The sequence below is a fragment of the Amphritea opalescens genome, assembly GCF_003957515.1.
Taxonomy (GTDB): Bacteria; Pseudomonadota; Gammaproteobacteria; order Pseudomonadales; family Balneatricaceae; genus Amphritea; species Amphritea opalescens.
In genome coordinates this window covers 1-57,671 of the sequence record NZ_RQXW01000022.1, presented here as the reverse complement: position 1 = coordinate 57,671, position 57,671 = coordinate 1, and the positions used below count along the sequence as shown (strand labels likewise).

General features: G+C 49.9%; 49 protein-coding genes and 1 tRNA gene (1 of these 50 running past the window's edge). 19 read left to right on the top strand and 31 right to left on the bottom strand.

The genetic code is table 11. The features are described 5' to 3' along the window. The 4 genes from EH243_RS17380 to trxA all read right to left on the bottom strand — a co-directional run. Positions 1-308: the start of an FAD-binding oxidoreductase gene (locus tag EH243_RS17380; protein ID WP_126159925.1), read on the bottom strand. 727 nt of this gene lie to the left of the window's left edge; 308 of the gene's 1,035 nt are visible here — the first part of the coding sequence; its start codon is at positions 306-308; the stop codon falls past the left edge of the window. Next, positions 301-1,782 carry a 4-hydroxy-3-polyprenylbenzoate decarboxylase gene (gene ubiD / locus EH243_RS17375; protein ID WP_206441656.1) on the bottom strand — a complete coding sequence of 494 codons (1,482 nt, stop codon included), beginning with the start codon at positions 1,780-1,782 and terminating at the stop codon, positions 301-303. Before ubiD ends, EH243_RS17380 begins: the two co-directional genes overlap by 8 nt. Before the next feature lie 60 nt (positions 1,783-1,842). After that, the gene (rho, locus tag EH243_RS17370) at positions 1,843-3,102 is read right to left on the bottom strand and encodes a transcription termination factor Rho (RefSeq protein ID WP_126159924.1); all 1,260 of its coding nucleotides are present in this window, start codon (positions 3,100-3,102) and stop codon (positions 1,843-1,845) included. Between the two features lie 240 nt (positions 3,103-3,342). Continuing rightward, positions 3,343-3,669: a thioredoxin TrxA gene (gene trxA, locus EH243_RS17365; protein ID WP_126159923.1), complete on the bottom strand. Its 327-nt coding sequence runs from the start codon at positions 3,667-3,669 to the stop codon at positions 3,343-3,345. A 193-nt stretch (positions 3,670-3,862) separates the two neighbouring features. Here trxA and ppx point away from each other — a divergent pair, with 193 nt between their 5' ends. Then, complete coding sequence (gene ppx, locus EH243_RS17360; protein ID WP_126159922.1) at positions 3,863-5,374, top strand: exopolyphosphatase; 1,512 nt, start codon at positions 3,863-3,865, stop codon at positions 5,372-5,374. Between the two features lie 84 nt (positions 5,375-5,458). Here ppx and EH243_RS17355 read toward each other — a convergent pair whose 3' ends face one another. The 4 genes from EH243_RS17355 to yrfG all read right to left on the bottom strand — a co-directional run bounded on the left by EH243_RS17355 (position 5,459) and on the right by yrfG (position 9,282). Further along, entirely contained in the window at positions 5,459-7,006 is a 1,548-nt protein-coding gene (locus EH243_RS17355) for a phosphoenolpyruvate carboxykinase (protein WP_126159921.1), read from the bottom strand. Between the two features lie 243 nt (positions 7,007-7,249). Beyond that, complete coding sequence (hslO, locus tag EH243_RS17350) at positions 7,250-8,122, bottom strand: Hsp33 family molecular chaperone HslO (RefSeq protein ID WP_126159920.1); 873 nt, start codon at positions 8,120-8,122, stop codon at positions 7,250-7,252. A gap of 98 nt (positions 8,123-8,220) precedes the next feature. Beyond that, the gene (hslR, locus tag EH243_RS17345; protein WP_126159919.1) at positions 8,221-8,631 is read right to left on the bottom strand and encodes a ribosome-associated heat shock protein Hsp15; all 411 of its coding nucleotides are present in this window, start codon (positions 8,629-8,631) and stop codon (positions 8,221-8,223) included. Continuing rightward, a complete protein-coding gene (gene yrfG / locus EH243_RS17340) occupies positions 8,632-9,282 on the bottom strand; it encodes a GMP/IMP nucleotidase (RefSeq protein WP_126159918.1) in 651 nt (216 codons plus the stop codon). A gap of 68 nt (positions 9,283-9,350) precedes the next feature. Here yrfG and nudE point away from each other — a divergent pair, with 68 nt between their 5' ends. Then, positions 9,351-9,902 carry an ADP compounds hydrolase NudE gene (gene nudE, locus EH243_RS17335; RefSeq protein WP_126159917.1) on the top strand — a complete coding sequence of 184 codons (552 nt, stop codon included), beginning with the start codon at positions 9,351-9,353 and terminating at the stop codon, positions 9,900-9,902. A 116-nt stretch (positions 9,903-10,018) separates the two neighbouring features. Here the strand turns inward: nudE and EH243_RS17330 are convergent, their stop codons facing one another. Then, positions 10,019-10,300 carry a hypothetical protein gene (locus EH243_RS17330; RefSeq protein WP_126159916.1) on the bottom strand — a complete coding sequence of 94 codons (282 nt, stop codon included), beginning with the start codon at positions 10,298-10,300 and terminating at the stop codon, positions 10,019-10,021. A gap of 298 nt (positions 10,301-10,598) precedes the next feature. On the opposite strand from EH243_RS17330, the gene EH243_RS17325 reads away from it, so the two are divergent. Continuing rightward, complete coding sequence (locus tag EH243_RS17325; RefSeq protein WP_126159915.1) at positions 10,599-11,183, top strand: Fe-Mn family superoxide dismutase; 585 nt, start codon at positions 10,599-10,601, stop codon at positions 11,181-11,183. Between the two features lie 138 nt (positions 11,184-11,321). Then, the gene (locus EH243_RS17320) at positions 11,322-13,079 is read left to right on the top strand and encodes a histidine kinase (protein WP_126159914.1); all 1,758 of its coding nucleotides are present in this window, start codon (positions 11,322-11,324) and stop codon (positions 13,077-13,079) included. Here the strand turns inward: EH243_RS17320 and EH243_RS17315 are convergent. Continuing rightward, positions 12,994-13,611 (bottom strand): arylesterase, encoded by a 618-nt coding sequence (locus tag EH243_RS17315; RefSeq protein ID WP_126159913.1) that lies wholly within the window; start codon positions 13,609-13,611, stop codon positions 12,994-12,996. The genes EH243_RS17320 and EH243_RS17315 overlap by 86 nt on opposite strands. Between EH243_RS17315 and EH243_RS17310 the strand changes: the two genes are divergently transcribed. Together EH243_RS17310 and EH243_RS17305 are read left to right on the top strand one after the other, a co-directional pair. Continuing rightward, positions 13,610-14,296, top strand: a complete 687-nt coding sequence (locus tag EH243_RS17310) for an ABC transporter ATP-binding protein (RefSeq protein WP_126159912.1) — start codon at positions 13,610-13,612, stop codon at positions 14,294-14,296. The genes EH243_RS17315 and EH243_RS17310 overlap by 2 nt on opposite strands. 1 nt (position 14,297) lies before the next feature. Then, a complete protein-coding gene (locus tag EH243_RS17305; protein ID WP_126159911.1) occupies positions 14,298-16,760 on the top strand; it encodes an ABC transporter permease in 2,463 nt (820 codons plus the stop codon). Positions 16,761-16,797: 37 nt separating this feature from the next. On the opposite strand, the gene EH243_RS17300 is transcribed toward EH243_RS17305, so the two are convergent. Both EH243_RS17300 and rpiA read right to left on the bottom strand, forming a co-directional pair. After that, positions 16,798-19,677, bottom strand: coding sequence for a DUF748 domain-containing protein (locus EH243_RS17300; RefSeq protein ID WP_126159910.1), 2,880 nt, complete (start codon positions 19,675-19,677; stop codon positions 16,798-16,800). A 425-nt stretch (positions 19,678-20,102) separates the two neighbouring features. Beyond that, positions 20,103-20,774: a ribose-5-phosphate isomerase RpiA gene (gene rpiA, locus EH243_RS17295; RefSeq protein WP_126159909.1), complete on the bottom strand. Its 672-nt coding sequence runs from the start codon at positions 20,772-20,774 to the stop codon at positions 20,103-20,105. Between the two features lie 156 nt (positions 20,775-20,930). Between rpiA and ilvA the strand changes: the two genes are divergently transcribed. Then, positions 20,931-22,448, top strand: a complete 1,518-nt coding sequence (gene ilvA, locus EH243_RS17290) for a threonine ammonia-lyase, biosynthetic (RefSeq protein ID WP_126159908.1) — start codon at positions 20,931-20,933, stop codon at positions 22,446-22,448. Positions 22,449-22,483: 35 nt separating this feature from the next. Here ilvA and EH243_RS17285 read toward each other — a convergent pair whose 3' ends face one another. From EH243_RS17285 to EH243_RS17270, 4 genes are all read right to left on the bottom strand, one after another. Then, positions 22,484-23,008, bottom strand: coding sequence for a hypothetical protein (locus EH243_RS17285; protein ID WP_126159907.1), 525 nt, complete (start codon positions 23,006-23,008; stop codon positions 22,484-22,486). Positions 23,009-23,150: 142 nt separating this feature from the next. Further along, entirely contained in the window at positions 23,151-24,548 is a 1,398-nt protein-coding gene (locus EH243_RS17280; protein WP_126159906.1) for a TRAP transporter large permease, read from the bottom strand. After that, on the bottom strand, positions 24,545-25,132 hold the full coding sequence (locus EH243_RS17275; protein WP_126159905.1) for a TRAP transporter small permease: 588 nt from the start codon (positions 25,130-25,132) through the stop codon (positions 24,545-24,547). Before EH243_RS17275 ends, EH243_RS17280 begins: the two co-directional genes overlap by 4 nt. 239 nt (positions 25,133-25,371) lie before the next feature. Next, on the bottom strand, positions 25,372-26,355 hold the full coding sequence (locus EH243_RS17270; RefSeq protein WP_126159904.1) for a TRAP transporter substrate-binding protein: 984 nt from the start codon (positions 26,353-26,355) through the stop codon (positions 25,372-25,374). Between the two features lie 378 nt (positions 26,356-26,733). Here EH243_RS17270 and EH243_RS17265 point away from each other — a divergent pair, with 378 nt between their 5' ends. Further along, a complete protein-coding gene (locus EH243_RS17265; RefSeq protein WP_126159903.1) occupies positions 26,734-28,329 on the top strand; it encodes a methyl-accepting chemotaxis protein in 1,596 nt (531 codons plus the stop codon). A 61-nt stretch (positions 28,330-28,390) separates the two neighbouring features. Here the strand turns inward: EH243_RS17265 and EH243_RS17260 are convergent, their stop codons facing one another. Together EH243_RS17260 and EH243_RS17255 are read right to left on the bottom strand one after the other, a co-directional pair. Further along, on the bottom strand, positions 28,391-29,764 hold the full coding sequence (locus EH243_RS17260) for a sigma-54-dependent transcriptional regulator (protein WP_206441655.1): 1,374 nt from the start codon (positions 29,762-29,764) through the stop codon (positions 28,391-28,393). Positions 29,765-29,793: 29 nt separating this feature from the next. After that, a complete protein-coding gene (locus tag EH243_RS17255; protein WP_126159902.1) occupies positions 29,794-32,037 on the bottom strand; it encodes an ATP-binding protein in 2,244 nt (747 codons plus the stop codon). Between the two features lie 263 nt (positions 32,038-32,300). On the opposite strand from EH243_RS17255, the gene pyk reads away from it, so the two are divergent. Both pyk and gshA read left to right on the top strand, forming a co-directional pair. Next, positions 32,301-33,740, top strand: a complete 1,440-nt coding sequence (pyk, locus tag EH243_RS17250) for a pyruvate kinase (protein ID WP_126159901.1) — start codon at positions 32,301-32,303, stop codon at positions 33,738-33,740. A 159-nt stretch (positions 33,741-33,899) separates the two neighbouring features. Then, entirely contained in the window at positions 33,900-35,465 is a 1,566-nt protein-coding gene (gene gshA / locus EH243_RS17245) for a glutamate--cysteine ligase (protein ID WP_126159900.1), read from the top strand. Positions 35,466-35,560: 95 nt separating this feature from the next. Here the strand turns inward: gshA and EH243_RS17240 are convergent, their stop codons facing one another. After that, the gene (locus EH243_RS17240; RefSeq protein ID WP_126159899.1) at positions 35,561-35,959 is read right to left on the bottom strand and encodes a flagellar basal body-associated FliL family protein; all 399 of its coding nucleotides are present in this window, start codon (positions 35,957-35,959) and stop codon (positions 35,561-35,563) included. 324 nt (positions 35,960-36,283) lie between these two features. On the opposite strand from EH243_RS17240, the gene rsd reads away from it, so the two are divergent. The 5 genes from rsd (at position 36,284) to EH243_RS17215 (ending at position 39,184) form a co-directional block, all read left to right on the top strand. Further along, positions 36,284-36,766 carry a sigma D regulator gene (gene rsd / locus EH243_RS17235; protein ID WP_126159898.1) on the top strand — a complete coding sequence of 161 codons (483 nt, stop codon included), beginning with the start codon at positions 36,284-36,286 and terminating at the stop codon, positions 36,764-36,766. Between the two features lie 42 nt (positions 36,767-36,808). Next, positions 36,809-37,789, top strand: coding sequence for a WD40 repeat domain-containing protein (locus EH243_RS17230; RefSeq protein WP_126159897.1), 981 nt, complete (start codon positions 36,809-36,811; stop codon positions 37,787-37,789). A 448-nt stretch (positions 37,790-38,237) separates the two neighbouring features. Next, positions 38,238-38,462 (top strand): EF-hand domain-containing protein, encoded by a 225-nt coding sequence (locus EH243_RS17225; protein WP_126159937.1) that lies wholly within the window; start codon positions 38,238-38,240, stop codon positions 38,460-38,462. A 136-nt stretch (positions 38,463-38,598) separates the two neighbouring features. Continuing rightward, positions 38,599-38,823 (top strand): EF-hand domain-containing protein, encoded by a 225-nt coding sequence (locus tag EH243_RS17220; protein WP_126159936.1) that lies wholly within the window; start codon positions 38,599-38,601, stop codon positions 38,821-38,823. Between the two features lie 136 nt (positions 38,824-38,959). After that, positions 38,960-39,184 carry an EF-hand domain-containing protein gene (locus tag EH243_RS17215; protein WP_126159935.1) on the top strand — a complete coding sequence of 75 codons (225 nt, stop codon included), beginning with the start codon at positions 38,960-38,962 and terminating at the stop codon, positions 39,182-39,184. A gap of 109 nt (positions 39,185-39,293) precedes the next feature. Here the strand turns inward: EH243_RS17215 and EH243_RS17210 are convergent, their stop codons facing one another. The 6 genes from EH243_RS17210 to EH243_RS17185 form a co-directional block, all read right to left on the bottom strand. Further along, the gene (locus tag EH243_RS17210) at positions 39,294-40,022 is read right to left on the bottom strand and encodes an amino acid ABC transporter ATP-binding protein (RefSeq protein ID WP_164549159.1); all 729 of its coding nucleotides are present in this window, start codon (positions 40,020-40,022) and stop codon (positions 39,294-39,296) included. A 48-nt stretch (positions 40,023-40,070) separates the two neighbouring features. Next, entirely contained in the window at positions 40,071-41,171 is a 1,101-nt protein-coding gene (locus EH243_RS17205; protein ID WP_126159896.1) for an amino acid ABC transporter permease, read from the bottom strand. Between the two features lie 11 nt (positions 41,172-41,182). After that, entirely contained in the window at positions 41,183-42,406 is a 1,224-nt protein-coding gene (locus tag EH243_RS17200) for an amino acid ABC transporter permease (RefSeq protein WP_126159895.1), read from the bottom strand. A 100-nt stretch (positions 42,407-42,506) separates the two neighbouring features. Further along, entirely contained in the window at positions 42,507-43,520 is a 1,014-nt protein-coding gene (locus EH243_RS17195) for an amino acid ABC transporter substrate-binding protein (protein WP_126159894.1), read from the bottom strand. A gap of 328 nt (positions 43,521-43,848) precedes the next feature. Beyond that, entirely contained in the window at positions 43,849-44,574 is a 726-nt protein-coding gene (locus tag EH243_RS17190) for an FKBP-type peptidyl-prolyl cis-trans isomerase (RefSeq protein WP_126159893.1), read from the bottom strand. 61 nt (positions 44,575-44,635) lie between these two features. After that, positions 44,636-45,148 carry a TIGR02444 family protein gene (locus EH243_RS17185; RefSeq protein WP_126159892.1) on the bottom strand — a complete coding sequence of 171 codons (513 nt, stop codon included), beginning with the start codon at positions 45,146-45,148 and terminating at the stop codon, positions 44,636-44,638. 20 nt (positions 45,149-45,168) lie between these two features. Between EH243_RS17185 and EH243_RS17180 the strand changes: the two genes are divergently transcribed. Further along, a complete protein-coding gene (locus EH243_RS17180) occupies positions 45,169-47,079 on the top strand; it encodes an ATP-binding cassette domain-containing protein (protein ID WP_126159891.1) in 1,911 nt (636 codons plus the stop codon). Between the two features lie 85 nt (positions 47,080-47,164). Here EH243_RS17180 and EH243_RS17175 read toward each other — a convergent pair whose 3' ends face one another. After that, a complete protein-coding gene (locus EH243_RS17175) occupies positions 47,165-48,481 on the bottom strand; it encodes an HDOD domain-containing protein (RefSeq protein WP_126159890.1) in 1,317 nt (438 codons plus the stop codon). A 357-nt stretch (positions 48,482-48,838) separates the two neighbouring features. Here EH243_RS17175 and ggt point away from each other — a divergent pair, with 357 nt between their 5' ends. Next, complete coding sequence (gene ggt, locus EH243_RS17170) at positions 48,839-50,587, top strand: gamma-glutamyltransferase (RefSeq protein ID WP_126159889.1); 1,749 nt, start codon at positions 48,839-48,841, stop codon at positions 50,585-50,587. A gap of 110 nt (positions 50,588-50,697) precedes the next feature. Here the strand turns inward: ggt and EH243_RS17165 are convergent, their stop codons facing one another. The 4 genes from EH243_RS17165 to pyrE form a co-directional block, all read right to left on the bottom strand. Further along, a complete protein-coding gene (locus tag EH243_RS17165; protein ID WP_126159888.1) occupies positions 50,698-52,095 on the bottom strand; it encodes a uracil-xanthine permease family protein in 1,398 nt (465 codons plus the stop codon). A gap of 55 nt (positions 52,096-52,150) precedes the next feature. After that, positions 52,151-52,867, bottom strand: coding sequence for an outer membrane protein OmpK (locus tag EH243_RS17160; protein ID WP_126159887.1), 717 nt, complete (start codon positions 52,865-52,867; stop codon positions 52,151-52,153). An 863-nt stretch (positions 52,868-53,730) separates the two neighbouring features. Further along, positions 53,731-53,806 (bottom strand) — tRNA-Phe (locus EH243_RS17155). A 98-nt stretch (positions 53,807-53,904) separates the two neighbouring features. Then, positions 53,905-54,546 (bottom strand): orotate phosphoribosyltransferase, encoded by a 642-nt coding sequence (gene pyrE / locus EH243_RS17150; RefSeq protein ID WP_126159886.1) that lies wholly within the window; start codon positions 54,544-54,546, stop codon positions 53,905-53,907. 197 nt (positions 54,547-54,743) lie between these two features. Between pyrE and EH243_RS17145 the strand changes: the two genes are divergently transcribed. Continuing rightward, positions 54,744-55,511 carry an exodeoxyribonuclease III gene (locus EH243_RS17145; RefSeq protein ID WP_126159885.1) on the top strand — a complete coding sequence of 256 codons (768 nt, stop codon included), beginning with the start codon at positions 54,744-54,746 and terminating at the stop codon, positions 55,509-55,511. Between the two features lie 75 nt (positions 55,512-55,586). On the opposite strand, the gene rph is transcribed toward EH243_RS17145, so the two are convergent. Then, positions 55,587-56,354: a ribonuclease PH gene (rph, locus tag EH243_RS17140; RefSeq protein ID WP_126159884.1), complete on the bottom strand. Its 768-nt coding sequence runs from the start codon at positions 56,352-56,354 to the stop codon at positions 55,587-55,589. A 137-nt stretch (positions 56,355-56,491) separates the two neighbouring features. Here rph and EH243_RS17135 point away from each other — a divergent pair, with 137 nt between their 5' ends. Next, on the top strand, positions 56,492-57,355 hold the full coding sequence (locus EH243_RS17135; RefSeq protein ID WP_126159883.1) for a YicC/YloC family endoribonuclease: 864 nt from the start codon (positions 56,492-56,494) through the stop codon (positions 57,353-57,355). The last annotated feature ends 316 nt before the right edge of the window (positions 57,356-57,671 follow it).

The window sequence follows — 57,671 nt, the reverse complement described above, 5'->3', positions numbered from 1 at the left end:
TTTTTCACTCGTAACTCTCCTGGGCGTAGCAGCCCATCGATGGCTATCCTAATATCACTGCGGGGCACCGCAGTACATGCATAAATCTGCGCGGCATTATCGCCTTCATCCAAGCACAGCTCAAGCGCGGGGTAACGCTGCACAATAGCGCCCTGCAACAGCGTTGTTTTACAAATCTGGCACACCCCATTACGACAACTAATCCGCATGCGGTAACCCGCGCGCGACAGGCTATCGAATATCGACACACCTGCGTCGGCTTCGATAACATGCTGTTCATTAACGGTGATGCGATAACGCTTAGTCACTGGTAATACCAAGCTGATCCCAGATATCGTCGACCCGTTGCTTCACTTCATCCGACATCACAATGGGCTCTCCCCATTCACGAGTCGTTTCACCGGGCCACTTATTGGTGGCATCCATACCCATCTTTGAGCCTAACCCTGAGACCGGTGAAGCAAAATCGAGATAATCGATCGGCGTATTATCGATCAGGGTGGTATCCCGAATCGGGTCCATCCGTGTCGTAATCGCCCAAATCACATCGTTCCAGTCTCGGGCATTGATATCATCATCGCAGACAATCACAAACTTGGTGTACATGAACTGCCGCAGGAATGACCAAACCCCCATCATCACCCGCTTTGCATGGCCCGGATACTGCTTCTTCATGGTCACAATGGCCATACGATAGGAACAGCCTTCCGGCGGCAAATAGAAATCGGTGATTTCAGGAAACTGCTTCTGCAAAATAGGCACGAATACTTCGTTAAGTGCCAACCCTAGCACCGCAGGCTCATCCGGTGGACGACCGGTATAGGTGCTGTGATAGATAGGATCTGGCCGGTGAGTAATCCGCTCCACAGTAAACACGGGGAAGCTATCGACCTCGTTGTAATACCCGGTATGATCGCCGAAAGGGCCTTCGTCAGCCATTTCATCAGGGCTGATATAACCCTCTAGAATAAACTCAGCGCTGGCCGGCACCTGTAAGTCACTGCCAATACACTGGGTCACTTCGGTTTTACCACCGCGCAACAGGCCTGCAAAAGCATACTCAGAAAGACTATCCGGTACCGGTGTGACCGCCCCTAGAATCGTCGCAGGGTCCGCGCCTAAAGCCACCGCCACGGGGAAGTTCTCCCCCGGATGCTGTTCTTGCCATTCACGGAAATCCAGTGCGCCACCACGATGCGCCAACCACCGCATGATCAGTTTATTTTTACCGATCACCTGCTGCCGATAGATTCCCAGATTTTGCCGCGATTTATTCGGGCCTCGGGTAATAACCAGCGGCCAAGTGACTAACGGACCGGCATCCCCAGGCCAGCAGCGCTGCACCGGAAGCTTACCCAGATCCACATCATCGCCTTCAATCACATGGGTCTGGCAGGCGGCATTACGGACCTTTTTCGGCCCCATATTCAGCACCTGCTTGAAGATCGGCAGCTTTTCCCAAGCGTCTTTCATCCCCTTGGGTGGCTCAGGTTCCTTGAGCATCGCCAGCAATTTGCCGACTTCTCGCAGACTGGCGACATCCTCTTGTCCCATACCCAGCGCTACCCGCCGCGGCGTACCAAAGAGGTTTGCCAGCACGGGATAATCATAGCCTTTGGGATTTTCAAACAGCAGTGCAGGGCCGCCCGCCTTGAGAGTGCGATCGCAGATCTCCGTTATTTCGAGATTAGGATCTACTTCGGTGCTAATGCGTACCAGCTCGCCCTGCTGTTCAAGGCTGTGGATAAAGTCGCGCAGGTCTTTATATTTCAGGTTTGACATAATATTCAGCTATAAAAAAGGGCAAGCGTTAAGCTTACCCTTTGATAACAAAGATATGAATTATGAACGACGCATAGAGAGGAAAAATTCGTCGTTCGTTTTGAAGTCTTTCAACTTATCGAGTACAAACTCGATCGCGGCAGAGTCTTCCATTGGATCCAGCAACTTACGCAGAATCCACATCCGTTGCAGCTCTTCTTCAGTGGTCAGCAGATCTTCACGGCGGGTGCCTGAACGGCGGATATTGAAGGCAGGATAGACCCGCTTCTCAGCCACTTTACGATCCAGATGCACTTCGGAGTTACCCGTACCTTTAAACTCTTCGAAGATTACTTCATCCATCTTCGAACCGGTATCAACCAAGGCGGTAGCGATAATCGTCAAACTGCCACCCTCTTCGATGTTACGCGCCGCACCAAAGAAACGCTTAGGGCGTTCTAGAGCATGGGCATCTACACCACCGGTGAGTACTTTACCGGACGATGGGATAACGGTGTTATAAGCACGGGCTAAACGGGTAATGGAGTCGAGCAGGATAACCACATCCTGTTTGTGCTCGGTCAAGCGCTTGGCTTTTTCCAGCACCATCTCGGCAACCTGCACGTGACGTGAAGGAGGCTCATCAAAGGTAGAGGCAACTACTTCACCACGAACAGTCCGCTGCATCTCGGTCACTTCCTCTGGACGCTCATCGATCAGCAAGACGATCAGGTGAACTTCTGGGTTGTTCCGTTTAATAGAATTAGCAATATTCTGCAGCATCAGGGTTTTACCCGCCTTCGGCGGAGACACTAACAGCGCCCGCTGGCCTTTACCCATTGGGCAAACCAGGTCGATAACACGGGCGGTCAAGTCTTCGGTACTGCCATTACCTAATTCCATCTTCAACCGTTCTTGCGCAAACAGCGGCGTCAGGTTTTCAAATAGAATTTTGTTTTTGGCATTTTCCGGCTTATCAAAGTTGATCTGGTCAACTTTCAGCAGGGCAAAATAACGCTCGCTGTCTTTTGGCGGACGGATCTTACCGGAAATAGTGTCACCGGTACGCAGATTAAAGCGGCGGATCTGACTCGGCGAAACATAGATATCATCAGGTCCGGCAAGGTATGAACCCTCTGCCGACCGGAGAAAACCGAAGCCATCTTGTAAAATTTCCAACACGCCATCGCCGTATATATCCTCGCCACCCTTAGCATGACGCTTAAGAATCGCAAAAATAACATCTTGTTTACGGGATCGCCCCAGGTTATCAAGTCCCATCTCTTTCGCTATTTCTAGCAATTCGGGGACGCTTTTCTTTTTAAGTTCGGTAAGATTCATAGGTATATGTAGTGTAGGGAGACAGGTCAACGCCTTGAGCGGAACAGCAAAAAAACTATTCGGGTCAGATTGAATTGATAATGTGAAATTAGAGTTCTAAACCAGAGTATTTCTTAGGGTTCTGGAACAGAATCCGGTGTTTGGAGGTAACACTATAATGCGTTGGTTAAAAAGAGTCCAGTAAATCAGGGAGCAAACCATGATCTTGGTCACTCCCTACGATTTTATCCAACTAATAATTTAGATGCTTTCTTCAATAAAAGCGGCTAATTGTGATTTAGACAATGCACCTACTTTTGTTGCTTCAACGTTGCCGTCTTTAAATAGCATCAGTGTTGGAATACCACGAATACCAAATTTAGGCGGTGTTTCGTTGTTTTCATCGATATTTAACTTACAGACTTTCAGCTTGCCATCATACTCTTTGGCAATCTCTTCCAGTACCGGAGCAATCATTTTACAAGGGCCACACCACTCTGCCCAGTAATCTACTAATATCGGGCCATCAGCTTTCAATACATCATCTTCAAAGGAAGCATCTGTTACGTTAACAATATTTTCACTCATAAAAAGCCTCTGCAGTGAGATTCACTAAATATTTATAGATACCGATCATACCACTGTCATTAAAGGATTGTGAATACTGCGAGAACCTCTGCTGATCTCCATATCGACATCAATAACAGAGTTTCTGGCGCTCTAATCAGTAACATATATCTGTTAAGATGGAGGCATTATCTTTTTTTTAAAGTGCATCCCTATGAATCAGGAAACTACTAGCCCCAATAATCAGTCACTTTTGGCGGCCATCGACCTAGGCTCGAACAGTTTTCATATCGTTGTCGCCAAGCTGGTTCAGGGCGAATTACAGCCGATCGATCTATTATCAGAGAAAGTACAGCTCGCCGCTGGCCTCGATGAAAACCGCATGCTCAGCTCTGAAGCGATACAGCGCGGCTTAGAGTGCATGCAGCGGTTTGCCCAGCGGGTACGGGACATACCGACTCAACAGATCAGAATCGTCGGCACCAACGCTCTACGGGAGGCCGTCAACAGTGATGATTTTATTATTGAAGCGGAAAAAATCATGGGCTGCTCGATTGAAATCATCGCCGGTATTGAGGAAGCCCGCCTCATCTATCTTGGCGTTTCGCACACCCTTGCTGACGATAACGACCGCCGCTTGATCATTGATATTGGCGGCGGCAGTACCGAATTTATTATTGGTGAACGCTTCGAACCGCTAGAGCTCGAAAGCCTTGAGATGGGCTGCGTCAGTTTCAATGGCCGCTATTTCCCTAATGGCGTGATCACCGAAAAAAACTTTCAGCTCGCTGTCTTTGGCGCACTACGTGAGCTGCTACATATTAAACGCACCTATCGACGTCTCGGCTGGGAAGACTGTGTCGGCTCATCCGGCACTATCAAGGCCGTTCGTAATGCCTGTATCACCCTAGGTTATTCAACCGATAAAGTCAGCGCCTCAGCACTGCAACAACTGAAGCAGAAGATCCTCAGCTATAACCATGTGGATGAGATCGAGATCGACGGTTTAAAAGAGGAGCGGCGCGCGGTATTCCCCGCAGGTGTTGCGATACTCTCTGCCGCATTTGAATCACTGGGCATCAAAGAGATCCACTTTTCAGATGGGGCTCTGCGTGAAGGGCTACTCTACGATATGACCGGGCGCCTGCGCCATGAAGATGTGCGAGAGCGTAGTATCAACGCCATGATGTTGCGCTATCGGGTCGATCAAGCGCAGGCTATGCGGGTCGAACAAACCGCATTAATCGCTTTAACCCAAGTGCGTGAAAGTTGGAACCTCGATAACAATGAGTATCATAATATGCTCAGCTGGGCGGCACGCTGCTGCGAAGCAGGCCTGACCATCGCCCGCAGCCAATACCACAAGCACAGCGCTTACTTGCTGCTAAACTCCGACCTTCCCGGCTTTACCAAGCGCCAGCAGATTCAACTGGCGGCTATCGTGCAGGGACATCGGCGGAAATTCCCTATCTCGACCCTAGAGCAACTACCACCACGGGAAGCGAAGCATTTTGGCCGTCTAACTATTTTGCTACGACTCGCCGTTATACTGAACCGCAGCCGTAGTCGTGAGCGCCTACCCTCGTTCCACCTAACCGCCGCAGATAACTCCCTATCCCTAAGCTTCCCTGATAACTGGCTTAACCATCAGCCACTCACTCAGGCCGATCTAGAGCAGGAAGCAGACTATCTTGCCAATGCCGGATACAGCTTTAAATTTAAGTAGCCCATCCTGTTAGCGCGAGTCACGCATTCGCCCAAACGCAAAAAAGGCTCCCGAGGGAGCCTTTTTTATGGATGATACGCTAACTTAGTCTTGCGGGCCTGCCGCAATGATCGTTTCAGCGACACCATCAAACTTCTCAAAGTTGCTGGTGAACTGGCTAATCAGATCTTTAGCCGTCGCATCGTAAGCATCTTTATCAGCCCAAGTATTACGAGGATTCAACAGCCCAGCATCAACACCCGGTACCGATGTCGGTACGGTCAGGTTGATACCGTCAAGATGTTCAGTCTCAACATCAACCAGATCACCATTCTGGATCGCTGCGATAATACCGCGCGTCGTTGGGATATTGAAACGTGAACCCGTACCAAAAGATCCACCCGTCCAACCGGTGTTAACCAGGTACACTTGGCTACCGAACTCTTCAACACGTTTAATCAGCAAGTCAGCGTATTCGCTAGCTGGACGTGGGAAGAAAGGAGCACCGAAGCAGGTAGAGAAGGTTGATCTAATACCTTCACCAGAACCCATTTCAGTCGAACCCACCAACGCGGTATAACCGGACAAGAAGTGGTATGCCGCTGCTTCTTTAGACAGGATAGACACAGGAGGCAGAACACCGGTCAGGTCACAGGTCAGGAAGACGATCGCTTTAGGCTCGCCACCTTTGTTCTCTGCGGTACGTTTTTCAACGTGCTCCAGAGGATACGCACAACGACCGTTTTGAGTCAGTGAGGTATCAGCGTAATCAGCAGTGCGCTCTTCGTTCAGCTTAACGTTTTCAACAATTGCGCCGAAACGGATAGCATCCCAGATAATAGGCTCATTCTTCTGGCTCAGATCGATAGTCTTAGCATAGCAACCGCCTTCAAGGTTGAAGACAACGCCTTTGCCCCAACCATGCTCGTCATCACCAATCAGATAACGCTCAGGGTCAGCAGACAGGGTTGTTTTACCAGTACCCGACAGACCAAAGAACAATGTAGTATCGCCATCTTCGCCGACGTTAGCCGAACAGTGCATTGGCAGTACATCTTTTTCAGGCAGCAGGAAGTTCTGTACAGAGAACATCCCTTTCTTCATTTCGCCCGCATAACGCATACCCGCCAGCAACACTTTACGCTTGGCAAAGTTGATGATCACGCAGCCATCGCTGTTAGTACCATCACGCTCTGGATCGCACTCGAAGTTAGCCGCATTGATAACCTGCCACTCTTCTTTCGACTTCGGATTGTACTCTTCAGGACGAATAAATAGGTTTTGACCAAACAGATTCTGCCATGCAGTTTCAGTTGTCATCAACACCGGCAGGTAATGATTAACGTCTGAACCGACATGAACATTGGCAACAAAGTGTTCGCGAGCAGCCAAATACTCTTCAACACGTACCCACAGAGCATCAAACTTATCTGCATCAAATGGACGGTTGATCGGACCCCAGTGGATTGCATCAGAGGTACTGGCTTCGTCAACGATATAGCGATCCATCGGAGAACGACCTGTACGCTTGCCGGTTTCAACAACCAACGCGCCTGAATCAGCGAGTATTCCTTCGCCACGCTGAATGGCTTTTTCAACTAGCTGAGCCGGGCTCAAATTGACGTGTACAGTGTTCACGGTTTCTTTGCTCATTGCTTGATTCCCTTGGCTTCTAGCCAAAAAAAGTAATTTACCTGAATAAAGTGGACTCGCCCCTACATCTTGTGAATTCCTGCCGGAAAACCAACGGGGTCGTTATTATAAGGAGGCGTATTATGTCAAAAAAGTACTCAAAACACCATTCGCCTAACTATTTATCAACGGCAAAACAAAAATGCTCAGTCACGCTTTACAAAAATAGCTGCCAACCTTAAGCAACTTAATGATTAAATTCTGTCAGTGAAGCTGATCAGAACCTTCTACCTTAGCGCTATCAGAAAACATCATGGCGATATCCGCCAGATCAAACTGATAAAGCTCATTACAAAATTGACAGCTCACATCTACACTGCCGTCTTCTCGAGCGATCTGCTCTAACTCTTCCCGCGACATCGCCCGCAGTGCATCAGAGGTTCGCTCACGAGAGCAGTCACATTTAAACTGTAACTTATCGGCCTCATAGAGCCGGCCATCTTCTTCATGGAATAGACGATGCAAAATCGTGGCGTTATCCAGTTCCAGCAACTCGGTATCGGTCAGGGTCGCGGAGAGGCTACTAAAATGCTCCCAGTCTGCGGTAGGATCGCCGCTAGCAGGCATAACCTGCAACAAAAACCCAGCCGCCCGATGCTCATCCGCCACTAGGTGGATCTGCGTCGGTAACTGTTCTGACAAGCGAAAATAAGCTTCGAGGCATTCACTTAAATGGGAGCCTTCCAGCGGCACAACCCCTTGATAGCGCTGCCCTTGATCGGGTTCAATAGTGATGACTAGCTGGCCGCCTTTCAATAGTTCACAAAACTCAGCCTGTTCCGGTAACTCGCCATCAAAACGGGCAATCGCCCGCAGGTCCCGCTGATGGTTACACTCAGCCATCATCATTTTTACCTGATTACTGCTTTGAGCCTGTAATAACAACCGACCATCAAATTTCAGCGTGGCGCTAAGCAGGCTGACCGCCGCCATCATTTCACCCAGCAGCACATTGATCAACTTTGGGTAGTGATGCTTTGCAATCGCTTGTTGATAACTCTGTTCGAGACCGGCCAAAACACTGCGGATATCCGCATGCTCAAATATGACCCGTTGAAGCTGATCAGAACTGCTCATGATATTCCTTGAAACCTATCTAAAAATGTCACTCATCGGGCGCTGTCGTAAGATTATCAGCCCAATAAAAAGCCAATATTAGCATAATCGCGATAAATCTAGCGATCCTTAAACTGGATAATCTTGCGCCGATCTTTCTTATTTGGGCGGTGATCTGGGGCGACATTGCCGCGCATCTCTTTGCGTAACGCCGCGCTATCTTCACGCGACTTTATGCTCTGTTCGGTTTCCTGATATAACAACTGAGCTTCAGGTGCACCGCGACGTTGATCAGAGATCGCCTCGATAATCACGGTTTTTTCATCCAACCCCTGACGAATGACCAGCTTAGCCCCCAGTTCGACGATGCGGCTACACTTAGCGCGCTGCCCCTGATAGTGGACTTTGCCCCCCTCGACAGCTTCTTTCGCCGCGCCTCGGGTTTTAAAAAAACGGGCGGCCCAGAGCCATTTATCTAAGCGAACTTTCTGTTCCTGAACATCTGATCGATTATGCGTCTGTTTATTCATCTATCGTTTCATCAACTCATCGAAATGGGTAATAGCACTAAAATCTGTAATGTCGCGACCAGCCTGCTGACTATCCGGCTGAATAATACTCAGCAGATAAGCGATGCCATATTGCCTAGCCGATGCGAGCACCGCCAAGCTGTCATCCACCAACAGCGTACGCGCGGGATCAAACGGCTCATCTTCCTGCAACCGATGCCAGAAGGCCTGCTGCTCTTTCGCTACCCGGTAATCATGGGAGCAGATAATACCATCAACCAACTGATCTAAGTCGGTCTCCTCCAGCTTAAGGGATAAGCTATCCCGGTGGGCATTGGTCACGATCACCCGCCGAATGCCTTCCGCCTGCAGATGCGCTAGAAAATCATGCACATGGGGTCGAAAGGCGATACGCTCACGAATTTCACGTTTCAGCCCTTTGATATCGACACCCAGCTCTTCGGACCAGTAATCCAAACAGTACCAATTCAGCGTGCCCTGTTCCTGCATAATACGCTTATGCAGCCACTGCTGGGCGACGTCATGATCCATACTATGCAGCTCGGCATAACGGACCGGAAGATGCTTCAGCCAGAAATAGGTATCAAAATGTAGATCCAGCAGGGTGCCATCCATATCGAGCAACACCGTATCAATATTTTTCCAATCCATATAAAAAGTCAAAGCTGCAGGTTAGTATTAGGTTAGATTTGTCACTGAATGACGAGGAATGATCCAGTATGCCTGTAAAACCGGATATTTTGAAGGTAACCGCCACCGCTAAAAGCCGTCTATTTCAAGTTGAAGAGATTGACCTACGCTTTTCCAATGGGGTTGAAAGAACTTATGAACGACTCGCCAGCCGAGGCCTTGGGGCAGTCATGATCGCCGCCATCGATGAGCAGCAGAACGTCTTACTGATTCAGGAGTATGCGGCTGGCATCGAGGATTATCTGCTGACGCTGCCTAAAGGCTTGATCGATCCCGGCGAAGATGCGCTGCAAGCCGCCAATCGCGAACTTAAAGAGGAAGCGGGATTCGGCGCCGAGCGGTTAGAAATCATTAAAGAGATGACGTCAGCGCCCAACTACATGGGCCACAAAATCACGGTGGTATTGGCCCAAGGCTTATACCCTTGCCGCTTACCCGGTGACGAACCCGAAGAGATGGAAGTGACACACTGGCCACTCGATCAACTGGATGAGCTCTTTAGTCGAGATGATTTTTCCGAAGGACGGGCGATTGCCGCACTCTATATGGTGAGAGATCAGCTACGTAAGGCGCAGGTATAAATACTGGCCCCATCGACCGAGTCATCGGCTAGCAACCATAAATAAACACAAGCCATTAACGACAAAGCCCTGAAGCGTTAACTTCAGGGCTTTTTTGTATCATCGCTGATAGTTTCCTAGGGCGCTTTGCACTGCCGCGCACCGACCCGCACTATCCCTTCTACCTTTTGCTTCATCGCCGGATCAGTAATCGACCCTGCCATAATCCGCTCGACGTCATTATCACTAAAATGCTTATGCACATAATCCGATAGGCAGCTACATTGCGCTTCAGTCGCCGTACCACCAGCCATACAGCCTTGCTTAAAGGGCTCCCACGTTGAGGATGTCAGATACTGCGTTTTAACGAAAAAAACCACTAACAGCACTGCAGAAATCCAGAGAAACACTTTACCCATAACCTATCAACACCTGTCTTGTTATCATTATTTGATTCATTGAAAGAGCCTTGATTCTAACAGTTCCGTAACATCTGTCAGATAACTTTAGTCTGATGCTGCCAACCAACCTGCCGATTCCAACGGCGTACCTAAGCATTAACAATGCGATGAAAACCTTGTATAAGGGTGCTATGATTCGGCTTCCACGGATCAACGACGCTTGAATTATTCTTATCAAGACCTTATATAAATACCCTGGTTTATATAACAATTTCACAATCTATGCTGATCCTGACACTATAAAAGGTAATTAACTATGAGCTTTGAACTGCCAGCACTGCCATTCGCCAAAGATGCACTGGAACCACACATCTCTGCCGAAACTCTCGACTACCATCACGGTAAACACCACAACACTTATGTGGTTAAACTGAACGGTCTGATCCCAGGTACTGAATACGAAACAAAATCTCTAGAAGAGATCATCAAGTCAGCTCCAGCTGGCGGCGTATTCAACAATGCCGCTCAGATCTGGAACCACACTTTCTACTGGAACTGCCTGTCACCAAACGGTGGCGGTGAGCCAACTGGCGCTATTGCTGATGCAATCAACGCTAAGTGGGGTTCTTTTGCTGCATTCCAAGAAGAACTTAACGACAAAGCGGTTAACAACTTCGGTTCTAGCTGGACTTGGTTAGTGAAAAACGCTGACGGTTCTATTGAAATCGTTAACACCAGCAATGCTGGCACGCCGATGACCAATGGCCAAACTGCACTGCTGACCGTTGATCTGTGGGAACACGCTTACTACATTGATTACCGCAATGTACGTCCTGACTACCTGAAAGGCTTCTGGGCTCTGGTCAACTGGGACTTTGTTAACCAAAACTTTGCTGGTTAATTCGTGAAATCTTAAAAGATATCGCTAAAAGGCACCTACTGGGTGTCTTTTTTTTGCGTCAGTTTTAGCATCCAGAGAAATAGACTACACTTAGCGGATGATACGGATTTCATCATATGGTCACGGAACCACGCCACTATGCAAAAAAGCTATTTCCCGCTTACCACCACGATTTGGTTCTTGCTGACCTTACTCATGTTGAGTATTAGCCTCGCCTCTGATTATGATCGACTGCAAAAAAAACTCAGCAATGATGCCCATTTTGTCTATTCATCTATCTATGAAAAAACCTATATCAATGAGGTTCTGTTACAGAACTTCACCGTATTAGTCTCCGCTGACCCTGAAAACGATGCGGTGATTCGCCGTTTTGCCAATGAGATGCGCAAACGATATCCACACATCGAAAGACTGCAGATTCAACACCAACTCCCCCCTTTAAGTATCAGCTACGGTGCATCCACCAACTACAACATAGACCCAACCAATACTGACTATAATGTCCGCTTCCCCGTGACCTTTGTCGAACCCCTAAATTCGGATACCCGTTATCTGCTCAATAAAGATCTACTAGCGGAGCCGCTTTTTGCTGAAACGATCCGTTTCGCCCGTCAATATCATCAGCCAGTGACATCTCCACCCTTCCCGCTGGACCATAACAAAAGCGGCTATGGGCTGTTTTTAGCCTTTTTTGAGCGTGATACCGAACAAACCCCCGAACACCTCTATATCGCTTCCTTGATTATCAATACGCAGGGCATGCTGCCAACCACCAGTTTTCTCTCTGAGCATGCCAGTATCAGCCTGATGAACGATCAAGGTGATATTATTGAGCAGTATGTTTCCACCGATAAAAAAACATTCTCATGGCTTCCGGTGCTGAAAGAGCAGCGCACCGTTAACCGCTTTGGGCAGTCATTTAAGCTAAGCCTCGTGCATCAAATCGGGCCGAAGGATATTAACCTCGGGATGCTACTCATACTGATATCCACCTCGCTCGCATTCTATTTTATGCTAACCGCCTATCTACGCCAGAAAGTGCAATCCGCCATAGAGCACTCCTCGGTCTATGAAACATTGGAGCATGAGCGTCAACAGCTGGAAAATCGCATCCATAAACGCACCGTAGAACTGAACGAACAGCTGACCGAAAATCGACGGCTCACCCATCAGGTACTGGCTGTTCAGGAACGGGAACGTCGCAATCTCGCCCGCGAACTACACGACGAGTTAGGCCAGTCGCTGACAGCGATTCGTACCGATGCCAAGATACTAAAACGCACCCACCCGGAAGAAAGCAGCCTCGTGAATCAAACTGCAGATTCCATTGATGCGATCGCCCAGAATATCTATGACGTCACCTACGGTATGATGCGCTCGCTGCGCCCCTCCGCACTGGATGATTTAGGTCTAGTTGATGCCATTCAGGAGTGCATCATCTCCAACCGTTTTACCGAGCACGGCATCACCCTGCATGCAGACTTTAGTGGCCCATTAAACGAGATGTCAGAAGATTACAATATCACCCTGTTCCGGCTGACTCAGGAGGCCTTTAGCAACATTATTAAATACGCCCATCAGGCACGTAATGTCTGGCTAGATATCCGCCGCACCAGCGAGGGCCAACGAAAGAATATCAGTGGTGATCGCTTAGAGTTGATGATCAGCGATGATGGCTGTGGTTTTGATATCAAAGCCGAAGCCTTTAAAAAGGGCTTCGGTCTGATCGGTATGCGCGAGCGAGTTAGAGCATTAGATGGTTACTTTCAGATCAGTAAAAACCATGACCAGGGCACAAGGATTATTGCCATTATTCCGCTGAAGATGGAGCCTGAAGCAGACCCTCTAGCACCGGCCACACCTGATCCAGCAGAGCCGGTTGAGCCGCTGCTTTAGGGTGTAGACCATCCGCCTGCATCAACTCGGGCTGCAACGCCACCGACGCCATAAAAAATGGCACCAACGGAATATCATGTTGCGCCGCGACTCGGCTAAACAGCGCGGTAAAGCCATCGCTATAACGGGGCCCATAATTCGGTGGAATACGCATCTCCATTAACAACACCGACGCCCCCGTCGCTTGTACCTGATTGACCAACTGGTTCAGGTTGTTTTCAATCACCTTCAACGGCGCACCCTGCAGTCCGTCATTAGCGCCCAACTCCAGTACCACCAATGTTGGCTTATACTGATCCAACGCGGCCGGCAGACGCGTAAGACCTCCGTGGGTGGTCTCGCCACTAATACTGGCATTCACCAGGCTATAGTCTGGGTGAGTCTGCGCTAAACGCTCCTCCAGCAGTGTGACCCAGCCCTGTTTAACAGGAATACCATAGGCCGCAGAAAGACTGTCACCCATCACTAAAATTGAACTACTCCATGCTAAGCTAGACAAAAGTAATAAGCCGATTCCAAATAGAGATGCCATGTTGACTCCTGAACCCCGTTCCGTTTTGATTGCCACCGATCTTGCTAAAACGTTTCCAGATGAACGTGGTGGACTGAATATTTTCAATCATATCAACATCCGCGCCGATGCGGGCGAAAGTGTTGCCATCATAGGCCCATCCGGTGCCGGAAAATCGACCCTACTGAGCATTTTAGCCGGGCTTGATGAGCCTAGCGAAGGCACCATTGAGTTACTCGGCCAACCACTGACCGGACTCGATGAGGCTTCCCGTGCGGAACTACGCGCCAATCATATCAGCTTTGTATTTCAGTCCTTTCAACTGTTACCGGAACTCAGCGCCCTCGACAATGTACAGCTAGCCCTAGAGATACAGGGCCATCCCAACCCAGCACAACAGGCGGGCTACTGGCTCGACCGTGTTGGGCTGAGTCATCGCCACCAGCATACCCCCGCCCGCTTATCCGGTGGAGAACAACAGCGGGTCGCGATCGCCCGTGCATTTGCTACCGAGCCAAGCCTACTATTTGCCGATGAACCCACCGGCAACCTCGATGAAAAAACCGGCACGGAAATCATTGAGCAACTATTTGAATTAAATCGCCAACTGAATACCACACTCATCTTGATCACTCACGACGCCTCTCTAGCGCAGCGCTGTCAACGACGGCTTTACCTGCATAACGGTACGCTGCAGGAGCAGTAAGATGAGATCACAACAACTGGTTCGCTTAGCCCTAAAACAAACCCGCTCCGATCTACGCACCTTTGAATGGCGGGCGTTACTCTTGGCCCTATTTCTCGCCACTGCCCTATCGGGTTTTCTCACCCTACTCGGTAATCAGTTAGAAAAAGGGCTTAGCCACCAAAGTGCAGCGATGCTGGGCGCAGATCTGAGCCTCAGTGACAGCCAGCCGATCGCCGAAGCGCTGCGTAAAGAAGCCGCGCAACGTGGTCTGCAATATACCGACGTGGTGCAGTTTTCCTCCATGGTCAGCACCGATGAGCAGATGCTACTGAGCTCCATCAGAGCCGTCGATGCCCCATACCCTCTGCGTGGCGAGATCATCACCGATCCACCTCAATCAACGCCGATCCCCGCACCAGGCACCGCCTGGGCCGAGCAATCCCTTTTAGAGCGTCTAGGTGTACAGGTAGGCGCGACCGTCGATCTCGGTTATGCAACATTCACCATCACTGCAGCAGTGCTCAGTTCGCCGGATCGTGGCACGGGCTTTCGCAGTTTCAGCCCGCAACTGCTGATCAACCATCAAGACCTTGCCGCCACGCGGGTGATCCAGCCCGGCAGCCGCATCGGCTATCGCACCCTATTTAGCGGCGCCGAAGCACCGGTGCGCGATTTCTATACCCAGCTGAATAGCGATCTGACCCCGCAGCAACGGCTTTGGTCGGTCTATGCGGATCAGCCATTGGCGGCCGGTGCACTGCAAAATGCATCCGGTTTTTTACGCATGACCTCACTCTTCGGTTTACTGCTGTGCGGTCTACTGATCACCTTGAGTCTGCGACGTTACAGCCATGCGCAATATCGTCGCAGCGCCCTACTGCAATGCCTTGGGTTAAGACCCCAACATGTGCTGCGCCTATACCTCTTCAAGCTAATGCTCGGCTGGGCGAGTGCCGCGCTCCTGGGGATACTCGCCAGCGGCTTAGCACTGCAACTAACCGGTTCGCTCCTGCAAACGATTCTGCCATCCGGCCTCCCCGCACCCGACTACCGGCTGCTAGTGATTGGCCCATTACTCAGCCTGACACTACTCATCCTGATCGGGTTTGCGCCGCTCATGGGTATCAGTCGAATTCCGGTCATGGGTCTGTTACGCCGGGATCAACTCAGCCACCAAGGGCTTAGCTGGCCCATTCGTCTGATTATTCTGGCGTTATCTGGCGTTGTGATCGCCCTCTATCTGGGCTCCATCATTAATGCACTTGCTGCGATCCTGCTCACGGTGGCGACGATTCTGGTGGCGGGCCTCTGCGCCAGCCTGATGCTACCGCCACTAGGGCGACTACTCGCCCGCCGTTTTCGACTCGGGCGCTTACTCAGTTACCGGTTGCGACAGCAGCGCCAATGGCATCGTATACAATTGGGGATTATGTGCCTGCTACTCACCCTATTCAGCAGCCTGCTACTCAGCCAAACGGAACTGGTTAATCGCTGGCGGGCGCAACTACCGGTTAATACGCCGAACCAGTTTGTGATCAACATCCAACCCTGGGAGCTGCAACCCCTTAGTCAATTTCTTACCGAGGCGGGCATCGATACCACGCTGTACCCTATGATTCGGGGGCGCATCACCCTGATCAATGATCAACCACCCGAGGCGGTCTTGAGTCCACAGCAGATGCAAAATAACGCGCTAAAAAGAGAACTCAACCTGAGCTGGTCCGCCACGGCACCGGCACATAATGAACTACTAGCGGGGGATTGGTGGGCCGAAGACAGCCAAGAGAGTTTGATCTCCATCGAGCAAGAACTCGCCACAAATTTAGGTTTAACCTTAGGGGATAAAATCGGTTTTGAAGTCGCAGGACAAGCCTTTAGCGCCACGATTAGCAGTATCCGCAAAGTAGAGTGGCGTTCGTTCCGGCCCAACTTCTACATGATATTCAGCCCTGGCGTGTTACAAAACTATCCACAGACCTATATCACCAGCTTCCGCTTAGGTGAAGAACATGCAGGGCTCAGCCGTGAGCTGCTACGGCAATTCCCGTCCCTCACGCTGATCGATGTCAGCCAATGGATTGAACAGGCCAGCACGCTGATCGACCGCTTGATTCAAGCATCGACCCTGATTCTTGGACTAACCCTCAGTGCCGGCTTAGTGTTGGTGCAATTACTGGTCTATCAAGAGCTGGAGCAACGCCGTCATGAAAATGCCTTGCTACAGGTGCTTGGCAGCACCCCCGCACAGACTCGGCAATTGGATATCTTAGAGTTTGCCCTGCTCGGCTTTGCTAGCGGCATGATGGCCGCGCTACTCACCGAGATAGTGACGGGGCTGATCAGTTCTCGGCTACTGGAGTTACCCGTCATTCTACACCCCAGCATCTGGATCTTACTGCCACTCGCAGGCACCGCACTGTTTACCCTCAGCACCCTGATCAGTCACCGTAAAAGTGGTTTCAGCCAGCTACAACGGCACTGATTTGGGGCTTCTAAGCCAGCCGCCTTTAAGCGCGACCCTACAAACCTAGGGTCGCCGAAGGTTTCGCTTTAGGGTCATCCAATGAGGGGACGGGGAAGCAGCTAAAGATACGCTCTCCCGCTATCTTCGTGGTTAACTGCTGTTTAATTAAGTCAGCCCGCCGCTGTGCTAGATCAACCAACTGTTGTTGCTCCAGTGCTAGCAGCTCTTCGGCTGTAAATGGTTTTTTCCGCTCACTATTCTGCTCTTCCAATGCTGCGCGAATCAGCGTTAAATCTTGCTGCACCGCTTGGCCACAAATATTCAAACGCATCCCTTTACGCTCCGTCATCATCCCCTCAATCTTGGTCAGATAACCCTGCGCATAGTCATCTAACTCAGCACCACCGGGAGCGAAGACCACGGGGTCTAGATTAATAAAGTTACCTTCGCTCACCGCACCCGCCGCTAGACTGATTAACGTGCCATAAGGCTGTAACGACTTAAGCAGAATACTGAAGGCGGCTTTCTTGAGCCCCTTACCCGCCAACCGTGTAACAACGCTTTGCAAACCAAAGTCCGGGTCATCGAGCGAGCCACTAATAGGAATATCCAGATCGATATTGTCGTCACCATCCTGCAAAACCGAGATAGCCGTACCTAGCGGCATCGAGAGCTGTTTACTAAATTTAGCCATCTGCTGTTTATCAGCAGGCTCCACATCCAACCGATGAATCTTAATCTCGTTTTTACCGGTAATCTTGCCATCATCCAACTGGCCGGAACTGTTCAGTGCCATCTGGCCATTTTGTAAATAGTAGCCCGTATATCCGATGCTGTAAGGGCTTAAACGCGGCAGATCCAACTGCTTTAGTGCCCCTTCCCAGTTGGCGTTTGCACCACCGCCCGCCATATCGGTATCGCCGCTCAGATCAAAGGTGGTGAAATTATTAAATTTCAAACCTAGTTCAAACTGCGCCGGTGTCCGGCTGCCAGTATCTAACCCGAGCAGTTGCGCCTTAGCGATTAAGATTTCAGAAACAAACGGCGGTGTCGTGCTGTTATCCGTAAAGTTCACCTGACTCGCACCGCTGACCAGCAGCTTTTTCACCTGTACACGCAACCCAGCCTCATCGGAGGACGACGTATCAGCAGCGCCATTACTCTCAGCCGCAGGGGTGAGGCGACTCAGGCCCGTCTGCAGCCGGGTGACATTCACGGGCTGCTTCTGCGCACTCAACTGCTCTCGCACCTTAAGGTTCTGTAACTCAACCTGCGCAATAGTCAGTTGTTTGCCTAGGGCGAAGTCCACACCGCTGACATTCAAGTTAAGTTGCGCCAAGGTATCATCCGCCTGTGGCGAGACACTCAAGCCCGAGGTGTTCAACTTGCCTAGCGTTAATTTTTCCGGCAACGACAGACCAATATCGGTGAGTTGAGCCTGCGCCAGACTCACTAACATCTGATCACCTTGCAATGCTTTTACATCGACGCCACTCAGTGCTAATTGCCCCTTATCTCCCCGAATGGCCAATGGCTGTTGTTGCAATAACAGCGATAAAGCACCCTGCCAATCGATCGCATTCACCTGAGCTTGAAGTTGCTTTGGCACCTGATAGCGCAGTTTAGCCGCCGTGAGTTGTCCATCTAGATTGACCCGGTCGGCGCCTGCTGTATTGAAACTCACCGCACTACTACCCTGCCAACCAGCATCACTCAGCTGCACATTCATGCCATCGCCAGCCAGATCCAGCGCCGCCATCGTTAGATTACCGGTCACATCAAGATTCTCAAGACCCGTAGCGGCAAAACTCAGGTCGGTGTTGCCTTTCCAGCCTGCCTCACCCAGGTCGACTTGCATACCCTCCGCCGTCAGGCCTAATGCTGATAGCGTCAATTGCCCCGCCACACCGAGCTTATCGAGACTACTCGCGGCGAAGGAAAGATCCGTCTTGCCCTGCCAATCCGCCGCTGCCAAATTCACTTTTACTCCGTCAGTCTCCAGCCCTAAGGTCGACAGATTCAGCACACCATCAACCCCAACCGATTCCGGTTGCCCTGCATTCATCGTGAACGCGGTATCGCCCTTCCATGTAAGTGAACGCTGACTGACGGCTAAGCCTTCCTGCTCCCAGGCGAAATCATCCAGCTGAATATCACCGCTCTGGATAATACTAATCTGCTCACCCGCCACGATGGTTAACTTCAGGTCGGTTGATAGGGTCGCTTGTAATTCAGGCACAAAGGGCGCGGTAAAAGGGTGTAGCGGCAATCGTTCGAGCTTCAGATGCAACTCAGACCGTTTGGTCTTCGGCAGCGGCTGCCCCTCGGTATTCAGGTCAAATCCAGCATCATTAATCGCTCCCTGAATCGATAGATGCGTAATCGCATCCTCCTGCCAGGTATAAAAGGTATCTAAGGCCGCCTGATCGATGCGTAATCGGTGGTCACCCTCTTGCAGCTCTGAGCGCCAACTGAAGTCGGACACCCTCACCCGAGCCAAGCCAAACTGCCAAGCAGAGGGTTCGCTCTCAACCTCTTCAACCGCATCCTCAGCAGCGCTCGGTAACGCTACAGGGCCAAGGTAAAACTGCCGCGGTTCTGCTTCCGTCTGCTCATGAAGATACAGCGCCACCCCGTCAAGGGTTAGATCGCTGATCAAAATACGTTGTTCAAATAACGAGGGATAATCGATATCAACCTGCAACCGGTCAAGCCGTATCGCGGGCTGTTCTGGCGTCATCACCTCAACACCGGACAGCGTCACCCCACCGGTAAACCAGTTAATCGATAAACGATGAATCCGCGCTTCACTGGCTCCCTGATCCAACAGCCATTGAATGGCGAAATCTCTACCCACCTGAACCGCAGTGTGTAACAACAAAAAAACCACAAGGACAGCAATCACACTGCCACGTATAAAACCTTTTACACTCATAACCGGCCCATCTACTTGTCGAGGTTTACTCGTATGATATTAGCAGCTTATCTCGGGTTGAAGCGACATCCTTTAGCCCTAGACACAAACAACTTAATAGACCAAATTAAATTTCACTACCCTGTCAGAAACCTTGCTGGTAATATAACGGCCCGAATCGTTTAGATAAGATGTCTTAAGACGCACAGCAGTACGGTTCATAACAGCTTTATCAATAACAACGGGTGAATAATCATGGCAGAACATGACGAAAACTTCCGTGACAGCTCAAGTTCTATATGGTTTGTGATCAACATTTGCGCTTTGGCGTGGACCTGCATGCCAGCCATTATTGGCTGGGTAAGTGTGTTGTAACAGCACCATAAGCCGTTTCGGTTAGATATAAAAAAGGCCTTCATCTGAAGGCCTTTTTTATTGTTCGAGGATTAGTGTGTAATCGTTACCACACCATCGGTGGTCCCCATCAACACCACATCGGCACCCCGCCGGGCAAAGAGCCCATTGGTCACTACGCCAACGATATTATTAATCTCCGCTTCGAGTTCCGCAGGTTGTTCAATCTCAAGGCCGTGTAGATCGAGGATGATATTGCCATTATCAGTCACAAAGCCATCCCGATAAACCGGCATACAATCGAGTTGTACCAAGCGACGAGCCACCTGAGAACGCGCCATGGGAATCACTTCAATCGGCAGCGGGAAGGCCCCTAACAGATCGACCTTTTTGCTTTCATCGACGATACAGACAAATTCCTTTGCCACATCCGCGACGATTTTTTCCCGGGTCAGCGCACCGCCGCCCCCTTTGATCAGATTCAGGCGACCATCAAACTCATCCGCACCATCAACATACACCGCCATCTGATCAACGGAGTTCATATCATAAACGTCGATACCATGGCCCCGCAGACGTTCAGCGGTAGCTTCAGAACTCGCGACCGCCGCTTCAAACAGATGCTTAATTTTGGCCAGCTCATCGATAAAGAAATTAGCCGTAGAACCGGTGCCAACCCCAACGATAGAGTCACGACTCAATTTTGGCTGGATATAAGCAACCGCCGCTTGGGCAACTGCTAGCTTCATCTCATCCTGTGTCATATTGTGTGAAACCCCGCATAAATGTCGATAACTGGCAGTTATTATACGCAGATTAAGCGATATCTTATAGACGAAAACAGCCTCAAGGATTACCATTTAATGCTTTATTCACACTGCCGCCCTTGTCGGACCGCAACAACACATTGAAAGCATCCCATGGCACACCGATATATAAAGAAAATTCTTGATGCACGCGTCTATGATGCGGCTATCGAAACACCACTCGATGAGGCGACGAGCCTCAGCAAACGACTCGGCAATCGAGTACTGCTAAAACGAGAAGATCTACAACCGGTCTTTTCCTTCAAACTGCGAGGCGCTTACAACAAGATGTCCCAGCTGACGGAAGAAGAACGTCAGCGCGGCGTGATTGCCGCCTCAGCCGGTAACCATGCCCAAGGACTGGCCATGTCGGCTAAAATCCTCGGCGTGAAAGCCACCATCGTCATGCCCAAAACCACCCCTGACATCAAGGTTAACAGTGTCAAAGCGCGGGGCGGCAAGGTCATCCTGCACGGTGAAACCTTTGACGAAGCGTCAAAACACTCATTCAAACTGGTTGAAGAACAGGGTCTTACCTATGTTCACCCTTATGATGATGTGGATGTGATTGCCGGTCAGGGCACCATCGCCATGGAACTGCTGCGTCAAGAGAGCGGCCCAATCGATGCGGTATTCGTCCCCGTCGGTGGCGGCGGCCTGATTGCCGGTATTGCGGTATATATCAAATACCTACGCCCAGAAACGAAGGTCATCGGCGTCGAGTCTGAAGATTCCGCCTGCCTTAAAGCCGCACTCGAAGCTGGCGAACGGGTTATTCTGCCTCAAGTAGGCATCTTTGCAGACGGCGTTGCCGTGGCTCAGATCGGCGAAAACACCTTCGACCTATGTAAACAGTATGTCGATGAAGTGATCACCGTAAATACCGACGAGATCTGTGCGGCTATCAAAGATATCTTTGAAGATACTCGCTCCATCACCGAACCCGCCGGCGCACTGGCTGTTGCCGGTTTGAAAAAATATGTGGCTCGGGAATCCGCCAAAGACCAAACCCTGATCGCTATCGACAGTGGTGCTAACGTCAACTTTGACCGTTTACGCCATATCGCCGAGCGCTCAGAGTTAGGTGAAAACCGAGAAGCGATTATCGCGGTTAAAATTCCTGAAAAGCCGGGTAGCTTCAAAGAGTTCTGCGCCGCATTGGGCAAACGCAATATCACCGAATTCAACTACCGTTATGCTAATGATGACGATGCCCAAATCTTTGTGGGTGTACAGCTGCAGGCCGGCAATGATGCCCGCGCCGAGCTCCTCGGTGAGTTAAAGTCGGAAGCCTATAAGGTTATCGACTTGTCCGATAACGAGATGGCTAAACTCCATGTCCGTTATATGGTGGGTGGTCATGCGCCGGCATCGGTCACCAATGAGATTCTCTACCGGTTTGAGTTTCCAGAACGTCCTGGGGCACTGATGAAGTTCTTGAAAAAGCTAGGTGGCCGCTGGAACATCTCAATGTTCCATTACCGCAACCACGGGGCGGCTTATGGCCGAGTCTTAGTCGGTATGCAGGTGCCCGCGGATGAGCATCCGCAGGTGACTGAGTTTCTCGATGATATTGGCTACAGCTATTGGGAAGAGACCGAGAACCCAGCCTATAAGCTATTTCTTGGCTAAAACGCTGCGATCATCGTTCAATAAAAAAACGCACCTTAGGGTGCGTTTTTAAGTTCTGGCATTTCCGGTGAATATTCGAATGTCTCAGACATAAAGGCTTTCATCACAAACAACACAATCGACACACAACCCCAGCTTAAGCCTACGACTACACCTAGATCGACAATACCGCGCCAAGGCTGATCCAGCATATGAACCAACTGTATCAAGGTTAAAATACCTAGCAATAAACAGTAGGTAATAATCATACGCCGGCGGCGAATATCAAAGAATCCCATGCAGAACAGGGGCGCAAACACTAAACGGACGGGGGTGACGTTATCCCGTAGATAGAGTAACCGTGCCGCCACTCGGGGAGAATAGGCCCGCTGAAAACCTTTATATCCCTCAGCAAACCCCATAAAGAGAACACTGATCACCAACGCCGCCCAGTGATACCAGTTTAATGAGAATGCAAAGGTATCTAACCCTATCGTTCCGATTCGAACAATGGCATTACCAAAGATAAAGGTAATACCGACAATACCCCATACAACAGCAAGATAACCTAACACAAGCATACCATCAGCAATTTAGAAACAGGCTGGCGATTATAATAGATTCAAGGTTTTCTGACGATATAAAAAAACCGGCGCTTCATAACGAAGCACCGGCTCTGAATAATTACTCATTCGGTTAAACGAATGAACAACTCTTAATCGCTTAGTAACCCTTCAGGTGATCGATATATTCCGGCAGGAACAACGATATCTGCGGTATATAGGTAATCAGCATCAGGAACATCAACAGCAGACACAACCATGGCAAGCAGGCTTTAATCACCCAGATCATATTCTTGCCGGTGATACCCGCAGTCACAAATAGATTCAGCCCCACAGGCGGTGTCAGCATACCGATCTCCATATTCACCACCATAATAATACCCAGATGGATTGGATCGATACCTAGCTTCATCGCGATAGGAAACAGAATAGGCGCCATAATCAGCAGAATCGCCGACGGCTCCATAAAGTTACCCGCAATCAGCAGCAGAATATTTACCACAATCAGGAAGCCCCATGCAGGCAAGCCCCATTGAACGATGATTTCCGCTATATGGTGTGGAATCCGTTCGGTTGTCAGCACATGGGCGAACAGCATCGCATTGGCGATAATGAATAGCAGCATGAGAGAGACTTTAGACGCATCCAACAGCACCTTGCGTACTTCAGGGTGACGCGCCGACTTTGGAATCGCCCATAACATCTGCAACATATTACGAACGCTAGCAGCCAAAATAGACTCGCCGCTATTACGCCACGCAACACCTTTCATCGGCCCAATATCACGATAGCCAAGCACCGATACCAAATAGGCATACACCGCAGCAACAGCAGCCGCTTCGGTCGGACTCGCAATACCGCCATAGATAGAACCCAGCACGATGATGATCAACATCAACCCACCGAGGGCGATCAAGAATGATTTACCGAGCTTCATCACCCCAGGGAAGGGTTCTGCCGGTAACTTCATCACCCGAGCAGCGATATAGATAGCGATCATCAAGATGCCGCCCATCATCAGCCCTGGAATAAAGCCCGCCATAAACATCCGTGAAGCCGACACCTCTGTCGCCGCCGCATACACCAACATCACGATAGAAGGCGGAATCAGAATCCCCAGCGTACCGGCATTGGCGATAACGCCTGCCGCGAACGACTCGGGATATCCCGAACGCACCATACCGGCAATAACGATGGTACCGATCGCAGCAACCGTCGCGGGAGATGACCCAGAAACCGCCGCAAACAGCATACACGCCAGTACCGATGCCATCGCCAAACCTCCGCGAATATGTCCAACACTATCAACCGCAAAGTTGATCAGGCGTTTAGCCACGCCCCCCGTGGATAGAAACGCAGAGGAAAGAATAAAGAACGGAATCGCCAACAATGTGTAGTGCTCTGAGGTCGCTTCAAACAACTTCAGCGAAATCGAAGCCAAAGAATCGTTGGAGAACATCAGAATCGTGGCCACACTCGACAAACCAAGTGCAATGGCGATCGGCATGCCCATAAACATACAGGCAAACAAGATAATAAATAGCGCCGCAGTAGTCATGAGCGTCCCCCCTTATGACTCGCATCGGCATTATCCAACGCAACCTTCGATTCAAGCTCCTGAAGCTCTTTAGCAATAGCCATACTATCTTCCGCTTCATCACTGAAGTTAAAGCCATCGGCCTCTTTGGTGATCACCTTCCACCCCAGCTGTAAGAAACGCAGCATCAGCATCGCAAAACCGATCACCAGAATGCTCATCGCCAACCATTTAGGCACCGGCATATCTTCCAGCTCGATACCGATCATCTTCATCTTGCTGAGATAGATCCATGAGCCATAGAGAAACAGGCCACAATAAAGTAGACACAATGCGATCGCTAACAGTGTGAAAAAACGATGTGCTTTGGTGGGTAATAATTTAACAAACACATCGACCCCGATATGTGTTCCCACTTTTACACCATAAGAGGCGCCATAGAGCACAAACCAAGCCGCCATCAGCAGCGTCAGTTCCTGAGCCCAATGGATACCCATATTAAACCCGAAGCGCATCACCACTTCGACAAATACCAGCAGCGTCATCGCTACCAGCAGCAAGGAGAGAAAAGCCTCTTCCAGTTGCGTGACCAGATTACGAACCATAACGGCCCCCTTTAAAACAGCAAAACACATGAGTAATGAGCAACCGCTCCGCTGTTTTTTAGCAGTATGTGTGCGTCACAGGACAACCTTGCAGCCATTCAGCAAGACCTGCCGAGCCGACGTGACTCTCCTGTGTAACCCCACAAACAGTATTAAATCAATCGAAGGCTACAGCAGACAGGTATTGCCCGCCGTAGCATGAGAGTCTGACCTGCTATACAAAAGGTCAGCTAAGCCGATTACTGATTAGACGCTTCAGCGGCTTTGATCAGGTCAGCACCGATATCATCAGAGAACTCAGCCCATACAGGCTTCATCGCTGCCACCCACTGGGCGCGCTCTTCTGCTGTAATTTCAAGGATTTCAGAACGTTTAGAATCGATGATCGCCTGCTTGTCACCATTCGCTTTTTCAGCCGCAATGCTGTTACCAAAGGCAATTGACTCATCCAACGCTGCTTTCAATTCAGCACGCAGATCGTCATCTAAGCTATTCCAGAATTCAGCCGAGGTCACTACCATGTAATCTAACAAACCATGATTGGTTTCGGTGATGTATGGCTGTACTTCGTAGAATTTCTTCGAGTAGATGTTAGACCAGGTATTTTCCTGACCATCGATCGCCCGTGTTTGCAGCAGGGTAAAGACTTCAGAGAATGGCTTCTTCAGTGGTACAGCATTCACCGCTTCAAACTGCGCCTGCAGCACATCAGAGGTCATGATACGGAACTTCTTACCATCAACATCCGCCGGTACTTTAATCGGGTTACTGGCAGACAGTTGCTTCATACCGTTGTGTAGATAACCCAATCCCACCAAACCTTTAGACTCCAGTGATGTCAGCATATGTTGACCATCTGGGCCTTTTTGGAAACGTTCAACAGCTTCCATATCCTTAAACAGGAACGGCAGATCGAACAGCTGTAAGCTTTTGGTGTATTTCTGGAATTTAGACAGCGCTGGCGCAGCCATCTGCACATCACCTAGCAGCATCGCTTCGAGGACTTTATTGTCACCAAACAGCTGTGAACTTGGGAAGACGTTAACTTCAACCTTACCGGCTAAGCGTTCAGCAACCAGTTCAGCAAACTTATTGGCCATCTGACCTTTCGGGGTATTTTCAGCGACGACGTGTGAGAATTTAATTTCAATCGGTGCAGCCATGACAGATGTTGCACCAAAAGTCAGAGCCATTGCCGTAACGGCAGCAGATAAAAGACGCATATTGCTTCTCCAGTTTTGTAATTATTCAGGCGCTTTTTTCGGGTCTAACAGCAGAACCCACGCACAGTTATTAACTCAGACTAGTAAAAGCAAGGAACAGGCCAATCAATTAAAAACAGCGTTATTAATTTTAATTTACATATAAATCAGCATATTAAGAAACATCGCATCAAGATGAAAAATAACGACCCATCCAACTAATGGGTGGAATTCCACCCGTCGACGCAACCGAAAAGGAGGGATTTCCACACATTCAATCGACGTCCCATACCCTCGGCGGGCAGATTATTACTCAAAATGCTGACATAGGCAGTCGCCCCTCTCATCACAGCAAGGTATATTAGAGGCAAATTAGAAACGGTATTCGGATAATAAAACATGGCGATTCAAACAAAAGTAAACCTCAGCCTAGCATTCGTTTTTTTAATCGTTCTTATCTCATCAGTCTCAGTCATCTATCGAAGTGAAACCATCCTCTCTTCTGAGATCGCGTTACAAAACACACAAAATACCGCTGATGCCTATTTCGACAGTATCAACATCATGATGCTGAGCGGCGCCATGGCTAACCGACAAACGCTACAGTCGAAAATCCTTAGCAACCCCGATCTAACCGAAGCCCGCATCATTCGCGGTGAGCCGGTGGCTTCCATGTATGGCGAGGGCACCCCCGATTCACATATTCAAGACGATCTCGATAAACGGGCGATGAGTGGCGAATTAATTACCGTGGAACTCGATGACGAAGAGGGCCACCGCATGACCGTGGTTCGCCCGATGCGGGCTAGCTCGAACTATAAAGGCACAAACTGCCTAACCTGCCACCCCGTTGAAGAGGGCACCATCCTCGGTGCGGTGCGAGTCACTTACACGTTCGATAAAATTGACCAGCACATTCTCACCAATATTCGTAACATCGCGCTGGTTGAACTCGGTCTCTTTATTGCGGCACTATTCCTCGTGGGCTGGATGATTCATCGTATCGTGCTGCAACCGATCAATAAGATGAACCAGACCATCCGTAATATCGAACAAAATGCCGATCTCACTCAGCAATTGAAGATCGAATCGAATGACGAGATCGGTCAGATGTCGGCCTCCTTCAATAGTATGTTGCGCACCTTCCATGACAGCATTAAACATGTGGTGCACTCAATCGATATGCTCGGACAGTGCAGCCAACAGATTAGCGATGTCACCGATCTTGCGAACTCCGGCACCGCCAAACAGATTAGCCGGGCCGAAGCCGTCACTACCGCCATGATCGCTATGGATGGTGCCACACAGAATGTTGCCGCCACCGCCGATGTCACCACCAAAGCATCAGATAAAGCGCTGCAAGAAACACGTAACGGCGTGGAGATTACCGCGGGCACTGTGAAAAAGATTGAAGCCTTACAGCAGCAGATTCAACACGCCACCGATGTCATCGTTCAGCTCGAACAGCAAAGCTATAACATTGATGCGGTGTTGAGCGTGATTCAAGACATTGCCGAACAAACCAATCTGCTAGCACTCAACGCCGCCATTGAAGCCGCCCGCGCCGGTGAACAGGGCCGAGGGTTCGCCGTTGTCGCAGACGAGGTTCGCACCCTATCACTGCGCACCCAGAATGCGACGGTGGAAATCAACGAGATTATCGGGGCGTTACAACAGAATGCTAAAGGGGCGGCTCAGGTGATGGGCCAAGCCAGTAGCGAAACAGAATCGAATGTTAAAGAGATACAGGAAACCTCAAAGGTTCTGTTTAATATTCAGAAAGAGATGGAAGCCATCGCCGAAACGAACCACAGCATCTCCCAGTCGGTGAAACAGAGTGGTGTCGCCACACTGGAGATCGAAGGGGCCGTCAATGAGATCAACAACGGCAGCGAGCAGGCTAAAGATCGAGTTGTACGCCTAGCCGAGATTTCAACACAGATAAGTAAACTGGCTGACGAACTGGAAAAACGCGCTCAACAGTTCAAACTCTAACCCGCTTTAAACGTCAACAGCGGCCTACAGGGCCGCCGTTTTCGTTTGCAAGCAGACGTCTTTATTTAAAATCATCCTTGCTCAAATCATACTTTTTCATTTTGTCGTATAAGGTTTTACGTGGCAGGCCTAGCTTATCCTGTGTCAGCTTGAGCGAGCCATTATTACGCGACAGCTCCTCTTGCAGCACCAGCTTTTCAAACCGCTCAACCTGCTCGGGCAGCGTCATCTGCTTAGCCGCCATCCGCTCGCCAGCATCACCCACGGCAAAGTTATACGCAGGCCCCAGTAACACATAACGCTCAGCAATATTACGTAACTCTCGCACATTGCCCGGCCAATGATGGGCCACCAGCGCACTGAGTTTTTCAACACTCAACTGTGGCACTTCCTTTTGATACTGCACCGATGCGATCAGGGCAAAATGCTGGAACAGCATCGGAATATCCTCCCGCCGCTCCCGCAACGGAGGGATTTCTAGGCTAACGACATTCAGCCGATAGTAGAGATCCGCCCGATAACCCCCCTGCTCACTCAAGGTTTTCAGATCGACCTTAGTGGCGGCAACTACCCGAATATCCAGTGGAATCAGTTCATTAGAGCCGAGCCGCTCTATATGTCGCTCTTCTAACACCCGCAACAACTTAACCTGCAACGACAGCGGCATGCTCTCAATCTCATCGAGAAACAGCGTGCCGCCATTCGCGTGTTCGAACTTACCGATACGGCGACTCTTCGCATCGGTAAAGGCGCCCTTCTCATGGCCGAACAGCTCACTCTCAATCAGGTGTTCAGGTACCGCACCGCAGTTGATGGCAACAAAGTTTTTATCCCGGCGATTACTGTGCTCATGGATATAGCGGGCGACCAGATCTTTACCCGAGCCGGTTTCAGCCTGAATCAAAATATCGGCAGGGGTATCGGCAATATGTTGGATCATCGAACGCAACTGCTGAATACCGGGCGAGTGACCAATAATCCGTGGGCCGATACCGCCCTGCTGTTCCAGCGCCTTACGCAGCACTCGATTTTCTAGCGTCAAACGACGCTTCTCCGCCGCACGACGCACCACATCATTCAATAATTCAGACGAAAAAGGTTTTTCAATAAAATCATAGGCGCCGTCACGCATCGCGCTCACCGCCATCGAAATATCCCCATGCCCGGTGATCAGAATAACCGGCAGGTCTGCATCGATGCTCATGATTCGCTGCATCAATTCCAACCCATCGATTCCCGGCATATTGATATCACTCACCACCACCCCAGGCCAATCCCGATCCAACAGGGTTAACGCCTTTTCGGCGCCATCCGCGGTGACCACATCATAGCCCGCTAATTCTAACGTCTGACCAGCCGCTAGCCGGATATGCTTCTCATCATCCACCAGTAAAATTTGGTGAGGTTGCTGCAGCTCAACGGGATTCGCATTCATCGGCGGTTCGTTTTCCTGTCTAATTTTAATTATTCTAACCCGACTATCGAGTCAGACGCATCCGCTGCCGGCAGATTAATGGTAAACACAGCACCGCCGAAGGGGTGGTTACTGACACTCAACTGCCCATCCATAGACTCAATAATACGATGAGAGATCGACAACCCTAAGCCAAGCCCCTGTCCCGCTTTCTTCGTGGTATAAAAGGGTTCGAACACCTTACCCAGCTCGGACGCGGGAATACCCGGGCCGTGATCTCTAAAGGAGATCAATAAACGCCCACCCTGTCGTTCAACACCGATCTCAATCCATTTTTCAGCCACGCCCTCCATCGCCTGCAGTGCATTACTGATAAGATTCACCACCACCTGTTCAAGCCGCAGCATATCCCCCAATACAAACTGCTGATCGAGGTGTTCGGGCCATTCAATCTTGACATTGGCTTTATCCAATCGGCCATACATGATCGACATCGCCCCATCACGCACCGCCTTCAGGCTGATCATCATCTGCTGGCCGGTGGTTTTACGGGAGAACTCTTTTAATGGCGCGATGATTTTCGCCATCCGCTCCGTCAAGCCGCCGATCTCCTGAAGGTTGCTCGTCACGGGGTCCGTTTTGCCCAGCTTTAAAAATGACAGTGCATTATCGGCATAGCTGCGAATCGCGGTCAGCGGCTGATTGAGCTCGTGATTGATCCCCGCAGACATCTGCCCCAGCACCGCCAGCTTAGCGGTTTGAATCAACTCATCTTGGGTATTTTTATGCTCTTCTACTTCCTGCAGCAGACGCGCATTTGCCCGCGTCAGATCCTGAGTCCGCTCATCAACCCGCTGCTCTAGTTGATCCCGCGCTTCACGCAACTGCTCTTCGTTCTCTTTCCGTTCGGTAATATCGTGAATCGTCACCACAAACCGACTGGCACTGTTATCCGCCATACGGCCAATAATCAACTCCACAGGGAAGGGCGAGCCATCGGCCCTGACGCAAGCCACCTCAACCATTAGTTCTGCCGACTCGTCATCATCACGTTGCTGCGAGATATGCCGCCAACACACGGCCCGATCGGGCTGGCTAATCAGTTTGCTAAAATACTCGCCGGTGATCCTATCGGAGCTGTAGCCAAACAATTTTTCCGCGGTGGGGTTAAATGATTCAATCACCCCGTGGATATCCAGCGTGATCAACCCCGCATGGGTATTATCGATAATCGCCCGAATCCGCGCCTCACTCCTCTCCAACGCAAGCGTCTGCTGCCGTTTAAAACGGGCGCGTTCCAACGAAATACGCCGCCGCGCCAACAGTAATAGCACCAAAAAGACTAACGCACTGTAAACAAAACCGGTGAGTAAAACATTATTCAACACCCGCCGATCGACCGGTTTCAGATCCGCTAAAATGGATACATTAAAGCCCGCATCCTCGACGGTGCGGGTCTGCTGCAAATATTGGCGGGTCTCGATGCCATCTAAAGCAGGATTATCAATCCGATCCCCCTCGATCAGTGTCACCACCTCACTCTCACCCAAGGCTTTTCGCTCAACAATGGGCAGCGATGTTAATTCATGGTTGCCGTATCTCAAGCTGGCGACAATCCGCTGTAAGTCCTGCGGCTGTAGGGGTTTCAGCGTCCGAAACTTCCACTCCGCTCGGGTACTGATAAAAATAACGCCATCTTCATCGGTCACCACGATATCGGTCATCGGGTCACTCCACTCGGTCTCAATATCATTGAGATCGATCTTCACCACAATCACCCCTAACACCGTGCCTCTATATTCAACGGGATAGGAAAAAAAGTAACCCCGCTTTTTCGAGGTGGTGCCCAATGCAAAATACCGCCCCGCTCGCCCCGCCATCGCATCTCGAAAATAAGGCCGAAAAGAGAAGTTACGCCCCACAAAGGTATGCGCTTTCTGCCAATTGCTGGACGCTAGGGTTGTGCCGTTGGTATCCATCAGATAGGTATCCGAGGCGCCCACGGTATCGTTGACCTTTTGTAGATAGAGGTTCGCTCGGTAAACGCCTTCATTGCCATCCAGCAGCAACAGGTTCACCAACTCGGAATGAGATGACAGCAGTTTGGGTAGATCTTTATACCGATCAAGCTCCTGCTGCAGGCTCAAAATATAACGATTCAGGCCCGCCGATGCGCTCTGTTGCAGATCATCGGTGGCTCGACTGTGGCTTACTAAGATCGTCTCAAAGATGACCACCACAAACAAAGTGACCAATGACAGCAGTAATAGGGGACGTAACCGGATTTTAATCACCAAAACTCCTGTAAATAAGCTACAAAATATTCATTTAAACTAACAAAAAAAGCTAAAAAGCATTAGAATACGACCAAACAAAACATATTTTGTAATATATTTACAAGATACTGTTTAGCCAACGAGGGAAGATAAAGCCCTCCATCAACAAACATGCACAACCCGATGGCTTGAAATACTATTGCCAGCCGCTTATCTTGCAATAGATAACACAGCTTAAAGTTTAACAGGTAAACCCATACCGTCTACCGGATATCTAAATCATGCTAAAACGCACCAAAATTGTTGCCACACTCGGCCCTGCAACGGATAAACCAGGCATCCTTGACCAAATGATCCGTGCCGGCGTCAATGTGGTACGACTCAATTTTTCCCACGGCAGCGCCGATGACCACCGTCGTCGGGCCCGTGAAGTCCGCGAAATATCCAGCAAGCTGTCCATTCCTGTCGCTATCCTTGGCGATCTGCAAGGCCCTAAGATTCGTATCGCCCGTTTTAAAGATGATATGAAGATTAAGCTAGCGGTAGGCGATCACTTCGCCCTCGACTCATCCCTAGATACCTATGCCGGCGACCAAACGCAGGTCGGTATCGATTATAAAGCTCTCCCGAGAGATAGCCGCCCCGGCGACATCCTGTTACTAGACGATGGCCGAGTACAGTTTAAAGTCATCGACGTGCAAGGCAGCCGTATCAACTGCGAAGTGATTATCGGCGGCCCGCTATCCAACAACAAAGGGATCAACCGTCAGGGTGGCGGCCTCTCCGCAGCGGCATTAACCGAGAAAGATAAACGGGATATTTTAGTTGCCGCTGAGATCGATATGGATTACGTCGCCGTATCCTTCCCCCGCAGTTCAAGCGATCTCCATGAAGCCCGCCAGTTGCTCGATGCCGCCGGCAGCAATGCTGAAATCATTGCCAAAGTAGAACGGGCCGAAACCGTCAGCTCTACCGAAGCACTCGACGATATTATTCTGGCCTGCGATGGCGTCATGGTCGCCCGAGGTGATCTGGGGGTTGAGATTGGCGATGCCGAACTGATCGGCGTACAAAAACACCTGATCAACCGTGCCCGCGAACTCAACCGCGTAGTGATCACCGCGACGCAGATGATGGAGACCATGATTCAGAATCCGATGCCAACCCGGGCAGAGGTATTCGACGTGGCCAACGCCATCTTAGATGGTACCGATGCGGTGATGCTCTCAGCTGAAACAGCCGCTGGGGATTACCCCGTTGAAGTCGTACAGGCGATGACTAAAATTTGCCAAGGCGCCGAAAAACACCAGCTTTCCCGCCCAGCGCCTACCGGCATATCGCAACGCTGTGAGCATTTCGATGAAACCATCGCCCGCTCGGCCATGTATACCGCGAATCACCTCGTTGGCGTTAAGGCGATTGTCTGTCTGACCGAATCTGGCTCGACGCCACGCTGGATGTCTCGTATCCGCTCGGGTGTTCCGATCTATGCCCTAACCCGCAATGAACGCTCCATGCGCCGCATGACCCTGTTCCGCGGTGTCCACCCAATGCTGTTCGATGCCACAGGAATCGATAACAGCGATCTTAACCATCAGGTACTAGAGACCCTCAAAGCGCAAAACTTGTTAGAGAGTGGCGACTTGATTCTACTCACTCGAGGAGCCGTGATCGGCAGTGGTAGCGGGACAAACTCTATGCAGGTTTTACAGGTGCCATAAGGCCCTCAAACTCGCTCAAAAAGCACCATCCGAACGGCCCGCTAAGTCATATTAGCGGGCCTTTTTTATGGCCTTAAATCTCCGCCTTTTTTACAGGGTTATGTTTCGCGCATGCTGCGCTATAATAGCGCTCTTTTTTCCGCTAAAAGGTAGCCGGTTGTGTCAAAAGCACTGGAACAGAATCTGCAATTAATTATAGAAAAGGGTCAGATTCTGGCACTTGACGGCATTCTTCATGGTATCGAGAAGGAAGGCCTACGGGCTGATGCCCATGGATCAATTAGCCAAACAGGCCATCCGGCTTCGCTTGGCGCCGCCCTGACCCATAGCCATATCACCACCGATTACTCGGAGGCATTACTCGAATTCATCACCCCGGCGTTTCCAAAATCCGCCGAAGCCCTGGAGTTCTTACAGCAGCTACACGCTTATGCCTATCAGCACCTTGGCGATGAAGAGTTGTGGAATGCCAGCATGCCCTGCCACATCGACAACGAAGAGGCGATTCAAATTGCCCGTTTCGGTAGCTCCAATGTCGGCCGCCTAAAGTATATTTATCGGGTTGGCCTAGAGCATCGCTATGGCAAGATGATGCAAACGATTGCGGGCATCCATTACAACTTTTCACTGCCTGAATCACTCTGGCCCGTGCTACGTGAACTTCAGGGCAGCCAGAAAAGCTTGCAAGCCTTTCGCTCATCCGGCTATTTCAAACTGATCCGCAACTTCCGCCGCTCATCGTGGTTATTGCTATATCTGTTTGGCGCATCGCCGGCGCTGTCTGCCAGCTTTATGCGCGGCCGCAAACATGACCTTGAACAGTGGGACGAAGAAACCCTCTACCGCCCCTACGCCACCTCTCTGCGTATGAGCGACCTCGGCTATTCAAACAAAGCACAGTCTGCCCTCAGCATCTGTTTTAACCACCTTGATAGCTATATTCACAGCTTAACCGAAGCCATTAATACAACTTACCCACCGTATGAAAAGATCGGGGTAAAAACCGAGCAAGGCTACAATCAGCTGAACAATAATGTTCTGCAGATCGAAAATGAATATTACAGCGATATTCGACCAAAACGGGTAGCGCTATCCGGCGAAAAACCGGTGCATGCCCTCTTAGAGCGTGGCGTTGAATATATCGAAGTACGTAACACCGATATCAACCCACTGCTCCCTGTCGGTATCGACCAGCAACAGGCCGACTTCCTCGACGCCTTCCTCGTCACCTGTCTACTCTCTGATCCTAGCGATGTCGACAACCATGAATGCGAGCTGATTAACCAGAACAACAATTTAGTGGTTAATCAAGGCAGAGCACCGGGCTTAATGCTGACTAAGGATAATCAACCCATCTCAGTACCGGAATGGGGTTCGCAGATTCTGAGCGATATTCGTAAAACTGCAGCCGTACTCGATCAGGTAAGCGGTGATAGCCGCTACTCCGATGCGGTCAATGCTCAGCAAGCTAAACTCGATGATCCAGCCCTGACACCATCGGCACAGATTCTCGAACAGATGAAGTCTTCAGGCCTGAGCTATGAAGCCTTTATTCTGCAACAGAGCCGCCAACATCGGGAAACGATTACCCGCACAGGACTCGATGCTGAGCAACAACAGTATCTTGATAATCTTGGGCTCAGCTCTATCGCCGAGCAACAACAAATCGAGATGAGCGATACCATCGACTTCGACACCTATTTAGCGAACTACCTCGCACAGTAATCCGGATGTCGATTTAAGCATAAAAAAAGCCCTGCATTCTCAGCAGGGCTTTTTTATGAGATGAACAAGCTGCTCAATCGCTTTAGACCAGCGCGCTACTGCAACACAAAGCTGGTAAAGAATAGGTCGGCCACATAGGCTTCGCCCTCCTCAGCTAACAAAACCTGCTGCACCTTTTCTAACGCTTCCTGAGCCAGAATATGCTGCTTATCAACCGTTTTTAATTGGTCTTCCTCTTTCGAACTTAACAGCATCAAAATTTCGTGACGAATCTCAGCTTTATGGTAATTGACCGCATGGTGAGCTGCAGCGCTGGTCACCTGGATCGTAATCTCACACTTCAAAAACCGCAGAATCCCCGGACTAACAAAGTTAGCCACGAAGGGCTTCAGCTCAATATAGTTAACGTAATCCTCTGCTGATGGTTCATCAGCCGCCCAAACAGGCTGCAACATTGCGCCTAAAAACAGTACCAATAAAAAACGTTTCAGCATGTTTAAGTTTCCCTATCTGATATCAGAGAACAACTCTGACCTGAAAACAATGAAATAAATAAAAACATAATGTTAACCCACAAAGAGACACTTCACAGCAATCCCTCTGCCCCTTCAGCCGATCCCGTCGCATACGCCACAGCAAAGTAAGACCCGACCGATAGATTCTCCTGTTGTACCATCTTTAGCAAAAAATATCAGTGTCACATGATCAAGATTAGCTATCTCTGAGTGAAAAGGGCTCGGCTATTGCCTCTTTCACAGCGTTAGGATTAGTATTGAGGCACTCAGACTGCAAGTGCTGAACATTAAAGGAGGCCTGCTATGCTAGAAAAATGCCGTAATGCCCAGGAACGCTGGGGAGGTGTGAGCGACATTATTGATAACTGGCTCGATGGACGTCAAAAACTGATCAGCTTTTTTGTTTCTCTGCCGCAACAAAATGTTCAGGATGCACTGAATGATAAAATTCAGGAGTTCTGCCAACTCATGATGGACTATATCTCATCAGGCCATTTTGAAGTGTATGAACAACTATTGAAGCAGGGCAGCGAGTTCAATGATGGCAGCCTCGAAAAGGCCCAAGCACTGTTCCCAAATATTCAGAACAGTACCGATGCCGCACTCGACTTCAATGATCTCTATTCCAACTTTGAAGGGATCACTCTGCAGCAGATGTATGAACTGACTTGTCAGCTGTCATCACTGGGTGAAACACTGGAAGAACGTTTTGCCCTCGAAGATAAAATGATTGAGATTCTTCATATCGCTCACCGTGAACGCGTGTTTGCCGAGCCCCAAGTATAAGACAGGCACACCCTGCATTGAGAGCATAGATAGGAACACTTTATGGAGAACAGGTTGCGTGTTGTTGGTTGTGCCCTTCTGGTCACAACCCTACTGACCGGCTGCAGTAATAACGATGATCCTGCCCAATACGTTGAATACGCAATTCAAGGCGCCTATTCAGCCACTCTATCGCCACAGTCAACCTATGCAACCGTTGGCTCATTCACCCATGGCGGCAGTTTATGGAACGTCAAACAACATGAACGGCTGTATAACTGGAATCATCAAGCCGGCGAATATAGCTTAATTGCTGCCAGCGCTTTCTCCCCTGATGAGTTATATGCCGCTACCGCTGAGCAACAAGACCTCGTCCTGTGGAACCTGAGTAACGGCCAACCCGAAGGGTTCTGGAGCTCACCGGCTGAAATCCTCGCCATGGATCTCTCCCCTAATGGTGACTATGCACTGTTAGGCTTAGCCGACCATACGGCGGTTTATTTCAACGCCAAACAGGGCGGCGTCATGCAGACCTTCCGCCATGAGGCACGGGTCAAGTCGGTTGACCTTAGCGATGACGCGCTCCTCGCATTGACCGGTGACGACGCCTATAACGCCCAGCTATGGGATGTTCAGAGCAACAAAGTTATCCACAGCCTCAAGTTCGGTAATATCGTCGATACTGTCGCCCTCTCACCCAATAAACAGCTCGCCTTTAGTGCCGGCAGTCTAGACCGTGCGGTTATCTGGAGTACGCAGGACGGCAAGGTCTTACACACCCTGTCGGATAACAGTGATCTATTTGGTAAGCGACTCAGCTTTCTCTCCGCCCGCTTCTCTCCCGACAATAGCCAATTACTCACCGGCACAGCCTCCGGCTCGGTTCAGCTATGGAGCACCAGCAGTGGCGAAATACTACGTAGCTGGAATATCCATAAACGCGATCCCTACGGGCCCACCAGCACCGGCGTCTACTCCGTGAGTTTTGGCAACGGCCAATATTACGCCATGGGATCTAACGGCATCATCAACGAACTGAAATAACACAAGACGATACGTCATCGTTTTGATATTTCTCAACACGTGATTAGCTGCTCGGTTAATCACGTTCTCCGTCAACCTGCTCCGACCCTTTCCCTACTCATATTCTCCTCCATACCGGCAAACCTACAGCACACGGGTAACGCTTAACTCCACTATAGCCCGGCCTGCGGCCCCGAAGCTCGAAGTCCTTATATAACTCATATCCTCTTGGTCTCTATCTGCAGACAGTTAAAAACCAATAAAATCAAATAGTTACGAAAACACTCTTCAAGATCGCTGGCCTATAGCGACAGGAATACTCCACTTTCGCTTTATTAACAACAATAACTTATTGATTTATAAGAACTAATCAGACTTGGCACAGCACCTGCTATTAAGGGGTTATTCCGATCAACTTATTTGATCTGACGGATTAATCAATTCAAGCAAATAAACTAGGAGCTTAACCATGAACATCAAAACCCTATGCGCCATCGCCCTGACTTCTGTTTCTGCAGCAGCATTCGCTGTCGATAAGCCTGAGTTCAACCTTGTCGACCTGAATGCCGATGGTTTTGTCAGCCAGGAAGAAGCTCAAAATGCTGAGGGTTTAGCTGAGGTTTTCGAAGCCGCGGATATGAACAAGGATGGTCAACTAGACACCGCTGAATACACTGAAATCACTCTCGGTTGATTCAAAGGTTGGGGGCTCAGTCATGCTGATAACCCTATCATTTACCCAGATAAAAAAGTGATTATTCCGTGCAACTTATGAGCCTGACGGATTAATCCAACGGAACGACAAACTGAAAAACTCTAGGAGCTTCACCATGAATATCAAAACTCTATGTGCCATCGCCCTGACTTCTGTATCTGCAGCAGCATTCGCCGTCGATAAGCCTGAGTTCAACCTTGTCGACCTAAATGCCGATGGTTTTGTCAGCCAGGAAGAAGCTCAAAATATTGTGGGTTTAGCTGAGATTTTCGAAGCCGCGGATATCAACAAGGATGGTCAATTAGACACCGCTGAATACACTGAAATCACTCTCGGTTGATTCAAAGATTGGGGTCTCAGTCATGCTGATCACCCCATCATGTATCCAGATAAAAAAGTGATTATTCCGCGTAACTTATAAGCCTGACGGATTAATCCAACTGAACGACAAACTTAAAAACTCAAGGAGCTTCACCATGAACATCAAAACCCTATGTGCCATCGCCCTGACTTCTGTATCTGCAGCAGCATTCGCCGTTGATCTGCCTGAATTTAACCTGGCTGATGCCAACGGTGATGGCTTTGTTAGCCAAGAAGAAGCAAAAAACATCGAAGGGCTAACAGAGATGTTTGAAGCCGCTGATGTTAACAAAGATGGTCAGCTGGATGAGCTTGAATACACAGAAGCTTCTATCAAGTGAACCACAGACTGGGAGCGCGACCGCACCGATCGACTCCCAGCACTTTATGTCGATCCAATAAAAAACCGCCCAACGGCGGTTTTTTAATGCGTTTATTTAAGGATGCGGCTTAATGCTGCAAAATCTGACTCAGGAACAATTGCGTCCGCTCATGCTGCGGATTGTTAAAGAACTCATGGGGCTCGTTCTCTTCAACAATCTGCCCACCATCCATAAAGATCACCCGGTCGGCCACGGTCTTAGCGAAACCCATCTCGTGGGTCACACACAGCATGGTCATCCCTTCGGTAGCCAGCTCAATCATAACGTCGAGCACCTCTTTGATCATCTCTGGGTCGAGTGCCGAGGTTGGTTCATCGAAAAGCATTACGTCGGGGTTCATGCAGAGTGAGCGGGCAATCGCCACCCGCTGCTGTTGTCCACCGGAGAGCTGGCCAGGGTACTTGAGTGCCTGATCGGGGATTTTAACCCGTTCAAGCAGCTCCATCGCTTGAGCTTCAGCTTCCTTACGGGGCATCTTTTTCACCCAGATCGGAGCGAGAACACAGTTTTCTAACACCGTCAGGTGAGGGAATAGATTAAAGTGCTGAAACACCATCCCCACTTCCTTACGGATCGCTTCGATGTTTTTAATATCTTCATTAAGGGGAATATCATTAACGATGATATCGCCCTTCTGATGCTCTTCCAGATGGTTAATACAGCGAATCATCGTTGATTTACCGGAGCCCGATGGGCCACAGATAACAATTTTTTCGCCCTGCTTAACTTCCAGATTAATATTTTTCAACACATGAAATTCGCCGTACCATTTGTTCAGGTTACGCAATTCCACCATCATTTTATCAGTCGCTTGTGAATGGCTCATATCAAAATCTCTCTGTAATCAGGCACGGTTGCCATGGCCGGTATTTAATGCTTTTTCCAGATGCTGCGAATAACGCGACATACTGAAACAGAACACCCAGAACAACAGGGCAACAAATAAATAACTCTCGGTGGAATAACCAATCCATTTAGGATCTTGGTTTGCCGCCTGACCAATCGCCAACACATCAAACAAACCGATAATCAGCACTAAGCTGGTATCCTTGAACAGCGCGATAAAGGTATTAACGATACCCGGTATCATTAGTTTCAATGCCTGCGGCATGATGATCAAAATCATCTTCTGCCAATAACCGAGCCCTAGCGCATCCGCCGCTTCATACTGCCCCTTAGGAATCGCCTGCAGTCCACCCCTGATCACTTCCGCCATATAGGCAGACTGGAATAGGGTAATACCGATGAGCGCCCTGAGCAGCTTGTCAAAGCTCATGCCTTCCGGAAAGAACAGTGGCAACATTACCGACGCCATAAATAGCACCGTGATCAGCGGAACACCCCGCCAGATTTCGATAAAGGTGACACACACCGAACGCACGATCGGCATCTCCGATTGCCGTCCTAATGCCAGTACGATACCCAAGGGTAGTGAAGCCACAATACCAACAACGGCTAATACCAGCGTCAGCGTAAGACCACCCCACAGGTGGGTTTCCACCTGAGGCAGGCCAAAGGAATTACCGTATAAGAGGATGAACGCGACGACAGGATAAGCCACCAGCAGCAGTGCGGCGACAATTCCTTTCTTCGGTGTCTTAGGTAGTACCAGCCAGATGATTGAGCCAATTAAAATAATAAAGGCTATCTGCACCCGCCAATGTTCTGCTTCTGGGTAAAACCCATAGAGAAACTGATCCAATCGATTGGCAATAAACACCCAGCAGGCGCCACCGCTGGTACAGGCATCACGGCTATCGCCGACCCAATCGGCATCAATAAAGATCCACTGAATCGTGGGCACCAAAAAACTGATCAGAAAGTAGCCGACCACGATCGTTGCGATCGAATTCACCGGACCGTTAAATAGGTTTTTCCGCAGCCAGCCAATCACACCAATCATGTTCGCCGGTGGGGGCAACGTGGGTTGTAGTTCGTATTTCATAGCATCCCCTCCTAACGTTCCGACAACTGAATTCTGGCGTTATACCAGTTCATAAAGAATGAGGTCATCAAGCTGAGCGCCAAATAGACCGCCATGGTCATGGAGATCACCTCAATGGCCTGCCCTGTCTGATTCAGGGTTGTCCCCGCAAAGACGTTCACTAGATCGGGATAGCCGATCGCGGTCGCCAAGGAGGAGTTCTTCGTCAGGTTAAGGTATTGGCTGGTCAGCGGTGGAATCACCACCCGCAACGCTTGTGGAATCACGATCAAACGCAGGGTTTTCGCTTTCGACATACCCAGCGCCGTAGCCGCTTCCGTTTGGCCATGGGAAACCGCCAGAATACCGGCACGAACCGTTTCGGCAATAAAGGCTGCGGTATAGATACTCAGCGCCAACCAAAGAGCGATTAGCTCGGGTATCACGGTGATACCACCTTTAAAGTTAAAACCTTTCAGCTCTGGATGATCCAACCCTAGTGGCATGCCACTAAACAGGAACAGTACCAGAGGCACTCCGATAACCAGCCCGATGGTCGTCAGCGCCACCGGAAACTGCTGTCCCGTTAGCTCCTGGCGTTTTTTCGCCCAACGGGCAATTAGCCAACTGGCCGCAATCGCCGCAAAAAAGCCAACGGTCACAAGACCAAAACCCTCTTCAGGCACCGGCGCAGGAAAAATAAAACCCCGGTTATTAATAAAGGAACCTAAAAACTCAATACTTTGACGTGGCTGAGGCAGTGTTCGCAGTACCGCGTAGTACCAGAAGAAGATCTGCAGCAGCAGAGGAATATTACGAAAAATTTCGATGTAAAGCGCAGAGAACTTAGCGACTAACCAGTTATCCGATAACCGCGCAACACCCAGAATAAAGCCAAGAATCGTCGCCGCAATAATACCCATTACTGCAATCAGTATGGTATTGAGCAGGCCGACAATAAAGGTCATACCGTAGCTAGACGCTTCCGTATAATCAATAAGACTCATGGCAATACCAAAACCGGCTTCACGGGTTAAGAAATCAAAGCCTGTCGTAATACCACGTTGTTCAAGATTGGTCAGCGTGTTGTCTATTATGGTGTAAAAGACAAAACCCAAGACCGACAATAACAGCACCTGAAACAGTAACGATCGCTTTTTCGGATCGTTCCAGAATTTTGGCTGACTCACCGGCGGTGCTTTTTCTTTGGCTGAGCCATCAGGCTTGTGGCCTGAACTCGACATGTCTGAGGACATTGTTAACTCCAAAAATCAGTACACAGATATTTCTGCCTAGGCATATACCAAAGGGCAGAAACAAAAACGGCCAGCCCTTAGGCCAGCCGTTGATCAGCATTTAACGCATGGGTGGAGCGTACTGCAGACCTCCTTGGTTCCACAATGCGTTCAAACCGCGATCTAGACCCAGTGGAGAGTCTTTACCGACGTTACGCTCATAAGCTTCACCGTAGTTACCGACTTGCTTAACGATCTGATATGCCCAGTCATCAGCCAGATCAAGACCTTTACCTTTAGGTCCATCTAAACCAATCAAACGTTTTACGTTTGGATCAGTGCTTTCAGACTTCATCTTATCGATATTAGCGGATGTTACCCCTAGCTCTTCAGCATTAAGCATCGCATTGTGCGTCCACTTAACGATGTTAAACCAAGTATCATCACCCTGACGTACAACAGGTCCTAAAGGCTCTTTAGAGATAACCTCAGGCAGTGCGCCAACGCTTGATGGATCTTGCATACGGGTACGTAAACCCGCGGCTTGAGATAAGTCAGTGGTGAATGAATCACAACGGCCACTGTCAAAAGCCTGTGCTGCTTGATCATTGGTATCAAAAACTACCGGCGTATATGTAATACCGTTAGCACGGAAGTAATCGGCCATATTCAGCTCGGTAGTAGTACCGGACTGAACACAAACGGTTGCACCATCCAGCTCTTTAACGCTTTTCAAGCCCAGATCTTTCTTCACAAGAAAGCCCTGACCGTCATAATAGTTAACACCTGCGAAATTAACACCCAGTTGGGTATCTCGGGTCTGTGTCCAAGTCGTTACACGGGACAATACATCGATTTCACCCGACACCAGCGCAGTAAAACGCTCTTTCGCGTTAAGCGGAATAAATTTAACTTTCGTTGAATCGCCAAATACTGCAGCGGCAACAGCTCGACAAAGATCAACATCAAGACCTTTCCAATTACCTTTATCATCAGGTACTGAGAAACCAGGGACACCACTGGTCACACCACATTGTACAGCGCCACGTTCCTTCACTGTTTCTAAAGTACCTGCCGTAGCAGCACCGGTCATCGCAGCCATCAAAACAGCAGCAGAGATCAGTTTCTTCTTCATAGGATGCTTCCTCTCTTTGTAACAAATGAATGAATAATAAAAGCAGCGCCGTTTTGGCAGCCTTGCCATACATCTAATTAAGCAAGTAGCATTCCACTTTTTATTGTTATATTCCAAATATTTAACTCTAAGTGTAGCAACAGTTCCCCATCTGTACAGGAGATCGTTGCTAGCAGCTGTATTACCCTTTCATCATGTTGAAATAAATCTACAAAATAACTATCAAAAACGCTCGTTTTTTATGACATTTACATTCAAAGCCTTTTTTTCGCACCAAAAAAAACCACCCAAGAGGGTGGTTTGTATATTTTTGACCGCATTTGGCGCTTTACTCAGCGGGGTTAATCTCTAACAGCTCAACTTCAAAAACCAGTGTTTCATTCGGACCGATAGCATCACCCATACCGCCCGGGCCGTATGCCAAGTCAGCCGGAAGCACTAGGCGCGCTTTACCACCCGCTTTCATCAATTGTAGGCCTTCTGTCCAGCCAGGAATAACACCATTTAACGGGAAAGAAACCGGCTCACCACGGCTATAAGAGCTATCAAAGTCCGTACCGTCGATTAATGAACCACGATAGTGCACTTTAACCGTATCTTCTGCTTTCGGGCTATCACCCTCGCCTGCGGTTAACTCTTCATACTGAAGACCCGACTCGGTGGTAACCACCCCTTCTTTTTTAGCATTCTCAGCGAGGTAATCCTGCCCTTTCTTCAGGTTACCGTCTGAAATCTTGGCAAATTCAGCTTGTTGCTCGGCCATTTTAGCCTGCTGGAAAGCCATCATGGTCGCTTCCACTTCTTCAGGCTTCAGCAGTGGCTCATCACCGGAATAAACACTCTCAACAGCCCGGCGCAGGGCATCAACATCCAACTCTTCAACATCCGCTTTCAGACGCTCGCCCAACATCAGACCCAAGCTATAACCTAACTTTTGCTGATCGGTTTCCAGGGTATACGGCTTCTCTACCTCTGCGACGGCCTTCTCTTTATCAGGGCCACAACCAACCAATACGATACTTGCTACGGCCACGGCCACCAGCGTCTTCTTCATTGTCATTCCTTAAATTCCGGGATCATTTATGTGCTGTTAGTAAGCCATTAAACTGAAAAGTTCAGCCGATTACTACCGCACCTGCGGCTTTATCGCTTAATTGCCGTAAAAGAGCCGGCAAATCACCTAAATTTTCTGCTGTTTTAGCCGTCACCTTAGCGGCAACACAGAGGTTAAGATAACTCAACTGATTCAGAGGCTTTACATCCGCACCGGCTGCATCAGGACACAGATCCCGCAGATCATAGAGCAATCCTATCTCGACCTTTTCGGCACTCAATTCCGCCTGTTTCATCGCCTCATAGCAGCACTGCTGATCCTCAGACTGCTTTGACTGGCGTAAGTCATAGCGGAGTTTACGCAGCGGCTCAAGCGTACGGCTACGCCACTGTTGCACCTGCTGATCATCCAACTGTGGTGGTAACTGCTTTCCTTCTCGCGCTAGCCATAAACCAAAGAGCAGGTCATTCACACTCAATTGATATCGGTTTTGCAATGTTAAGCAAAGATCCGCCACCTCTGGGGTAGAATAGATCTGCACTGCGAAGTGCCAAAACACATTATTATCTAACATCTGTGATAAAATCCGCCGCCATGATTCAGTTAAACCAGTTAAGCTTACAACGTGGACCCCTGCGCCTGCTAGACAGAGCGCAATTAACTATCCACGCCAATCAGAAAGTGGGCATTGTCGGCGCCAATGGTGTCGGTAAATCCTCGCTTTTTAAACTTATTCTTGGCCAGCTACAGCCCGATGAAGGTGATCTACAGCTACCAGGCAACCTGACGATCGCCCATATGGCGCAGGAAGTCGCCGACAGCGAAGACCGCGCGATCGACTATGTGCTCGATGGTGATCACCGCTTGCGGGCGGTACAGCAAGGGTTGGCCGACGCCGAGCAATCAGGCAACCATCATCGGATCGGCGAACTACATGCTCAGCTGGATGCCATCGATGGTTACAGCGCTGAAGCCCGTGCCCACCAGCTATTGAACGGTCTGAGTTTTTCGACCTCCGATGCCCAACGGCCGGTGAATACCTTTTCCGGCGGCTGGCGGATTCGACTCAACCTAGCGCAAGCGCTGATGAGTCATTCCGATATCCTTCTACTCGATGAGCCGACCAACCACCTTGATCTGGATGCAACCATCTGGCTGGAACAGTGGCTACGGAATTATCAGGGAACACTCCTGCTGATCTCCCATGACCGCGACTTTCTCGATGCGGTCAGCACCCATATCGTCCACATGTCCAACCAGAAAACGGAACTGTATAAAGGCGGTTACAGCGACTTTGAAAAACGGCGCGCCGAACGACTCGCGCAGCAACAATCTCAGTTTGAAAAACAACAGGTGCGAATCGCTGAAATTGAGAGCTTTGTTAACCGCTTTAAAGCGAAAGCCACTAAAGCCAAACAAGCCCAAAGCCGAGTTAAAGAGTTAGAGCGCATGGAGCTGATCGCGCCAGCCCATGTCGATAGTCCGTTTAGCTTTACCTTTCAGTCATCAGATAAGATCTCTTTTCCGCTGATGAGCCTGAATAACTGCCAGTTAGGTTATAGCCAGCCCATTCTAAACAACGTCAAACTCACCCTTTCGCCGGGCGATCGTATCGGCCTATTGGGGCCCAACGGTGCGGGTAAATCAACCCTGATTAAAACCCTTACCCGAGATCTCCCCCTGATTGATGGCGTGTATAACGCCGGTGAGCACCTAAAAATCGGTTACTTTGCCCAGCACCAGCTTGAAGCCTTAGATCTAGAAGCCTCCCCAGCACTGCATATTCAGCGCATCTCGCCGAAAGCCAGTGATCAGGAAATCCGTAATTACTTAGGCAGCTTTGACTTTAATGGTGATCGCGCGCTCGAGCCGGTCAAACGCTTCTCCGGCGGTGAAAAAGCGCGGGTAGCCCTGGCATTAATCGCCTGGCAGCGCCCTAACCTGCTGCTGCTCGATGAACCCACCAACCACCTCGACCTAGAGGTGCGTCATGCGCTCACGATGGCACTGCAAAACTTCGATGGTGCCTTGATTCTGGTCTCTCACGATCGTCACCTATTGCGGAACACCGTAGATCAGTTCTGGCTGGTAGCCAACGGCCGAGTATCCCCTTTTGACGGAGATATGGATGACTACCAACAATGGCTGGCGACACAGCGACGGACACAGAATCAAACCCCTGAAGAGCCGAAAGAAAACCGCTCGCTCAGCGCCGCTGAAAAGAAAGAGCAGAAACGGCTTGAGGCGGAACGACGCAATGCACTACGGCCGCTGCGCAAAGCCATTGATAAGCTGGAGGCAACCCTCGACAAAGTGACGCAGGAGCTGCAACTGGTGGAAACTTCACTGGCGGATGTCAGCTTGTACGAAGAGGGCAATAAAGAACAACTTAAACGTCAGCTACAGCAGCAGGGCGAACTGCAACAAAAAGCAGATGCCATTGAATCTGAATGGATGGAAAAACTCGAAGAACTAGAGCAACTAGAAAGCGAAACGACGCTCTAACACAAGCGCAGGGGAACAAACAAACATCATAAGGCCGTTTAATACCTAGATTAAACGGCCTCTGCCAAGCGACATCAACCCAGCCTTAGTGAGCATGCATAATCGTATGTACTAAAGCGTCTAGATCGCCGGTATTGCTGGCAACCGATGCAACAACCTCATCCACATCCGCCCGACTTAACCCCAACTGCTGCAGTAAGCTATCGGCAACGTCCTCTATCGGACCGTCAGCCAAACCTTGGCGACGCAACTCTCGGTTAACGATATAGATCAACTTGGCCTCATGGCTCGCGATGCCATCGTAACTCAGGTTATTGTGATGACGAACCGCTTCCACCACCACTTCTGGCAACCCCCAATCACTCAACAACCAGGCACCAATCTGTTCACGGGTGACATTCATGACCTGTTTTTCCACATACTCCAACGGCATATGAGGATTCGCCTCAATATAACGTGATAGCAGTGCAAAATGTGGCGGAAACAGATGCGCTAAAATCAGATAACCAAAGTTTTGTAGCAACCCAGCCAGATACACTAACCCAGGCTTAGGACGGCTCTCGACAGGAATTTTCTTACACATCAACTCCGCCGTCGCCGCGACATACACCGATTGTTTCCAATAAGGAATACCGTCCCGCGGCGTATCATCGGGCACCGTCAGAGTTTTACCCATCGCGACACCCAATGCCAAATTGACCACCAGATCAAAGCCCAGTACTCGAATCACCGCATCTTCCACCGAGTGAACTTCCCCCGGCGCCGCATAGTAAGGAGACCCTGCCCAGCTCATCACCTGCGACGCCAAGGACGCATCGCTACAGACCAAAGGTAACAGATCATCAATGCCCGCGATCGGATCAGAGCGCAACTCAAGCAGACGCTGCATCGTCATCGGCAACGGCGGTAAACCCAGCGTATCCTCTAACCGCTGCTGTATTCGCAACGTGGTAAAACGCTCAACGGCGCGGGTAATCACCTGTTCATCACTACCGGCCGGCTGAAACTGCTCAATCGCATGCGGTGTCAGCCCCAAAGAGCATTGAGACAGGTGATCTTTAAACCACTCTTTATGCGCTTCAAAAGAGAGCCCGGTATACGCTTCAATTACATTGAAGTGCTCATACCCCTCAAGCGAGCTATCAATAAAGACAGGCAGTTGAAATAGTTTTTCTTGGCCAAGCTCTATTTTTAACGCCGCTTGACTGAAAAATTTAGTGGCATCCGAGCCCCTCACCGGTTGCAGATGCCGCCCCGAATGCTTCCAGATGCTGACCAAGTTTAATAGCATATTGGCCGGCAATAGGACCAATGCCTTACCTTCATGGTCATTTAACAGCACCATTCTAATGGTTTTAGCATCATCATCCGCGCAAGAAATAGATTTTACCGCTATGGACAAAGTGAATCTCCTAGTTGCTAGTGAGTCCTTAACTTAATGGTATCGGCCTCAAACGCCTCATCTTTAGCCGATCTTAGTATAAGGGAGACAATGGCTCGCCAATACAACAACACTACTCATTCCGAGCCACCCTTAGCCCCATGATTAGCCTCACGTTTATTCCGTATTAATCCCCCAGCGTTAACTGTTTCAGCCGAGTTATCTTTCAATATAGACAGCAATATCTGCAGGAGCCCACTTTCCGCATCAATTTCGCGCGATAAACCTGCTTTATTCAAAAAACAGCGCCAATATCTGCTTTAATAACCACTCAGGCTATCTCCAACTACCCGCGATAGACGCTTCAGGAATTGAATTATGCGAACACCTTATCTCTCTATTATTTTCGCCACCCTCGCTGCTGTTTCATCATTCACTTATGCGATCAATGAAGACCTCGCACCGGAATCCGCCACCGGCACGCTGCATCAAAACAGTATTACCGCACAGCAGCAGATGGTGGTGACCGCTCACCCACTCGCCACCCAAGCGGGTTATCACGTTTTACAACAGGGGGGCAGCGCCGTTGACGCCGCCGTAGCCGTTCAGGCGATGCTGACACTGGTGGAGCCGCAATCCTCGGGTATCGGAGGTGGCGCCTTTATGCTCTATTGGGATAACAGCACGCAACGCTTAACCGCCTTTGATGGCCGAGAAACCGCCCCTGCTGCTGCCGATGAGAATCTCTTTTTAACCGAAGAGGGAACCCCGATGAGTTGGTGGGATGCCATGGTTGGCGGCCGTTCAGTGGGCACGCCGGGGGTTCTCGCAATGCTTGAATTCAGCCACCATCAGTACGGCAAAAAGCCTTGGGCTTCACTGTTCAGTGACGCGATTCAAACCTCTAAAGAGGGCTTCAATGTCGGCGCCAGACTGCATCAGTTATTGGCGTCCAACATCAACCCCGGACTGGGACGCTACCCCGAAGCTCGCGCATATTTCTTCACCCCCGAAGGGGAAGCCCTACCTGAAGGGCACCGGTTGACCAATCCCGCACTCGCACACTCACTACAGCAGATCGCTGAACAAGGTGCCACCGCGCTTTATCAAGGAGAACTCGGCCAAAAGATCGTTGCCGCCGTTAAGCAAGCCACCGACAACCCCGGCAAGCTCCAACTGAGCGACCTTCAGAACTATCGTCCCGTCGCACGACAGCCAATTTGCCGCCCCTTTCGCCAATACCGCGTCTGTGGCTTTCCTCCACCGACATCGGGTGGCGTCACCACGCTACAGATCATAAAGCTCATGGAGTTAGCCGAATCCCAGCCGCAACAACCCGACAGCTTAGGGTTTTATCACCTGTTCACTCAGGCTAGCCGACTCGCCTATGCCGACCGCGGCCGCTACCTAGCCGACAGTGATTTTATCGATGTACCGGTTGATGCCCTACTAGACGAAACCTATTTGCAGCAGCGCAGCCAACTGATCAGCCCACTGAAAGACATGGGCCAAGCCAACCCAGGCGAACTGCCACAAACCATCAGCCAGGCCGATGATCGCTCACCAGAACTGCCCTCCACCAGCCATTTTGTCATCGTCGATAAATGGGGCAATGCGGTATCGATCACCAGCAGTATCGAAATGGCGTTCGGCTCCACGCTGATGGCCGGTGGGTTCTTGCTCAATAATCAACTCACCGACTTTTCCTTTGTCGCAGAACAGGACGGTAAACCGGTCGCCAACCGAGTACAGCCGAATAAGCGCCCTCGCAGTTCGATGTCGCCCATGATGGTGTTTGATCAAAATAATCAGTTAGTCGCCGCCCTGGGCTCCCCCGGCGGCAGTCGCATCATCAGCTATGTGGCTAAAAACCTCTACCTTAAACTGAGTTCCGATATCTCACTGCAGGCAGCTTTTAACAGCCCCCATGTCGTTAACCGTAACGGTGTGACCGAACTCGAAGCAAGCACCACGGCGGAACAGCTCGCCGAACCGCTACGGGCGCTGGGCCATCAAATCAAGATCAAAGACCAAAACAGCGGCCTACATGGCTTTTTCCGCCAATCTGACGGCCGCTGGCACAGCGCAGTCGATCCCCGCCGGGAAGGCACCGCCATGGGTGATTAACAACCGCACACGCTGATCAAACGACACACACAAAAACACCGCGATCAACGCGGTGTTTTATATTCAAGGTTACGCAAATATCTTACGACCTCCATCGAGTTAACCGATAGTTAATCCGCCTGCACAGCACTCAAATCACTGACAGTGGTTTCGTCAGCAACGCTGTCACTTTCACCCAATTCCTCCGGTAAAAGTAGGCTAAGAATAATAGCTGCCATACCACCGGTGGTAATAGGAGAACCAAATACACTCTGTACCATCTTCGGTAGCTGATCCAGCAGCCCCGGTGTCATGCTAACACCCAGCCCCATACCAAACGCCACGGCCATAATCAGCAGCTTACGGCGATCGAGATGCTCCGATGCAATAATCTTAATGCCAGCGGCGGCCACCGTGCCAAACATCACCAGCGTTGCGCCACCGAGTACCGGCTTAGGTATCTGCTGCAGAATGCCACCGATCATCGGGAACAACCCCAATAAGATCAGGATAGCTCCGATATACAGTGCAATATGGCGACTCGCCACGCCGGTCAACTGGATCACGCCGTTATTTTGGCTAAACGTGGTATTAGGAAAGGTGTTAAACACCGCTGCCAATAGCGAGTTAAAACCGTCGGCAAAGACGCCGCCACGAACGCGAGCAATATACTCATCCCCTTTAATAGGCTGTTTCGACACCATACAGTTAGCGGTAATGTCGCCAGTGGATTCAATAGCCGTAATCAGATAGATCATCGCGATCGGCAGAAAAGCGCTCCAATCAAACGAGAAACCATATTTAAACGGCACAGGAATACTGATAACCGGCAAGCTGCTCAGGTTGGCAAAACTGATCTTCCCCATAAACCCAGCAATCACCATCCCGATCACTAGCCCTAACACGATCGACGACAGACGAATCCAGCTATTGCTAGAACGGTTCAGGGCAATAATACTGATCAGCACGACACCGCCCAGCATGAGATTGGCAGGATCACCAAAGTCTTTCGCCTTAAAGCCACCGGCTAGGTCGGTCATGCCTACTTTAATCAGGCTGGCACCGATAATGGTAATCACAATGCCAGTTACCAACGGGGTAATAACACGCTTGAGCTTATGAATAAACTGGCTCAGGAAGATCTCAATAAAGGCGCCGAGCATACAGACCCCAAAAATCAGGGACAGCATCTCTTCTGGGCCTCCGCCCTGCCCTTTGGCAATAAAACCTGCCGCCAACACCGAGCTAAGAAAAGCAAAGCTGGTGCCCTGCACGCAGATCATCCCCGCCCCCATACCCAAGGGACGACGGGCCTGAATAATCGTACCCACACCGGATACCATCAACGCCATGCTGATCAGGTAGGGGACATGCTCACCCAACCCCAGTACGCCACCAATAATCAACGTGGGAGTGATGATACCAATAAAGCTAGCCAATACATGCTGTAGTGCGGCAAAACCGGACTCTACAGCACCGGGCTTAGCATTCAGCGAATAGATCAGGTCGTTCGTATTTTGTGACGACATAAGGACTCCTTATGAGTAGCGGGGCACGACACCCCGCATTCAAGCAAGTGAACGATCAAAAATGCCATTTCAACAATAATGATGCGTTGCGTTCATCAATGGTGCTGCCGTATTTATTGTTCCAATAGGCATACTCAATACCCACATACAGCGGCGATGTCAGCCCCATATTTTTACCGACATTCCATTTCAACTGCGGCGTGAAGTTCATCTCGGATTCATTGGTGTCGCTGCTCGAACTCCAATCAAGGAAACCATCGATCAGGAACTCTTGGCTGCCCGCTTCGATGGGATAAGCCCATGTCAGTGTTAACTGCTCATCATTATCCGCAAACTCGTTATTAGCCTTGTATACACTGGCGGTGAAATATCTAAACCCAGGCACATCCAAGTTAACGCTCACACCGTAAAGTTGATTATCAAAACCATCACCGGCTTCCCAAGTACCCGCCAGATAGACATCTTTAACAAATCCAAAAGAGAGGTCATTACCGGTGGCATAACTCAAGCTTAAGCGTGGGGAGAACTCTCCATAGAAACTGCTATCACCATCTTCCGGCATGGTGCGGTCAATAAACAGAAAGGTATCACCCCAGTTATGACCGGTGGCATTTTCCAGTGTGACAACATCCATATTGCCGGTGGGCGTGAACTTATAATCATCCCCTTTCAAGTAGCTCAGGCTGGTATTGGTCCAGAGCATTTCAGCGGAGGCGGGTGTAGCGATTAAAGCGCTTACAGACAGAGCGGCCAGTGCGAGTTTGCGTTTCATAGTGATCATCATCCCATTCTTTTCATTATTTAATTTTCGGGCTGTCCAACAAGACCCTTTACTTACTACTTGAGCAAAAAGCTGGCCAAGTGGTCAGAAAATAAATAACAAATGGCAGATAGCGTTTTAAAACATCACCTTAAATAGGATAAAAAATATTCAAACTAGCGTTTACGGGAAAAACAGCATGCCTCATCACAAGGCACTGCCCTCAGATATTCTGCAAAAACGGTTACTTTTAGTGCGAAAGTTAACACAATAATTGCCGTATATTGTATACAACAAAGACTAGATCCCTTTGTGGAGTCAACCTTAAATCACCCAAAATACGACTTATGGCACGGTTTAAAGCCAATGGTGCTCCGGTACAAAGATGGACGCAGGCCATAACAACACCGTCGCTCTTTGAGAGCGACCCGAAGGGTGAGGAGCGCAGCGACGAATAATCGAACTTGGTTCGCGTTCCGAGTGGCCATACTCCAGACGCAAAAAAGCCCTGCATTTAACTGCAAGGCTTAAAAGCATAAATGGAGCCCGGACTCCGAGCGATGCCCGCAGGCCATAACAGCATCGTCGTTTTTTGACGATGGCCCGAAGGGTGAGGAGCGTAGCGACGAATAATCGAACCGGTTCGATTCTTTTAGACACAAAAAAGCCCTGCATTTGACTGCAAGGCTTAAAAGTATAAATGGTGCCCAACTCGGAGTGATGGCCGTAGGCCATAACAACATCGTCGCTTTTTGACGATGGCCCGAAGGGAGAGGAGCGCAGCGACGAATAATCGAACTTGGTTCGCGTTCCGAGCTGCCATACTCCAGACACAAAAAAGCCCTGCATTTGACTGCAAGGCTTAAAAGTATAAATGGTGCCCGGACTCGGAATCGAACCAAGGACACGAGGATTTTCAATCCTCTGCTCTACCGACTGAGCTATCCGGGCACACAAGAGAGGCGTATTAAACACGGCCAAGCAGGAAAAATCAACCGAATTGCTCGCTCACCTTAAAAATATTACGTTATTGATCAATCAGTAACCGATCAGATGCCGTATTGAGCCCGATATGCTGAAATAGCCGCTATCTGCTCATCCATGCCACCCTTCTCATCGAGGTAGGTTAGCAGGTCGGTTAACGAGACAATGCTGGCAACCGGCATATTATAATCACGCTCGACTTCCTGAATAGCCGATAACTCGCCTTTGCCCTTTTCTTGGCGATTCAGTGCGATCACCGTACCGGCGGGTGTCGCGCCAGCCTGTGCAATAATATCCATCACCTCACGAATCGCCGTGCCCGCCGTGATCACATCATCAATGATCAATACTCGGCCTTCTAATGGTGCGCCCACCAGGTTGCCGCCTTCGCCGTGTGTCTTGGCTTCTTTACGGTTAAACACATAGGGAACGTCCTGACCAAACTCAGTCGCCAAGGCAACGCAGGTTGCTGCAGCAAGAGGAATCCCTTTGTAAGCAGGCCCCAACATGACATCATATTCGATACCCGATTGCTGAATCGCCGCCGCATAGCATTTGCCTAAACGGGCCAATGCGGCACCGCTGTTAAACAAACCCGCATTAAAGAAATAAGGGCTGGTACGGCCCGATTTCAGGGTGAACTCGCCGAATCGCAACACCTCTTTATCTATCGCGAACTCGATAAACTCTCTCTGATAATCCTGCATGTGGGCTCTCCGCAACACTGTTTAAAAAGTGGCCGTATGATACAGGGTTTCTTCCTGCCCCTCCATTATGAACAATAGTTAAACCCTGATTTACCCATCCTGAGCTTAATAGTCCGTGCTTTAGATTTAAATTTCCTTAAACACCCAGTACAATGCGCCTTTCGCTACAAATTGCGTTTTTCACAGGTTTATAAGCTATGCGCGTCATTACATTCAATACTCAGGGTATTGAGCAGGCTACAGATAACGGATTCTTCCAGTGGATGGTAGAACAGGATGCTGATGTGGTATGCCTTCAGGATCTGCGTGCCAAAGACTACCAACTGGATGATAAACGTTATCATCCCGAGGGCTATGAAGCTTACTTCTTCGATGCATTTGAAGATGGTTATAGCGGCGTGGCTATCTATACCCGAGTGATGCCTAAGGCGATCATGACCGGGCTAGGCTTTGAGCAATGCGATTTCCACGGACGTTTCATACAGGCAGACTTTGACAACGTCAGCGTCGCCTCCTTTAGCGTGCCCTCCGGTCTTAAAAGTGCAGAAGCACAGCAGGCTAAAGAGGAATACCTGCAGCTACTCAAAGGCCACTTCACGAAAACCCTGCGTAAACGTCGTGAGTTTATTTTTTGTGGCCCGCTACTGATCGCCCATAAACCGCAAGATCTGAGCAACTGGTATGTTAACCAGAAAGTCTCCGGATTTTTGCCGCAAGAGCGCGAATGGGTAGAAGATCTGTTTGGTGATATGGGTTATGTCGATGCCTTCCGTCAGGTGAATCGCGTTGATCAGCAACATACTTGGTGGCCGGACTACAACAAGGCCCGTGAGCTCAATGAAGGTGCTCGCCTAGATTATCAGATCACCACAGCCAATCTGCGCAAAACGATCAAATCAGCCTCCATCTATCGGGGACAGGTTTTTTCTGCCCACGCACCGCTGATTATTGATTACGATCTCTGAAGTCTATTCCTCTTAGACGCGACAGCGATCATCAAAAAAGGGAGCCGAGGCTCCCTTTTTTACACCCTAACCGACTCAGGCTAAGGCTTTTTCCTGCATCTCGCACAATTCAGAGATACCCTTCTTCGCCAGTTCCAGCATGGCATTCAGCTCATCCTGAGAGTAAGGCTCGCCTTCAGCGGTGCCCTGCACCTCTACAAAGCCACCTTTGCTGGTCATGATCACATTCATATCGGTTTCCGCCGATGAATCTTCAGCATAATCCAAATCCAGCACCGGCTTGCCGTTATAGATACCTACCGAAATAGCCGCTAAGCCACACTTAACCGGATCACCCTTCATGGCACCGTGCTTATCTTTTTTCAGGAAGCTAATCGCATCCCGCAAGGCCACGTAGGCGCCGGTAATAGAAGCTGTACGTGTGCCACCGTCGGCCTGAATCACATCACAGTCGATCGTAATGGTATTCTCACCCAGTTTTTTCAGATCCATACAGGCCCGTAAAGAACGACCGATCAAACGCTGAATCTCCACGGTACGACCGCCCTGCTGGCCTCTTGCCGCTTCCCGACCATTACGGCTACCGGTGGCGCGTGGCAACATGCCGTATTCCGCTGTAACCCAACCAGAACCTGAGCCACGAAGGAAGCGCGGCACGCCCCGCTCAACAGACGCGGTGCAGATCACTTTGGTATCACCAAACTCCACCAGCACGGAACCCTCTGCATGCTTGGTGAAATGACGAGTGATACGGACTTCACGCATCTGATCCGCCTCACGATTGCTCGGACGAAACGTCGTGACGCCAAGATTTTGCAACTGATCTGAAATTGTTGAACTCATGAACTTAAGGATCCTGTTCGGAACCCCGACCGAACGCATAGAGGAAGCGATCGAGGGCTGTTAGAATAAAACGTAAATCCGCCGACACCGGTTAAACGTCGACAACGAAACCTGCATTCTAAACGAGAACAGAGAATATGACACGCAGCATGACCGCTTTTGCCCGCCAAGAAGCGCAACATGAATGGGGCAGCCTGATCTGGGAAGTCCGTTCCGTCAATCACCGCTATCTCGAACCCCACCTGCGACTACCGGACAGCCTACGTGATATCGAAGGCCCATTACGGGAAGCCCTACGTAAAAAACTCAGTCGCGGAAAAGTCGAATGCACTCTGCGGTTTGTCCCTGAGGCCCAATCCCAAACCTTAACCATCAACGAAACCTTTGCTCGCGAACTGCTAGACGCCGCACAGCAAATGGAAAACCTACTGCAGGTTTCAAAGCCAATCGACACCATGGACCTGCTCCGCTGGCCCGGCGTATTAAAAGATACCAGCCTCGATATGGATGCCGTAAAAAAAGCGGCGCTCACACTCTTCCATACCGCCCTCGATGAACTCATCGAAAGCCGTGGCCGTGAAGGCGTCGAACTCGCCGCCCTGATCGATCAACGCCTGGACACCATCAGCGATATCGTCGGCGATGTGCGCAGTAAACTACCGGGTATCCTGCAAGCCCAACGCGACAACCTCAAGGCTCGGCTAGAAGAGTTTAAAGCAGACCTCGATCAAGCCCGCGTAGAACAAGAGATGGTGATCCTCGCACAAAAAGCCGATGTCGACGAAGAGATGGATCGCCTCAATACTCACGTCCAAGAAGTTAAGCGTGTCCTCAAATCCAAAGGCCCCATCGGCCGTCGCCTAGACTTCCTGATGCAGGAACTCAACCGCGAAGCCAACACCCTATCATCCAAATCTATCGTCACCGACACCACGCAAAGCGCCGTGGAGCTTAAGGTTTTAATCGAGCAGATGAGAGAGCAAATACAAAACATCGAATAGATTCTTAGATAAAAAGCTACCCGTCCAAGAATGTTGTAAAGTCCTGTATTACCTTGTGAAGAACATTGAAAATACAGGGCTTTTTTATTTTCCCCGTCCAAATAGGTTTCCAGAAGTCCGTTATCTGCTGCTGTTTAAGTAGCGCCCGCTATTTTTGGCTCCTCCATTATTTCAGAAACTTTAGAACCACGGGGATTCATATAATAAGTGCGACACTTTTTGCTAAAGGTGGAGAGGTGGTCAACTGCTGACCGTGGTACGCTTCTTCTCGCCAAAGACAAAGTGTATCACTATGACATATCAACAGTTGACCGAA

Coding starts and splice junctions, on each gene's coding strand:
- ubiD (WP_206441656.1), bottom strand. CDS start 1,782: ATGTCAAACCTGAAATATAAAGACCTGCGCGACTTTATCCACAGCCTT.
- rho (WP_126159924.1), bottom strand. CDS start 3,102: ATGAATCTTACCGAACTTAAAAAGAAAAGCGTCCCCGAATTGCTAGAA.
- trxA (WP_126159923.1), bottom strand. CDS start 3,669: ATGAGTGAAAATATTGTTAACGTAACAGATGCTTCCTTTGAAGATGAT.
- ppx (WP_126159922.1), top strand. CDS start 3,863: ATGAATCAGGAAACTACTAGCCCCAATAATCAGTCACTTTTGGCGGCC.
- EH243_RS17355 (WP_126159921.1), bottom strand. CDS start 7,006: ATGAGCAAAGAAACCGTGAACACTGTACACGTCAATTTGAGCCCGGCT.
- hslO (WP_126159920.1), bottom strand. CDS start 8,122: ATGAGCAGTTCTGATCAGCTTCAACGGGTCATATTTGAGCATGCGGAT.
- hslR (WP_126159919.1), bottom strand. CDS start 8,631: ATGAATAAACAGACGCATAATCGATCAGATGTTCAGGAACAGAAAGTT.
- yrfG (WP_126159918.1), bottom strand. CDS start 9,282: ATGGATTGGAAAAATATTGATACGGTGTTGCTCGATATGGATGGCACC.
- nudE (WP_126159917.1), top strand. CDS start 9,351: ATGCCTGTAAAACCGGATATTTTGAAGGTAACCGCCACCGCTAAAAGC.
- EH243_RS17330 (WP_126159916.1), bottom strand. CDS start 10,300: ATGGGTAAAGTGTTTCTCTGGATTTCTGCAGTGCTGTTAGTGGTTTTT.
- EH243_RS17325 (WP_126159915.1), top strand. CDS start 10,599: ATGAGCTTTGAACTGCCAGCACTGCCATTCGCCAAAGATGCACTGGAA.
- EH243_RS17320 (WP_126159914.1), top strand. CDS start 11,322: ATGCAAAAAAGCTATTTCCCGCTTACCACCACGATTTGGTTCTTGCTG.
- EH243_RS17310 (WP_126159912.1), top strand. CDS start 13,610: ATGTTGACTCCTGAACCCCGTTCCGTTTTGATTGCCACCGATCTTGCT.
- EH243_RS17315 (WP_126159913.1), bottom strand. CDS start 13,611: ATGGCATCTCTATTTGGAATCGGCTTATTACTTTTGTCTAGCTTAGCA.
- EH243_RS17305 (WP_126159911.1), top strand. CDS start 14,298: ATGAGATCACAACAACTGGTTCGCTTAGCCCTAAAACAAACCCGCTCC.
- EH243_RS17300 (WP_126159910.1), bottom strand. CDS start 19,677: ATGAGTGTAAAAGGTTTTATACGTGGCAGTGTGATTGCTGTCCTTGTG.
- rpiA (WP_126159909.1), bottom strand. CDS start 20,774: ATGACACAGGATGAGATGAAGCTAGCAGTTGCCCAAGCGGCGGTTGCT.
- ilvA (WP_126159908.1), top strand. CDS start 20,931: ATGGCACACCGATATATAAAGAAAATTCTTGATGCACGCGTCTATGAT.
- EH243_RS17285 (WP_126159907.1), bottom strand. CDS start 23,008: ATGCTTGTGTTAGGTTATCTTGCTGTTGTATGGGGTATTGTCGGTATT.
- EH243_RS17280 (WP_126159906.1), bottom strand. CDS start 24,548: ATGACTACTGCGGCGCTATTTATTATCTTGTTTGCCTGTATGTTTATG.
- EH243_RS17275 (WP_126159905.1), bottom strand. CDS start 25,132: ATGGTTCGTAATCTGGTCACGCAACTGGAAGAGGCTTTTCTCTCCTTG.
- EH243_RS17270 (WP_126159904.1), bottom strand. CDS start 26,355: ATGCGTCTTTTATCTGCTGCCGTTACGGCAATGGCTCTGACTTTTGGT.
- EH243_RS17265 (WP_126159903.1), top strand. CDS start 26,734: ATGGCGATTCAAACAAAAGTAAACCTCAGCCTAGCATTCGTTTTTTTA.
- EH243_RS17260 (WP_206441655.1), bottom strand. CDS start 29,764: ATGAATGCGAATCCCGTTGAGCTGCAGCAACCTCACCAAATTTTACTG.
- pyk (WP_126159901.1), top strand. CDS start 32,301: ATGCTAAAACGCACCAAAATTGTTGCCACACTCGGCCCTGCAACGGAT.
- EH243_RS17240 (WP_126159899.1), bottom strand. CDS start 35,959: ATGCTGAAACGTTTTTTATTGGTACTGTTTTTAGGCGCAATGTTGCAG.
- rsd (WP_126159898.1), top strand. CDS start 36,284: ATGCTAGAAAAATGCCGTAATGCCCAGGAACGCTGGGGAGGTGTGAGC.
- EH243_RS17230 (WP_126159897.1), top strand. CDS start 36,809: ATGGAGAACAGGTTGCGTGTTGTTGGTTGTGCCCTTCTGGTCACAACC.
- EH243_RS17225 (WP_126159937.1), top strand. CDS start 38,238: ATGAACATCAAAACCCTATGCGCCATCGCCCTGACTTCTGTTTCTGCA.
- EH243_RS17220 (WP_126159936.1), top strand. CDS start 38,599: ATGAATATCAAAACTCTATGTGCCATCGCCCTGACTTCTGTATCTGCA.
- EH243_RS17215 (WP_126159935.1), top strand. CDS start 38,960: ATGAACATCAAAACCCTATGTGCCATCGCCCTGACTTCTGTATCTGCA.
- EH243_RS17210 (WP_164549159.1), bottom strand. CDS start 40,022: ATGGTGGAATTGCGTAACCTGAACAAATGGTACGGCGAATTTCATGTG.
- EH243_RS17205 (WP_126159896.1), bottom strand. CDS start 41,171: ATGAAATACGAACTACAACCCACGTTGCCCCCACCGGCGAACATGATT.
- EH243_RS17200 (WP_126159895.1), bottom strand. CDS start 42,406: ATGTCCTCAGACATGTCGAGTTCAGGCCACAAGCCTGATGGCTCAGCC.
- EH243_RS17195 (WP_126159894.1), bottom strand. CDS start 43,520: ATGAAGAAGAAACTGATCTCTGCTGCTGTTTTGATGGCTGCGATGACC.
- EH243_RS17190 (WP_126159893.1), bottom strand. CDS start 44,574: ATGAAGAAGACGCTGGTGGCCGTGGCCGTAGCAAGTATCGTATTGGTT.
- EH243_RS17185 (WP_126159892.1), bottom strand. CDS start 45,148: ATGTTAGATAATAATGTGTTTTGGCACTTCGCAGTGCAGATCTATTCT.
- EH243_RS17180 (WP_126159891.1), top strand. CDS start 45,169: ATGATTCAGTTAAACCAGTTAAGCTTACAACGTGGACCCCTGCGCCTG.
- ggt (WP_126159889.1), top strand. CDS start 48,839: ATGCGAACACCTTATCTCTCTATTATTTTCGCCACCCTCGCTGCTGTT.
- EH243_RS17165 (WP_126159888.1), bottom strand. CDS start 52,095: ATGTCGTCACAAAATACGAACGACCTGATCTATTCGCTGAATGCTAAG.
- EH243_RS17160 (WP_126159887.1), bottom strand. CDS start 52,867: ATGAAACGCAAACTCGCACTGGCCGCTCTGTCTGTAAGCGCTTTAATC.
- pyrE (WP_126159886.1), bottom strand. CDS start 54,546: ATGCAGGATTATCAGAGAGAGTTTATCGAGTTCGCGATAGATAAAGAG.
- EH243_RS17145 (WP_126159885.1), top strand. CDS start 54,744: ATGCGCGTCATTACATTCAATACTCAGGGTATTGAGCAGGCTACAGAT.
- rph (WP_126159884.1), bottom strand. CDS start 56,354: ATGAGTTCAACAATTTCAGATCAGTTGCAAAATCTTGGCGTCACGACG.
- EH243_RS17135 (WP_126159883.1), top strand. CDS start 56,492: ATGACACGCAGCATGACCGCTTTTGCCCGCCAAGAAGCGCAACATGAA.